We start from the raw sequence: 51,829 nt of genomic DNA, 5'->3' as shown, positions 1-51,829 counted from the left end.
GACAAGCGCGGTTCAATCAGTGCTAACAGCGCTAAGTTACTCACGCGATTGAACATTCCACAGGATAACTGGCTCAAACTCACCACTGAATTTGGCAAGCTATTTCATGGTCCTGTGGGCACACTTCAAGAACTTACTCGCTATTGTGAGCATCTAGAAAAACGCCGACGACACTTCGCCAGTTGCTGCCAGCACTTAAAAGTTGGCTAATCTAAAATCCCTTGTAATAACAATGTTTCTAAATCAGCTTAACTCTTTAATGAGTTGGGCTATTGTGGCTGAAAATCACTGTTTATCCTGACTTAAACCCCGAAATCTGCCTATTTAGCCAACCAGCTTCCATAAACGCCAGCGATATTGGCTTTCTAGCAACAAACCTTCACAATCTCGCTTGAGCACATGTCGAAAATGCATTATGTTACTGTTTTATAATGGCTGGCCTGAATTTTTGTTTCTGAATTTTTGTTCTTATAATGGCTGGCCTGAATTTTTTGTGAGCACATGTCGAAAATGCATTATGTTATTGTTTTATAATGGCTGGCCTGAATTTTTTTCTTGCGGTTAGGTTGCTCATCATGAGCCAAGTGCTGCTCGAGTTCGGCTTGAAGGGCCGCTTCGGTAAGTTGTTTAATCAAGGGGCCAAGAATACTGTCTTTGCCTGTGAGGTTTTTACCCGCTTGAAGATCTTTAAGGGCTTGTTCAAAGTTAAAAGGTTGAGTCATGTCATGTGCCATTCCTGTTTTTGTACAGTTTACTGAAATGACACAGAATTATGAACACTACCAGAGTAAATGAACCGCCCTCGGCAACATGCTCCTGCGTTGCTCTACCTCCTGAATCCATTCAGTCGTGTGCGGAGCCGCATGCAGGGTGGTGTGGGGGCTGGAGGTTAGACACCTCCGGCTACCCGATTATAAATCATTGAACTCAAGACTATAATGCTTCTCTGATATTTTTGTCTTGCTCAGTTTTACATGAGATAACTCATGTGTCTGACTAATAATTAACTTCATTTCTTGCTCAAGTTGACTTGAAGCATTTACACCTAAAATGATCTCTTGAATAATTGATTTTGGGAACTTAAACAAATGTACATTTAGAGGTTCACTATCAATTATATAATCTGAATCATTTAACACGCCACAAAACCGCCACTCTTTTTCGTAAGCCCATATATCAGATTTAAGAAGCAACAAATCAACACCAGACATATTACTCATTGTTTTATTTGGGCGTTCATCTAAATATACAACTTCTCTGAGATGATAAAACTCGTCATTTTCACTTCTCCTTTGATTAAAAAATTCATGAGAAGCATCAAATTTAATACAAAAACCTTTATGTGAATCTGCATAATGAGACCACATAAGTAAATTATCTTTTTCTTCAGTTAAACAAAGCACACCAATTAGCTCATTTGATTTCTCATTATAGATATTTGAAACCTGTTTAGCAGTATTTGCCAAATGAGCATCCAATTTACCCTTATTATCATTCAATAGCTGACGAATAGTTGCTTCAAGATCTTGCTTTGATATTTTCTCCGCTAGTTCGAGCGGAATTTTTGATAGTTCTTCTTCGATCTTTTCATGAATTGTTTTCTCAAAAATATCTTTGAACTCTTCTTGAGTAGCAACTGTAGAAATAACAGGTTTAAATTCAAAAGGATCATTGAAATCTAGCGGTTGTGTTAAACGAATACACCCATTTTTAATAACATCAGTTCTTGCAGGTTCAAAATACTTAAAAAGATACACCTGACTCTCCATGATTTATAGCGCCAAGCTAATAGGCAAAAAATTGTTGGCTAAAATAAGCGACGCAGGAGCAAAAGCCAACTGTTTTTTGTCCTGTGGAGCGCCTTGAGTACGCCCAGCATGAGCATGAGCATGAGCATGAACTAATGAGGTGAAAGTCCTCTGTAGGAAGATCACCGTTTAAATAACATGCTGTTATTAAACGTTAACTACTAGCGAATGGCAAGGGCTTATCATTGATGATTGGTCTGAAGGAAGCCGCTAGCCTTTTTACTAATTAAGAATGCGAGCTGATGAACAAGAACATTGAAATTTATGATGACACCCATTATTAAATTTTTTTGAAATTTATGATGACACCCATTATTAAATTTTTAATATTATTCTTTAAGTCAACAAGTTACACAAATGCTGAAAAGGTGAGCCATGAGTGTTTGCGAGACGACCGTCCATCCCATGGACGGGATGTTCGAGCCCTCAGGGATGGCTCTTGATCTCACAAGAAGTCGGCGTGTCGTAGAGACTCTTTATGTAAGACATGGGCCATGGCAAGCCAGTATGCAGAATTTTCAATGCCTGACTTTGTGAATCCACATGGATGACTCTGGTTTTAATAGCGTGTCGACGAGACTCCTTGTGTAAGAATTGGGCCATGGCAAGCCTTTAACGCTGAATTTGAATTGACGCTCCCTAGTTTCATACAGCAAAACAAAGCAAAACAAAGCAAAACAAAGCCCCGAGTGATGATTCACTCGGGGCTTTACTTTATTTATATAAGCTATGTGCCAATCAAGCTTGTATTGTGCTGTCGATATTGAGTAGCTTACTTATAAGTTGCGGCTTTCATGGCTTTGATGAAGTCGCCTAAGGTAGTTAGTAGCTTGGCTTCATCATCCTTATGGGCCTGGATAATTTTAACCACGGCGGAGCCTGAGATAGCACCTGCGGCGCCGGCTTTGATGGCGGCGGCGACTTGGGCCGGTTCGGCGATACCAAACCCAAGCAGGGGCGGGGGGGCGTTAAATTCGCTCAGCTTAGCCAAGATGGCTTCTATGGGCTCGCCCGCTTTTGATTCTGTGCCTGTGACGCCCGCGCGGGACAGTAGATAGGTGTAGCCTTCGCCTTTACTGCTGACAGCTTTCAAGGTGTCGTCATCGGCGTTTGGCGGGGCGATAAAAATCGGGGCTATGCCATGCTTTTTGGCAGACTCAATAAAGGGCGCGGCCTCTTCCACGGGCACATCGGCGATTAGCACTGAATCGACTCCGGCTTGGCTTGCCTTGGCGTAGAAATTATCTATGCCGTTACCAAACACAAGATTGGCGTATAAGAGTAAACCTATGGGTAAATCTGGGTGGGCGGCGCGGGTTTGGCGGATAAGCTCAAAGCAATCCTTGGTCTTCATGCCAGCCTCTAACGCCCTTAAGTTAGCGCCTTGAATAACTGGGCCATCAGCTAATGGATCTGAGAAGGGAAAGCCCAGCTCTAGGGCATCGGCGCCACTTTCAATCAAGGTGTTAATGATTTTTTGTGACAATTCAAAGCTTGGGTCACCCAAGGTCACAAACGGCACTAGCGCGCCTTGATTTTTGGCATTAAGGGCTGCAAAAGCTTGCTGATATCTGCTGCTCATTTTGTGAGTCACTGCGTTAGTCAGTCCGTTATTTATAGTGTTATTTGTTGTGTTAGTCATTGCCGCTCTCCTGGGCTTTGGCCGCCAAAATGTCAGACACAGTGAAGATGTCCTTGTCGCCGCGCCCCGATAAATTAACCACTAGAATGGTTTCCTTGATGGCAGTTTTGGCAAGTTTGACCGCATAGGCTAAGGCGTGGGCTGACTCCAACGCTGGGATGATGCCTTCGCTTCGAGCAAGCTGCTGGAACATGGCTAAGGCTTGATCGTCTGTGGCTGACTCATAACGGGCGCGGCCGATGGCGTTAAGGTGCGCATGTTGTGGCCCAACTGATGGGAAATCAAGACCTGCTGAGACTGAGTATGACTCTTCAATCTGGCCGTCACTGTCTTGCATTAAAGGGGCTTTCATGCCGAAGAATATCCCGGTTTTACCGTGCTTTAATGGTGCGCCGTGCATTGGGGTGTCGATGCCTTTGCCTGCAGGCTCTACGCCGATAAGCTCAACATTTGGCTCGTCAATGAAATCGGCGAACATGCCGATGGCGTTTGAGCCGCCGCCTACGCAGGCAATCACCGCATCGGGTAAACGGCCTTCTTTTTCTAATATTTGCTGCTTGGTTTCTTCACCTATGATGCGCTGAAATTCCCGCACGATTGTTGGGAAAGGGTGCGGGCCTGCGGCTGTGCCTAATAAATAATGGGCCTTATCATAACTTGCTGACCAGTCGCGCATGGCCTCATTACAGGCATCTTTTAAGGTGGCAGAGCCTGAGGTCACAGGAATAACTTCTGCGCCCATTAAGCGCATGCGAAACACGTTGGGGGATTGACGCTCAACATCTTTTGCGCCCATGTACACTTTACATTTAAGCCCCAACAGCGCGCAGGCAAGGGCGGTGGCAACGCCGTGCTGTCCCGCGCCAGTTTCGGCAATAATCTCTTTCTTACCCATACGCTTAGCGAGCAATGCCTGACCTAACACTTGGTTAGTCTTATGGGCGCCGCCGTGGAGTAAGTCTTCACGCTTTAGGTAAATTTTCACTAGCGGATTAGGGCTTAAATTACGGGTTAAGGTCAGCGCAGTGGGGCGACCTGCGTAGTTTTTCAGTAGATCGGTAAATTCTGCCTGAAAGGCTGGGTCTTGCTGGGCATCAACAAAGGCAGATTCTAGCTGCTTAAGGGCGGGCACCAGAATTTGCGGTACGTACATGCCGCCATATTCACCGAAATAAGGGTCAAGCTTAAGCTCTGTCATGGGAGATCCTTAGTGCAAAAATGGTTATAGGTTTCATATTATTCATCATTAAATTAATTTGTTTCACAGTTCAATTAGTGCAATCAGCTCAATCAGTTTTGTCTTAGCGCAGCAAAGGCCTTAGCTATCTTGCTCGGGTCTTTAATGCCTGGGCTTAGCTCAAGCCCTGAGTTAAAATCTAAACCAGAAAACCCTTGCTGTTTGGCAAGGCTTGCGTTGTCTGCATTAAGTCCACCTGCCAGCATGGCGCGAGATTTTTCATCGCCAGTGAGCGGCAATTGCTGCCAATCAAAGGTTTGCCCCGTTCCTCCAAACTGAGCACCGCCAAACTGAGCACCGCCCATGTTAGTGGCAGGCGCTGTTTTACTGTCGAACAAATAACGGCTGGCGCCAGCTGGCCTTGGCCCTAGCTCGCCGCTTTGGCTGTCCACTGAGACGGCTTTCCAGATCTCGCATTCAATATTTTTGGCCTTTAATGCTTGGGCTAATTGAGTGAGATCTGAAGTGGTTTCGGCGCCATGCAATTGCAGGGCGAAAAGCTTAAGCTCCTTTGCTGCTTCGACCATTTCATCGACGTGGGCGTTAACAAACACCCCGACCATTTTCAGGCTGATGTTTTGCATTTTCATCTGCTTAAGTAATTCTTTGGCGCTGGCTAAATCAACATAGCGCTTTGAGCTTGGATGAAAAATTAACCCACCAAAAACGGCGCCACTTAAGGCGGCATTTTTTATATCTTCAATGCGAGTGAGGCCGCAGACTTTGTTATTGCCAAAAATAAGCTGACGGCAGGCCAAACCTACATCCTCTTGCGCCATTATTGAGCTGCCAACCAAGTAGCCATCCACCAAGGGATTTAAACGCTGCACTTGGTCGTGAGTATAAATGCCAGACTCGCTGATGACGACTCTGTCTGCGGGGACTTGGGGCGCAAGCAGCTCGGTGGTGGCCAAATCTGTGGATAAATCCCTCAGATTGCGATTGTTAATCCCGATAATTTGGGCATTAAGGTTAATGGCGCGGGTCATTTCCGCTTGATTACTCACCTCAGTTAAGGCATCGAGTTGATACTTTTGTGCCTCAATCGCCAGTATTTGGTATTGCTCATCATCGAGCACCGACAGCATTAATAGCACGGCATCTGCGCCTTGATGGGCGGCAAGTTTGATTTGGTAGGGGTCAACAAAAAAGTCTTTGCACAAAATCGGCTGAGTGACGCGCGCGCGCACCTTAGGGATGTAATCCATGTCTCCTTGGAAAAATTCCTCGTCGGTTAACACAGAAATCCCCGCCGCATACTTGCCATAAATATCGGCGATGGCTTCTACATCAAAGTCTGGGCGAATTAAGCCCTTTGATGGGCTGGCCTTTTTACATTCAAAAATATACTGGGCATTAGGCTGTTTTAGGGCGTCAAACAAACTTCTGTCAGACATTTTTGGCTGCAGGCTAGCTTCAGGGAAACGCTGCTTTAGGGCGGCTATGTGGGCGGCTTTAGTATCGACTATTCGAGTCAGCACGTTAGATTCTTTAGTATTTGAGTCAGTAATCAGAGTGGTTTTTTGTTCGGCATGAGTAGTCATCATTACCCCTCCGCTTCTTGGCTGGCTGCGGCAAGCTGGGTTAGTACATCAAACGCTTTGCCCGTTTCAAGTGTGGCTAAAGCAAGCTTAGTCCCCGCCTGCACTGAATCACTGACGCCGCTAATATACAGGGCGCAGCCCGCGTTTATCGCTACCGCATCACGCTGTGCGGCTTGGCCTTGACCTTGCAAAATCGCCTTGGTGATCTGTGCATTGTCACTGGGCTCGCCGCCTGTGAGTAAATTTAAGTCGGCGCGCTCGACCCCTAATTCTTCTGGGGTTAAATGATAGAAGCGAATATCGCCATAATTGAGCTCGGCAACTTGGGTATCACCGTGAAGCGCCACCTCATCTAGGCCGCTGCCATAAACCACCATGGCGCGCTTGACCCCAAGGGCGTTAAGCACATTAACGATAGGAGCAAGTAGCTTAGGCGAGTAGACCCCAAGTAGCATAAATTCAGGCTTTGCAGGGTTAATGAGTGGCCCTAGGATATTAAAAATCGTGCGGGTTTTAAGGGCTTGGCGCACAGGCACGGCGTGGCGCACGCCTTCGTGGTAATGGGGGGCGAACAAAAAGCTTAACCCCAAGGTATCTAAACAGGTGCTGGCGGCTTCTGGGCTCATGGTTAGGCCTATGCCGCAGTGGGCCAATAGATCCGACGAGCCAGATTTGCTCGACACCCCTCTATTGCCGTGTTTGGCCACTTTTGCCCCGGCAGCTGCGGCGACAAAGGCTGCGGTAGTTGAAATATTAATGGTGTTAAAGCCATCGCCACCTGTGCCGACAATATCCAGCACGCCTGTGCGAATTGAGGCTGCGCTTCTTGGAAAAGCCTTGGCGGCAGCGCGTAGGGCATCGGCGGCGCCAGTGATTTCTGCTGTGGTTTCGCCGCGCATTTTAAGGGCCACTAACATGCCAGCCATGGCGACAGGATCCATCTCCCCTGCCACTATGCTGGTAAATAAGGCTTCACTTTGGCTGCGGGTGAGGGCATGGCCTTGATAAAGCGTATCAAGTAAGTCCTGTGTGCTTAGGGTTATTTGATTTGGCATTATTGGCCTCCTTGAGACTTAGTGGCTGCGGGCTTAGCTTGGGTTAAATAGTCCAGAGTTTGGGTCAGCAATTGGCTGCCCAAGGTGGTGAGTATGGATTCTGGATGAAACTGAAACCCCACCGCTTTGTGTTCAGGGTGCAATATCGCCATGGGCATTTCATCGGTTGTGGCGATAACCGCTAAGCAATCGGGCACTTTGGTGGCCACTAGGCTGTGATAGCGCGCCACAGGCAGCGGGGTGGGCAAGTTAGCAAAGATACCTTGGCCGCTATGAAAGGTGGGGCTGGCTTTACCGTGCACCACAAAGGGGGCGCGCTCTACCTTGCCGCCATAATATTCCACCATGGCTTGGTGGCCCAAACAAATGCCTAACATGGGGACTTTTCCCGCAAGCAGGCCAATAAGCGTCATCATGCAGCCTGCATCCACAGGCGCGCCGGGGCCTGGCGATAACACTAAGGCGGCATTGCCAGCTTCATTTAACAATTTATCGGCGAGGTATTGGGGATTAACATCGTTGCGATATATCACCACCTCAAAACCTAGGCTTCTAAATTGGTCAACCAAGTTGTAAGTGAACGAATCAAAGTTATCCAAAAGATACAACTTGGTGGCTTGTTTTTGCGTTTGTGATTGCTGCTGGGTGCTCATAGTGCACCTCCCAATTTAATCGCCGAGATCACGGCTTGGGCTTTTTGACGGGTTTCATCGGCTTCGGCTTGAGGGTCAGAATCAAATACCACCCCTGCGCCTGCTTGAATGTGCGCCATGCCATTTTTTACAAAGGCTGAGCGAATAACGATACAGGTATCCATATCCCCTAGGGCATTTAAGTAACCCACTGCGCCGCCATAACTGCCGCGGCGGGCTTTTTCGGCCTCGCGCACCAATTGAGAGGCACGCACTTTTGGCGCGCCCACTAAGGTGCCCATGTTCATGCAGGCTTGATAGGCGTGCAGGGCATCAAGATCTGTCCTTAACTGCCCCGTGACTCGGCTCACTAAGTGCATTACGTGGGAATAACGGTCAACTTTAAGTAATTCAGGCACTTTTCGGCTGCCGCTTTGGCTGATGCGGGCGATGTCGTTGCGGGCTAAATCCACTAACATCAAATGCTCTGAGAGCTCTTTTTTATCGAGGCGCAGCTCAAGTTCGATGCGGCTATCTAAGTCAAAATCGATTTCGCCTTGGGCGTTTTTACCGCGCTTGCGGGTGCCTGCTATGGGGTAAACTTCCACTTGGTTGTTACTGGCCTGATATTTAAGGGCTGACTCGGGAGAGGCGCCAAATAAGGTGAAGTCTGGGCCTTTGAAATAAAACATATAGGGGCTAGGATTGGTGAGTCTTAATGCACGATACGCGCCCAGGGTATTGGGGCAAGGCAAGCTAAAACTTCTTGATGGCACCACTTGAAAAATATCGCCGGCCACTATGTGCTCTTTTAAATCCACCACAGTTTGTTTGAATTGTTCATCACTGATATTAACCCGCTCCTGTGCATCTAACGGCTTCAGTGCAGGAGTGGCTAGCGGCTGTTGACAGGCTTGGGTCAGCATAGCCGCGCGCTCAGTGAGTAGCTGCTTATAGCTGGGATCATTATTTGCATCACGACTAGCATCACCATCTGCTGCAACGGGGTTAGGATCAAAAAGATGAGTGATAAGCTCAGACTGCTCAGTTTGGTGATCCGCAAGGATTAAGGTTTCGGCGAGGTAAAAAAGGTAATCTGGGCAATCGTTACTGGCATTTGGCACTGGTGGCAGCGGCTCTACGGTATCGATAAGATCGTAAGCTAACACCCCGCCTAAAAATAAGTCTTCAAATGCGGGCGCCTTGTCGGTTTTGATGGCATTAACCAGTAAGCGCAGCCCATCCAGTGGTGAGGTGGCCTTAAGGCGTGCGTCTTCATCTTGCAGTTCAGTATTCTTAGTGAGCTGCACCACTAAGTGCTCTTCATCTTGTGTTGGCTTGGCATGGCTAAAAAATGCCGCAATGGGTGCAAGCAGGCTAGCACCATTGGGGGTCAGTGCGCTAAAGGTAATTTGATATGCATCGCAGCGGATCATCATGGCTGCGTGGGTCATGATGATGCTTTTAAGGTTTTGCTTACTGGTGACTTCGGCCGATTCGAGTAACAAGGTATGGGGCAAGTCTTGGGTGATGCTGTGATACAAACTTAAGGGGTCGGCATGGTAAGTCAGGCGCTGTTTTTGAGTGCTGACCTTGGCTATGCTAGCCGTCGATGCCCTCTGGATTGAAGTTGGTGCTGTCATCGTCTGTTGTTCCCCGTTATCTAGATTTATCATCGCTACTGCCATTATTTTGCCTATTGAGCCAGCCTTGGGACAGAAAACAAAAAAGCCCGCAAGGTGCGGGCTTTTTGGATAATTCTTGTGTCAATTAAGCACAACGCATCACACCGCCCGAGAAGTTGGGAAGTGCCACCACCAAGAAATGTTTAATAATGCGTGCGTCAGTGTCATTGAGCTATTGGTCTCTATAATTTTTACAAGGTGCTTAATCTGTTAACTTATTCTGTTAACCTATTTTGTTAACCTATTTTGTTAACTTAGTCTGTTAAATTAGTCTGCTAACCTAATCTACTAAAATTGCTTCGATTGCGAGCAAGGCAGGCCTATAGGAAACCTTAGCTGAGCATTAAAGTCAATTGAATATTACTCATTTTGGCACTTTAATGGTATTTTTTCTGTTAACGAGCAAAAAATGCACATTAACTTATGATTGAAATATTCAAAAAGTCGCAGGTTCCAAAAGCTTTTTAGCTCAGTAACGGGTAGAATAAGCCTATGATAACAGACACTCTCTTGGCCGATCTTCACAGCCACACTACCGCTTCCGATGGCCAGCTCAGCCCCACTGAGTTAGTCGCCCGCGCCCTAGATAAAGGGGTACAGATGTTTGCCATAACCGATCACGATACCGTGGCAGGCTTAGAGGAAGCGCACCAGTTTAATAATAATCAGCCACAGCCGCTTAAGCTTATTGATGGGGTAGAGATTTCTACTCGCTGGAACAGTTTTGATATCCATATTGTGGGACTCAATGTGGACAGGGGGAATTCCGTGTTGGCTGATTTTTTAGCCAATCAACGTGAGCTGCGTGAAACCCGCGCCATGGAAATCGGCGAGCGCCTTGCCAAAGCCGGAATAGAAGGCGCCTATGAAGGGGCCAAAGCCATAGCGGGGGATGCGGCATTAAGCCGTGGTCACTATGCCCGCTGGATGGCAGAAAACGGCCATGCGGTCGATATGCCCAGTGTATTTAAGCGCTATTTAGCCCGTGGCAAAACAGGTTATGTGCCTAATAATTGGGGTGATATGGCAAGCGCCATCGAGATTATCCATCAAGCGGGGGGGCTTGCGGTGCTGGCTCATCCTAGCGGCTACAAGTTATCGGCAAAGTGGCTTAAGCGCTTAGTGCGCGAATACAAGGAAGCGGGCGGCGATGCCATGGAAGTGGTGCTTGGGCAACAAAGTTTAGATGATCGTAATAATCTCATCGCATTAAGTCATCAGAATCAATTACTCGGCTCTATCGGCAGTGATTTTCACTTCCCTAGCAATTGGATAGAGCTTGGCAAAAATTTATTCCAGCCCCAAGGCGTTGACTGGGTCTGGCAATCACAATCTTGGGTGAACAGAGTATGAGTCAATTTTTTTATATTCATGATGAAAATCCACAGGCTAGGTTGATTAACCAAGCTGTGGCGATTCTTAAACAGGGCGGTGTTATCGTCTACCCTACAGATTCAGGCTATGCCTTGGGCTGTATGATAGGGGAAAAAGATGCCATGACCCGCATGGTGCGTATTCGTAAAATTGAAAACGATCATAATTTCTCCTTGATGTGCCGTGATTTATCCGAGCTTGCTAACTTTGCCAAGGTGGATAATCAGGCGTATCGACTGCTTAAAAGCTGCACGCCTGGTCCTTATACCTTTATTTTTAAAGCCACTAAAGAAGTGCCAAAGCGCTTACAGTGTGACAAAAAGAAAACCATAGGCATTCGGGTGCCTGACAACTTAATAGCCCAAGCGCTCCTCACCGCCTTAGATGCACCTATGATGTCGACCAGCTTAGTGATGCCAGATGAGCTGTTTGCTGAGTCGGATCCTGAGCACATTCGCGACATTCTTGAGCACCAAGTCGACGCAATCGTACACGGCGGGTATTTGCCTGAAAAACAAACCACAGTGATAGACATGTCGGAAGACACCATAGACGTGCTCCGCCATGGTGCCGGTGACACTAGCGCATTTGAATAGTCAGCTTGAAAGCCGCGGGATAAGTTGTTTAATCCCTGCTCAATAGCGTATACTCGCGCGCTTGGGCGTTTTTCAGTGGTTTTTACAGTGTCTTTGATGGCATTGACAGGTTAACTTTGACGTTAAGTCAAATGAGTTTTTCTTGAGAGTCGCTTTTACTCGAGAGCGACGTTTAATTGAGAACCGACTTGTTCTTGAAAGAGGCAATACAGGATTGAACCTATGCTAGGCACGCAACAAAGTTTGCCATTAGTGTTAGTGCGTGGCCAAGTGTTAGACACTATGCCAACGGACTTGTTCATTCCGCCTGAGGCACTGGAAGTCTTTTTAGAGACGTTCGAAGGGCCGCTGGATCTGTTGCTATACCTAATTCGTAAGCAAAAGCTCGAAGTGGTCGACTTAGCCATAGCCCAGATAACCAGTCAATACTTAGCCTATATTGAAGTGCTGACTGAGGCCCGTATCGAGCTTGCCGCCGATTACTTAGTGATGGCGGCAACCTTAGCTGAGATTAAATCTCGCTTACTATTGCCGCAAATGGTCAATAGTGATGATGAAGAATACGATCCAAGATTGATGCTGCTGCGCCAATTAAAGGCCTATGAAGTTATCAAGCAGGCCGCAGTGGACATCGATGCCTTGCCAAGGCTTGAGCGAGACGTGTTTCAAGCCTGTGCAGCACCAGCCCCCGGGATTACTCCGATGTTAGTGCCGCCAGATGTGAGTTTATTAGACATTGCCAGTGCGTTTGCCCAAGTGTTAAAGCGGGTGGATGCCTTTGAAGAGCATCATGTTAAGCGAGAATTACTCTCCACCCGAGAGCGCATGAGCCAGATTTTAGCTTTGCTGCAAGGCCAATCATTCGTGCCCTTCGAGCAATTATTTGATGTCAGTGAAGGCCGTGCTGGTGTGGTGGTCAGCTTTTTGGCCTTAATGGAACTGGCAAAAGAGTGGCTGGTGGAAATTGTTCAGACCGAGCCCTTGGCAACTATTTATGTTAAAGCCAGTTAGTGGATGACAACATCGATGCAAATAAACACCACACAGTTGAAGCAATTGATAGAGGCAAGCCTGTTTGTATTGGCAAAGCCTATGACAATCAAAGCATTGAAAGAAACTGTCTTGGCGGATTTTGATGTGTCTCGTAAACGTATTCAAGAAGTGATTGATGAGCTACAACAAGATTATCAAGAGCGCGGAGTACAGCTAGTAAAAGTGGCCAGTGGTTATCGGTTTCAAACCCAAGAATTACTTAGCCCCTATTTGCAGCCTTTATGGCAAGAAAAGGCGCCTAAATATTCGCGGGCAACCCTGGAAACCTTAGCCGTCATCGCCTATCGTCAACCTGTGACGCGAGGCGATATAGAACAAATCCGTGGTGTGGCCGTGAGTAGCCACATAATAAAGAATTTGGCTGATAGACATTGGATTAAAAGCGTGGGCCATAGAGATGTGCCAGGGCGACCCGCCCTTTACGCCACCACCAATGATTTTTTAGCTTATTTTGGCTTAACTAAACTTTCGGATCTTCCGCAGTTATCAGATGTTGAGTCACTACAAGCCATGTTTGAGAAAGCCCAAGCCCACGACAGTGAGCAAGGTGATGATCAAACACAGGCTTTACCAATAGAAGAGTTGAACTAATGAGTGAAAAATTGCAGAAAGTCTTGGCCCGTGCAGGCCATGGCTCCCGTCGTGAGATGGAGGCATGGATTGCTGCAGGCCGAGTTAGTGTAGACGGTGAAATTGCAACCTTAGGTGATCGCGTTGAAGTTGACGCTAAAATTCGCATCGACGGTCGCACCACTTCCATTAAAACCGCGGATGATATGATCTGTCGTGTTTTGGCTTATCACAAGCCAGAAGGCGAGATCTGTAGCCGCAAAGATCCTGAAGGTCGTCCAACGGTATTCGAGCGTTTACCTAAAATCCGCGATTCTCGCTGGGTTGCCGTAGGCCGCTTAGACATAAACACCTCAGGCTTGTTGTTATTCACCTCTGATGGCGATCTTGCCAACCGTTTGATGCACCCATCCAACGAAGTTGAGCGTGAGTATGCGGTGCGTACCTTTGGTCAAGTGACAGATGCTAACGTGCAGTCACTGCGCACGGGCGTGATGCTTGAAGATGGCCCTGCGCAGTTTGATACCATCAAGCCTGCGGGCGGTGAGGGGATTAACTCTTGGTGGCATGTGACCCTTAAAGAAGGCCGTAACCGTGAGGTTCGACGTCTTTGGGAGTCACAAGAAATCCAAGTGAGTCGTCTTATCCGTGTGCGCTATGGCATGGTTGAATTACCTAAGACCTTACCTCGTGGTGGCTGGATTGAGCTGCCATTAGATCAAGTTAACTACTTACGTCAGTTAGCGGGTCTAGAAGCGGAAACCCGCAGTATGCTAGGTTCAGATAAGCACAGTGTGGCGCGCTCTAAAGTGAAGAGTTCTAAAATCCGCCGTGCAGTGCAAAAGCATAAAGTTATCTCTAGTCGAGCGAAGCCAAGCCGTCAGCGCGATTAATCTTGGTTTGCAGCGGTAGTTTAGCTGTATTACTGCTAGCACAACTGTCATCGCTAACTTAGCTTCGGCTAAAAAGGTCACTTATCAGAGTGGCCTTTTTTTTATGACTTAAAAACGGCACTCTTTAAGTCAAAGGTAGGTTATCGACATGATTTTGATAGGCATTTGTAGACTTTTTGTTATTTAGTTTTTATTCTGTTTCAGTTATTTAACGTTAACTGGGGTTAATAGATGAATAACTAGCGCTGCAACAATAAATATAAATTCAATATTTTGCACTCAAACTAGAGCTTTGCGCTGATAACAAGGCCCTTGCTTATTATTAAGAATACGCGTAATCGCTAGCCTATAGTAAGGGTTTTCAACTTAACACGTAGAAAAATATTGGCCATATCAAGCATGGTCAATTGAGATGTCAAGGTTCAGTCCTACAGTAATAACAATGTATAGGAAATCGAATGTCAGCAGTTAAAAATCAACTACAACAGAAGCTTATCTATCCGCTGCTGGTACTTTATCTAATTGCTTTTGGCTATTTGAGCCTGCAGCCTTCCCAAGTGGAGACGCTTAACATCTTCATTTTACTCAGCCTTATGGCTGCTGGGCAGTTGCTGTTGAGTTTTTATCTTTTTGAGCGCTTTATTGGCGGACGCCTACAGCGCTTGACGCATTATCTTGATTTAGTCGTGAGTACTGAAGCTGCGCCTGAAAAACCACTACGAGATAAATACCCAGATGAACTTGGTTTGATAATCAATCAACTAAGTGACTTTATCGATGGTCTTAAACAGATTTTGGACGAAGTTCGCCAAGATGCCAGCCGCTTTAAACTGGGGGCAACGGTATTAACCACCCAAATGTCTCAGGCCGAATCTTCTGTGATTAAAAGTAATCAAGCCAATGAGTCTATTACTTATTCGCTACAAGAAATCTCCATGACGGCGGATCAATTATCGGCTAATGCCGGCGAGCTTAAGTCCACGTCACATAAAGTGAATGAATTGCTGCAGTTAGGTACTGCTGATGCACAAGAAAATCAAAGAGGAATGGCGGTATTTGCCAGTGGCATAGAGCAAATGGCGGCATCTTTGGATTTACTTAATACCGACAGCCAGCAGATTGGCAATGTGTTAGCTGTGATTAAAGGGATTGCCGAGCAGACTAATCTTTTAGCACTCAATGCGGCTATTGAAGCCGCCCGTGCTGGTGAGCAAGGCCGAGGTTTTGCTGTGGTTGCTGATGAAGTCAGAGCGCTGGCTTCCCGCACTCAAGATTCAACTATCGAAATTCAGCGCATTGTTGAGCAGTTACAGAGTAAGACGACTAACGCTGTTACTGGAATTGGCGACAGCCTACGCATAAGTCAGCAAAGTTTGCAGCAATGTGAGCGAGTGAGCCGTGCATTTAATGACATTGGTGCCACGTTTACTCAGCTTGAGCAGCTGGCTGGGAATATTACCAGCAGTATTCAAGAGCAACAATCCGCGACTCGCAGCATTAATAGCCAAGCGATGGCGATTTCTGATCTGAGCCAAGAGGTCAGCGTGAATCTTAAGGCCATTGCAGACAAAGCTGCCGAGCAGAAGCATACCTCATCGAATTTAGATTCTGTGCTGGCAAGGGTTTGCGTGTAGCTTGATTGTTGTTTAGAGGCTGAATTGATGTCTAATGATCAGTTAACCATCCTATAGACAGCATCTTTCAGCGTTTAACCTTTACATTTGCGCTTTGGCTAATGCTAATAACTGCGGTAAAAATTCGTTATCTAAAGCGGCAATTTCTTGCTGCTCCTCTAACACCTTATGCAAGATATCAAATCCAGTAAGCGGGTTAGCTAACACCACTCTAAATACTGTGGTGTGCTGCCTATTATAGCGCGCCGGTTGGATGCGAGTACGTGACACAAAAGATTTACCCTGTTCACGCTGATGTTTTTGAATAAACTGAGTTAAACCATCGAGTAATTCATTATATTGAGCCAATGCGGGCCAATTTTGTTGTTTACAAGCAGCGTTCATCGCCAATTGCACTGCGTTAGGCACATAACGATATGTTAACAGGCACAGCTCTGGCTCGGTGATGAGCTCAAAATCTGCGGACGTTTTAATCAGTTCACTGAAAAAACGGGCTTTCTCTAGACTGTTGTTGATTAAAATCTCATAGCCTTCAAGGCCGATTATCTGCAAGCAAGCATGCACTAGCATCGCCATTCCAGGGCGTGAGCCTTCTAAGGTCTGGCTGCCTAAATCTTTTGAGCCCACCCGCAGGATATACTCAGCATGGTGGACGATGGCATTGGCAAGCTCTGGGTCTTTAAATAGCACCATACCTGCGCCCATGGGCACATACATCTGTTTGTGAGCATCTATGGTGACTGAGTCTGCAAGCTCAATGCCCTTAAGAAGGTGGCGATACTTGTTAGACAATAAACTCGCGCCGCCCCAAGCTGCATCTACGTGGAAATGACAACCTAGCTCTTGAGCTAATGCCGAAAGCTCTGTTAATGGGTCAATGTTACCGGTTTCCGTGGTACCTGCCACGCCAACAATTGCCATGACTTTAACATTCTTACTGGCGAGCGTTTTTGCCGCGAGACGCATGGCATCAACGTCGACTTTGTTGTCTGCTGTGGTGGCTATGCTGATGATATTGTCTCGACCAATACCCAGTAAATCCACCGCCTTTCCAAGGGAGTAGTGGCCACGCTCTGAAACTAAAATAGCGATGTCATCAAACCCATAGTGGCGCAGGGCTTTAAGCATGCCCTCTTGATTGACGCCTCTAAATTCACCTTCAGGCTTAAGCAAACGATTACGGGCTATCCATAGGGCAGTAATGTTAGCGACTGTGCCGCCGGAGCAAAAAGCGCCCAGTGAATGGTTAGCACTGTGCATCCACTGCTCATAAAAGTTTGAGTCTTGAGCAAAAACAAGATGATGCATCATGCCTAACACTTGGCGCTCTAGCGGCGTAAAAGCTTTGGAGGTTTCGATTTTAACCAAATTCTGGTTGAGGCCGACCATCATCTTTGACAATGGCAGCACAAAATAGGGTAGGGCTGACGTCATGTGGCCAATAAAGCTGGGCGCCGCAGTATGGACAGAGTGCGCGACGAGGTTTTGCATTATTTCATCTGTATAATCAGAGACAAACCTTGGTGCTGCTGGGATTTTAAAGGCTTGAAAGTCGGTTTCAATTTCGCTTAATGGTTTTTCTAATGCGGCTATGCTGTTACCGAGAAAGCCTGCAAGATCTTCAGATAACTTTTGCTCTATGATACTTAATGTGGACTCGGCGTCTTCTGGTACGGTAAAAATACGTAACATACTGTCTGCTGACGCTTGTGCTTTACGGGGAGTTATCGAGGTCATTCACTGTGCCATCATGATGAAAGAATTGCCGAAAATAGACAGCTTAGTGTCAAAAGTATGCTTATGGCAATAATAAGGTTGCTAACTTTACTGCAAGCTAGATTTAGCATCAAGTGTTAATGGTGGTGCAGGCTGGCTAGAATGAAAATAGCGCTGAAAATGAGGGCAACATCCTTTTGCCCTAAAATCACAAGTCAATTCACTTTGTTAACTTAATGTTAAAGCTAGGTGTTTGCAAGTTAAATTGACCGTTGAGATTAAATTATTATCAAATAGCCATTGTGGGGCTGAGGTGAATAATGATTGAGCAGTTAGCACTAACAATGGAATGCTTTGATGATAAAGGCTTGATCCCGGCGGCAGCTTAAGGGATAATCGCCCCGTTCTTAGCTAATTACATTTACGTAAGTTAATGTAAGCATTATTGAAAAAGTAGCATTTTTCTAAGAAAGCTATGGTGACCCTAGGGTCCCCCCGCAATGATAACTTGTGAACTCGGCCAGGCCCGGAAGGGAGCAACCGCAGCAAGCGACTCGTGTGCCGGGGTGTCGGCTCTAGGGGAGCCTCCAAACTCCCACTCTTATACTACTTCGATAACACCTTGTATTCAGTATATCTTTGCCTTAGTAATACTTATCTAACCATACCTTTTTAACTATCGCTTTTAGGTTCGGCAAGCGGTGTTTCTGCTTTTTGTTGTTCTTCTTGGCGGCGTCTTAAGGTGTTGGCTTTTAAAAATGCCCGTGCTTTCTCTAATGAATCTTGGATCTCTCGCTTCATGTTCTGCAATTCGCTGTAATCCTCAAAGAAATAGGTATCGACTAAGTGCCTGACATAGCGTACTGGAAGTTGATTGAGGGTGACGCAACATAAATCTGCTAAGAACTCTTCTGGTAATTCATCCATCAAGCCTTCATCTTTTAATATTTCCATTAATAGAACTTCATAATAATTTCGAATTTCTAGTTGCATCTTGAGCTCCAAAGAGAAAGGTTTTGTTAAATGTAATCAAAGAATTTGATTATCGCAACGACATCCATAGACCAAAGATGGGGTCTCGCCGACGGGAGGCAGAATGTTTAGGTGCGATTGTTATTATTATCGGCATTAATTCTAGTCTAACTTTCTAATAATGGCTTAAAAAAGAATGGCTTTTAGTAAAGCCCTATAGAAATACTGTCTCTAAGGGCTTTTTGGACTTCAGTGCTATGGTGCAATTTAAAGCTGCTTGATAGCCCAGCTCATAAATTCTTTTTGGGTGGCTTCGTCTGCCTGTAACCACCAATGTTGAAGCATTTTTTGCGCATGCTCATTTGGAGTAACAGTCGCAGGGGCTGTTAATGCTGCGGCAGACACAAGAGAATAGTCGGCTTTTGGTGCTATCGCTGTAGGCGCTATATCGGTAACGGTGGGCGTAGTCGCTGGCACTATAGCTTCAGGCTTAATAGTCATTTCAGCTGCTTGGGTGGCGCTTGCTATCACGGGCTCTGATTTATTTGTAAACAGTTGACCAAAGAATGATTTCTCTTCAATTTGAGTTTGAGTAATGGAGAAATCTACCGCTTGATTATCATCGCTACTGATAATTAATTTGGGCTCTTTGGCGAAATTTTTAGGGTCTTTAATGGCGCTTTTTACTGGGGACAATAGGTACTGCTTTCCCTCTTCTGCCACTAGAGTGAGAATAATAGGTGAGGATTTAACAAAGGTCTGGCTGTCGCTAAAATCATCTTTAACTAAGTCATGGTAACGAAGCGCAATCTTATGGCTGCCTGCTGTTAGTGGTAAATCTTCCTGATGAGTAAACTTGTTGGTTGCTATATTTTTGCCGTCTAATGCTAAATATTCAAAAGACATAGGGATAGTGAGATTGGCGGCGAACACTGCCGATGAAGAGGCTAAGATCAGCAAAGCACCTGCGGTTTGAAAAAGTTTCATTGTTACTCCTTAACGTTTATCACTGTAATGTGGGCGTTCTAATAATTGAATACGTTCTTCGATGTAGCTCATGGCTTGACGGCATTTCCCCAGCCGTTTATGGGTCGCAAGGATCTCATTTTGCAATGCAATCTTATCATTTGGATGACAGGATGCCAGATTAAGTTCCATTTGAGCAATTTTTTGAGTGATCTTATCGGCCCAATTTAAATGCTTATTGAGTTCAGCATACAGCTCATGACTATTTTGCATCACGTTACCAGCTATCCAGCCAAAGCCGCTGCTGGCATGGGTCGACTGTTGGCGTTTAGCAAAAAAAGCCCGTTTGCTGTTTTTTTGTTGCTCAGCACTTTTGATATTAATGTTTGTGGTGTTGAGTGCACGTTTAAGGGCGGTAAATCTGTCTTGAACACGCTCACAACTTAGGGTGATAAGCTGGGCATCAAGCTTAAGTGAAAGCTGTTTTTCCAGTTGATTAATGCTTTTCTTTAATTGCTCAATACAGGGAGATAATTTGGCGCCCTGTTGAATAAAAAGCTGATTATTGAAGCGCTCCACATCTTGCAAAAGCTTACCTTGAGAGACGGGTATATTGGCATCATGCTGGAGTACTTCTTGCTCGAGTTGGGCAAGTTTAGCCCTTAAGTTTGCGACAACTTGGTTGTTATTCATTGCCATGCCGTCCAGGTAAGGTTCGCGGCCATGGCCAGCACTATGATAATAAACAAAGGCTTAATAAAAGGCACGCCAAAACGGATCGCAGAATGTGCACCAATGTAAGCGCCTACCATCATGCAAACCCCTATCCATAGGCCTACTAACCAATGCACTTGCCCAAGAGCTGCAAATAAAACTAAGGCGGTTGCGTTGCTGATCGATGTCATGGCACGGGCTAAACCGCAGCTATTAAGCAAGGGTAATTTGTGCAACTTGATTGAGGTTAAGGTCCAAAATGCACCAATGCCAGGGCCCGCAAAGCCGTCGTAGGCGCCCAAACTGACTCCTTGCGTCCACTGCTTTGTCGCAGAGCTTGGAGTGGTTGGCGCATTATGATTTTCATCCATCAGTTTTGGGCTGAATAAGGTATACAAGGCTATGCCTATGATAAGTATGGGTAAGATTTTTTCTAACCATTCAGGCTCGACCAAGAAGACCGCAATGGTGCCTATGATGGCACCAATAAAGGTTGCCCCTAAACTGTGATACCAGAAAGAAGGCTCAAACAGCTGCTGCTTATAATAGGTGAGGCTAGCAGTGAACGAGCCAAAACAGGCCGCCAGTTTATTGGTACCAAGGGCAATATGCGGCGGCATACCTATGGTTAATAAGGCTGGGATGGATAATAATCCGCCGCCGCCAACGATAGCATCAATAAATCCTGCTACAAGGCCAACTAATGCCAACATGGCCCAATGGCTAGGTTCTAATAACAATTCCACGTATTTTTTACTCGATTATTCAATAACTCGGCGAAAAGGAGGCAGCGCATCTATCAGTGATTTACCGTAACGTTTGGTCACTAGGCGCCGATCTAAAATAGTGACTCGGCCATAGTCTTGCTCTTTTCGCAGTAATCTACCACAACTTTGGATCAATTTTCGTGAAGCGTCAGGGATGGTGAGTTGCATGAAGGGATTACCGCCCTTCATTTTGATGTATTCGGCGTGAGCTTGCTCCACGGGCGATGTGGGCACAGCAAAAGGCAATTTAGTGATGATTAAATTTGTTAAGTAATCGCCGGGCAAATCCAAACCTTCTGAGAAACTGCCGGTGCCAAAGATGACACTGGCAAGGTGTTGATCGCAGCGAGCTTTATGCTGCTCAAGGAGCTGTTGTCTTGGGGCTGTTCCTTGGATAAATAGCTCATCTTTAGTGAGTTTTTTCTCAACAATTTCAGCAACTTTTTCCATTTGCCAATAAGAGGCAAATAACACCAAACTTGCCATTTCGCCTTCAAGTAATGCAATTATCTGCTCGGCTAACTCTTGAGTGAAATCATCATCAGTGGGTTCGTTACGCATCTTAGGGATAAATAAGGTGGCGTTATTTTCATAATCAAAAGGTGATTGTAGTGCTAAAAAACGGCTGCCATCATTAATGCTTAACCCCACTTGATGGGCAAAATGACTAAAGTTGTTTAGCGCTCGCAGCGTCGCGCTGCAGAGTACTACCCCAGCGGCCTTTTGCCATAGCATGGACTCCAGCATAAACCCGACTTCAATGGGCGAAGCGCAAAATAAGTAGTCTTGTTGTTTACCAGTGATGAGCTCGGCCCACCTGGCCATAGGCGCGCCTTTGTTGCTGTCTTCTTTTGCCATCATTTTCCACAGCTTTTGCAGGTTATCTAAACGTTGCAAAATAAAACCTGTTTCTGACAACAAGGCTTCAGCTTGATGTTTGGGCACCTCACCGTCTTTAATGGCTTCACTGAGTACAGATTGAATTTTTGTGAATTGCTTTAGTCCTTGATTTGATGCAGTGGCTAAGTTTTCTGCTTGAATAAGTAAGGCTTGAGGCAATTTTCCGTGCTCGAAACGCATTCTCACTTCTGGGTTGGCAAATTGCTGCGGCTGAGTATCGCAAAAATGTGCCACTTGATTGAGCAAAGACGTTAACTCGGAGATATGATCCAGCATCGCTTGTACTGGTGCGATAATGTGAGTGGTTTTGAGTTGGTTTTGTAATTTGCTGCAGGTTTTAGCGGCTTTCTCTAACCAATCGCTAGCGCCCCTTAGGGTGGCTTGTGCGCTGGAAAAGTCTCTGGCGACTATGGGCAAATGATGGGCTTCGTCAATAACATAAAACATGTCTTCGGGATCAGGCAAGATAACACCGCCGCCTAATTCTAAGTCCGCAAACAATAGGCTGTGGTTGACGATAAGCACGTCCCAAGTTTCTACATCTTCCCTTGCCTTATGAAAGGGACAGTTATGGTGACTCGCCACTTGGCGGTGGCAACTGTGTTTATCACAACAGATTTGCTGCCATAAAAAATCGGGAATAGGGGTTTTAAGGGTGTCGAGCTCACCATTCCAGCGTTTTTTGTGGTAATCCTCATGCAATTGCCCTAAGGCTTCCACTTGGCTTTTGTCTGGTTTGGTTTGCCACATGGCCATTTGCGCGCTGTCTTGGCTGCCAAGCATGGCCTCGAGCTTAGCCAAACACACGTAGCGCTGGCGACCTTTAACTAAGCCAAATTTAAAATCGAGACCAGAATTGGCTAAAAAGAACGGCAAGTCTTTATGCAGCAGTTGCTCTTGCAGTGCGACTGTGGCAGTGGCAATACAGACTTTCTTCTTGTTACCGACGGCTAGCGGTATGCTACCCAATAGATAAGATAACGACTTACCAATACCTGTGCCAGCTTCAACCACTATGATGCGCCTGTCTTTGTCGTATTCACCGGCTAAGGTTTTAGAGATCTCGGCCACCATGAAGTTTTGCTCGCGCCGTGAGCGAAATTGAGGCATCGCCGTGGCTATGCCTTTATAAATGGTGCGGATCTGGGTCTTTATCTTATCCGATAGCATGCTTAAGTATTAATTCTTTATTAACTGACTTATGCTGTACATAATAACAGTGAATTGACCGTCTAAGAACAATAATAAGCACAATAAAACTTCAGAACCTGAGTTTAGGCATTGTTAGAGGGCATGCAAAAGATGCTCTCTCGCGGTTTTTTCCGTCAAAAACCTTGCTTCATAGTGACTCAATAACCCTAAAAAATAACGCTAAATAAGATGGCTATGTCACCCGAGAAACTCACCAGTATTAAAGGCCGTATCCTGACTCGCCATACCTTGTATCGTGAAGGTCGCACTGTATTGCAATATTTTATTAAAACCTTACAAGGTCCAGTGCTCATTGAACGGGACAATGCTGAAGTGATTTGCTTTTGTCGGCAAGCAGATGCACAAGGTTTAAGTCAGTTATTAGCAGGTCAGCTCTATGGTCAGTATCGCTTGGTTAATATTGAACTGAAAAGCTTTCATCATGAGCCGCTTGCTTGTATTTATTTAAAAACGGTCAAACAGCTTAGGTTGGTTATTCGAATTGCACAGGACAGAGGTATTGCGCTTTTTGAAAGTGATATTAAAACGGAGCAACGTTTTTTAATTGAACGTTTTATTGCATTAGACGCGGAATTTCTAGGTCAGTGGCAGAATGAACCTTCATCTAAAAGCTTAACTTCATCGGAATCTTCAGCCCATGGTTCACCAGCACCAGAAACGCGCCACCAACCCCAGCAACTGCCGCTGCTTTCGTTATCTCGGGCACGAAAAACTGACATCGAAGTGGATTTAACCGTGGTTTCACTGGATTTTGAGTGCGCCATGTCAGGGGAACTGTATTCAGTCGGCTTATACGGTGACAAAGAGGGTGACCATAAGAATGTTGGCAACGACAACAGTGGGTCGCATTACCAGAAGGTGATCATGATTGGTGAGGCGCAAGCTGATGCCAGTCCATGGATTGAATGGGTCAGTAATGAGCGCGCCCTTATTATAAGGCTTATCGCTTGGTTTGATGAGTACGACCCCGATGTGATCATCGGCTGGGCTGTGGTGACTTTTGATTTGGCGCTTTTATATCGCCGCTGTTTAGCACTGGGCATTAGCGCCTCATTTGGCCGTAATGGCCAAGCCTTAAGCTGGAAAGTTGCCGATAAATTTAGGCCAGAGACCTTATCACTACCTGGACGAGTGGTGCTGGACGGCATAGATTGGTTAAAAGCGGCTTTCTATCAATTTGATCGTTATTCGCTAGAGTTTGTCTCCCAAGCGCTGCTTAAAGAAGGCAAGGCGATAGATCATGTGGAAAACCGAGCGGGGGAGATAAGCGAATTATTTCAAAACAATAAACAGGCATTGGCCCAATACAATATTACCGATTGCCGCTTGGTGTGGGATATTTTTGCTAAAACAGAGCTGCTGGCCTTCGCACTAGAGCGGGCTAAGTTAACAGGGCTGGAGTTTGGCCGAGTCGGCGCCTCCATTGCTGCCTTTAATCATCTTTATTTACCTCATCTTCATCGTCACGGCTTTGTGGCGCCAAGCGTTGCTGCTAGTCAGGGGATTGAAAGTCCCGGCGGCTATGTGATGGATTCAGTACCAGGATTTTATAAAGATGTATTAGTGCTGGATTTTAAAAGCCTTTACCCTTCTATTATTCGCACCTTTTTGATTGACCCCAAAGGGCTTATCACAGGGATGCAAGAGCTGCCTGAACACACAGTCGCAGGTTTTTTAGGCGCCAGATTTAGCCGTGAATCACCTATATTGCCGACACTCATAGCATCATTATCGGGCCAGCGAGAGATGGCAAAACGTAACAGCAACAATCCGTTATCCCATGCCATTAAAATCATCATGAATTCACTCTATGGCGTATTAGGCTCGAAGGGCTGCGTATTTCACGACGCTAAACTTGCAAGCTCAATTACCATGCGCGGCCATGAAATCATGAAGCAAACGCGGCGCTGGATTGAAGAGTTGGGCTATCAAGTCATCTATGGCGACACGGACTCAACCTTTGTCTGGCTAGGTGAAAACCATAAGGTCGGGAACATTAACGCGTTAGGGCTCAACATAGCCCAAAATATCACTGAAAAATGGCAACAGAAATGTGAACAGGAATTTAATATCGAAAGCTTTCTAGAGCTTGAGTTTGAAACTCATTACAGCCAATTTGTTATGCCAACCCTAAGGGGATCTGAAGAGGGCAGTAAGAAACGTTACGTTGGCGCTAAAATCGACCCCCAAGGTCAAATGAGTTTAGTGTTTAAAGGCATGGAACAAGTAAGAAGCGATTGGAGCCCGATAGCTAGGCGTATTCAGTACCACCTTTATGAAAAGCTATTTGCAGGGGAGGATCCGGTCAATTTTATCGAGCAAGAGCTAAAAGCATTAAAGAAGGGAGAACGTAACTCAGAGCTGGTCTTTCGAAAGCGTCTAAAGCGTGATATCTCAGAATACACAGCTAAATCTTCTCCCCATGTCAAAGCCGCCGCACTGCGATGTGAAGCTAGTGGTGATATATCCTTTGGACTTAAAGGCGCAACGGTTGAATATGTGATAACAAAACAGGGCGCGCGCGCGATACAGAGCCCAAAGCTTGATTATGATTACGACTACTATATAGAAAAACAAATTAGACCCATTGCCGAACCTATCTTAGGTTTATTGCATCGCAGTTTCACTGAGCTGCTCTCAAATCAATTACAGCTTCTTTAAAGTGAGTATTATCATGAAGGGATACATGTGTCAATTTACATCAACGCATTAAATGTCACCTTTTGTTAACCATTTTTTTGATTTGTATGCTTTACGATCTAACTGTAATTTTAAATGAACAGATTAGATTTCAGTTAGTGTACAAAGGCGCTTTTTTGTCCACTCGAGTGTTCAATTAATCAATAAAAGCATGGACTATGTTGATAAAGTGTTTGAAATGTGTTTTTATTGCGTTATCCTGATGTTTGACTTGTAACTATTGTTCCTAAGTCAGCACCAAACCAACCATATAAAGGTTGGAATTATAAGAAAGACCAAATATCCAGGGAGACATACAATGAATAAGAATTTACTGGCTAAGTCAGTGCGTTTCGCATTGATAGGTGGTGCAACAGCTGCAGCTTTCACCGCACCAACCGCTTTTGCCGCTGAAGATGGCGCTAAAGTTGAACGCATTGAAGTAACAGGTTCACGTATTAAACGTGCAGATATGGAAACCGCTAGCCCAGTATCAACTATTGATGCTCAAGCTATTTTAGCCTCTGGCGCGACATCAATCGATGGTATTTTGCAGAGCATGACTGCTGCGGGTGGTGCAATGACTAACCCGGGTATTAATAATGGCTCTGGTGGTAATGCTCGTGTGAACCTTCGCGGTTTAGGCTCTGATAGAACTCTAGTTCTTGTTAATGGCCGTAGAATGATCGCATCCGGCACAGGTGCTGCTGCATCAGTTGATTTAAACACTATCCCAGTTTCTATGATCCAGCGCATCGAAGTATTAAAAGACGGTGCTTCAGCAATCTATGGAACTGACGCTATTGCAGGTGTGGTCAACGTTATTCTTAAACGTGATTTTGAAGGTTTAGCTGTTAACGTTCAGACTGGTGTGTCTGGAGAAGGCGATGGCGATGAAACTAGCTTAGACATTACCTTAGGTGCTAATTCAGACCGTGGTAATATTGTTGCCAACCTTCAATACACTAATCGCGGTGAGGCTCGCCAGTCTGATCGTAGTTTTTCTAACTGCCCCATAGCTGAAACTGGAGATAATGGCAGCAGAAGCCTTTACTGTGCAGGTAGCTCATACTCAGAAGGTGGTCATGTTTGGGGTAATAAGAACCATGGCATTACACCTACTGGACCTGAAGATGCCTATGCTATTGGTAATTCAGGATATTATGGACACTACGTCGACAGTGGTAAGCTAGACTCTAAAGGTGTTGCAATACCAAAGTTTGAATATTTTGATAAGACAAAAACAGAAGCCGACTTAAGTGGTCGTGGTGGCCCATACCGTGATTTTGTTGATAGCGGTGATAATAATGACAGATTTAATTATTCAAAAGACAGCTATCTTTCAACGCCGATGGAGCGTTTGAATTTAACTTTTGCTGGCTCTTATGAATTAAATGATTCAATGCGCTTCTTTAGTGAAGCTATGTACACTAAGCGTTGGTCTTCACAGCAAATGGCTCCTCAGCCAGTTTGGAATAGCTCATCATGGGTATATAACCCTATCAGTGGTGGTGGTGTTAATGGCGTTGCAGGTTGGATGACTGATGAGTTAATGCCATTTGCTCAGGTTGGTGAGAAACTGGAATATGGACGCCGTATGGCTGAAACTGGTACTCGTGACTTTAGTCAGGTTGTAGATACAGTTCGTTTAGTCGTCGGATTGGAAGGTGAGTTTGATAATGGCTACTCATGGGATGTCTCTTATAATAAAGGTAAAAACGACTCAGTTGAAACTTTAGCTAATTTACATAACCTAGGTTCGATCAATAGTGCTGTAATGGCAGGGAAATTTGATCCTTTCCTTCAATCTTCTTGGGTTGATGAAAGTATTGCCCCATATGTTTACACCGAAGTTAAGAGTGGTGGCAGTGAGATGGATATCTTCGCTGCATCTTTATCTGGCGAAGTTATGGAGTTGCCAGCCGGTTACTTAGGCTTTGCTGCAGGTGTAGAACATCGTGAAGAGGCTGCTCATTTCACGCCTGATTCACTAACGGCACAAGGCTTAGCTAATGACCCTCGTGAAGACCCTACAGCTGGTTCGTTTACTGTAAATGAAGCATTCCTAGAGTTAGGCGTTCCATTACTAAGTGATTTACCATTTGCTGAACAAGTTGATTTAAGTGCTGCGATGCGCTATTTCGATTACAGTACATTTGGTGATGATAGTACTTGGAAATTAGGTCTAACATGGCGTATGAATGATGAGATTATGTTCCGTGCTGGTCGTTCAACTGCGTTCCGTGCTCCAACAGTAGATGATTTATTTGGTGGTAGATCTCCATCATTTGAACAAGTTCAGCATCCAGCATCAAGTCAAGATCAAGCGGAGGTTACTGAAGGTGGTAATCCTGCATTAACACCTGAAGAAGCAGATATTCTGACAGTAGGTGTCGTACTAGAGCCTAGCTTTGTTGAAGGTTTATCTTTAACTGTCGATTATTACGATATTGATATTGAGAATGCAATTAATAGTGTAGATGCATCATACGTTGCTACTCAGTGTTTAGGTTCTAATGGTCAAAATATCAATACTGGCACAGCTTTATGTCAAGCTGCAAATATTGCAATTGATGGTACTGGTAGAATTACTTTTGATAATGGCTTACAAAATATTGGTGGGCAAGCAACATCAGGTTATGATGTCAATATAGCTTATACTTTTGAAGGCTTAGGTTTAGATTGGCGTGCAGGATTAGATACTTCGATTCTAACTAAGTTTGATGAATCAGACCAAGACGGCAATATTATTGATTATAAAGGTTTTATTACAGCAGGTGCAGGTGCTTATGCAGAGCTTAAGTCAAACTTTAGCTTAAATGCATCAGCTGATGATTGGGGCTTAACTTATGAATTGCGTTATATCGACGGTATGACTTCGTTCTTAGGTAAGTGTACAGCTGATCCATCTTCTTGTAATACACCAACAGTTGATAGTATTGTTTATCACGATTTATCTGGCTATTATGACTTGACCAATAATATTTCATTGTCTGCTGGTATAAATAACGTGTTAGATGAAAAACCACCATATTACACGGGTAGTAATGACTCTAATACAGACCCTTATACTTATGATGTAATGGGGCGTTACTTCTTCGTTAGAGCAAGCATGAAGTTCTAATCGAAATAAGTATTTCTACTCGCTATTTAGTAGGAATATATAAAGTTAAGCCCTAAGCGTAAGTTTAGGGCTTTTTATTACTATTTATTTAAATAAAGATTAAAATTTCTGATTATAAAAGCTAAATGAACTTTATACTTTTTTGTTAGGTTTTTATGATACTAAAAAGGATGCTTGTATTATGAAATTATTAAGTTTAAACACTGTTTTTCTTGTTAGCGTATGCGGTCTATTTTTTGGTTGTTCAAGTACTGAAAACACAACGGCAAGTGTGAGTGAGGGGAATGTATCTACACAATCAAAAGCGGAAGAGCTTGGCTTGAAGTGCCAAATGACAAAGTCAACAGGTACACACATGAAGAGAAAAAATTGCACAACTCTAGCACAGCGTGAAAGAGAAGAAGCAGAAGGTCAAAAGTTCATTCGTAGTGTTAAGTCAGGTATGGCAGAAAGTAATTAATTTTGGCTAGATTTAGCCATAACTAAAAACTCATAAAATTTAATATTTTTGATAAGTAGTTATGGCCCTTTATCTTTTTGAAAATGGCTACACGAATTTAACTTCGAAGTGCGGCACTCACCAAATTAAGCGGCTAATTGTTTAAGCACAACAGCTGGCTGCTTAAACTTCAAACATTTCTTAGGTCTGTAATTAATCCTGTTCTGGGCAAATAAGATGATGTCGTCGCTTACAGTCCTTAAGTTAGTCCCTTTTTTTACATATTGCCTTAATAAACCGTTGGCATTTTCATTGGCGCCCCGCTCCCAAGAACTATACGGATGAGCAAAGTAAAACGAGGTATCTAGCGCCTTGGCTATGACTTCATGATGAGCGAATTCACGACCATTATCGGCAGTTATAGTGTGCACATATTGCTTATAAGGCATCAATAATTCGATAGTCGCTTTAGTCACATCTTCAGCAGATTTTGAGGCCACTTTCTTTATTAAATAAAAACGTGTCTTTCGCTCTAAAATTGTCACTATTGAACCTGTCCCATGCTTGCCTAATACGGTATCGATTTCCCAATCACCAAAACGTTCGCGAGTATCAACAATGGCAGGTCTAGAGTCGATAGAGGTGCCATTTTTAATCGCCGGCGCTTTCTCTTTTTTACCTCTGCGATAGCGCTTATGACCTTGCCGTAGGTGGCGATATAGCTTGCCGCCTTGACGTTTAATCTTGAATCGGGGAACGTATATTTGGCTGAATGACGCCGCATCTTACACGCACTGGCTTGAGAGCTGTCAGGACAATAACCAGGGCCAGATCGTGAACGTTATTTGAGCGATTTAAGAAGAGTATTGACCTGATCACGTGCTTGTGATCTTATACTCCTTTTTCAGGAGTCAGGTTATGTATATCGAATCATTCAAGCAACATTTTAGTGCTATTGACGACCACCGCCAAAGTGCAAAAGTCACCTATCCTCTGTTCGATATACTGTTCGGTTCACTGTGCGCTGTTATTGCTGGTTCTAATGCTTGGTTCAAAAAACAAAAAATGTTCATCGATGGGATCCCTGCTGACGATACCATTGCCAGGATAGTTTCTATGATTGATCCTGATAGCTTTAATGCCTGTTTTCTTGCATGGATGAAGTCAGTTCACCAGCTGACTAATGGAGAAGTCATTGCGATTGATGGAAAGGCGCTACGTGGTTCATATAATCGTGATGATCGAAGCAGCACTATCCACATGATAAGTGCCTATGCTTCAGTGAATAAGCCAGTACAGGGTCAATTAAAAGCAGAGCAAAAAAGTAATGAAATCACAGCCATTCCAACCCTATTAAAAATGCTAGACCTGCGCGGAGCGCTAGTGACAATCGATGCTATGGGCTGTCAAACGGCTATTGCTACAACGATTATCGACAAAGGTGGTGACTACCTACTAGCGGTAAAAAACAATCAAGGCAACTTAGCTAAAGCAATAAATAAAGCGTTTAGTCCGCATCGTTCAGCTGGCTTAAGTGATGACCATGTCAATATAGAAAAAAGCCATGGTCGTATAGAAAATCGAGCCTGCTATGTGCTGAGTTCTGCTGCACTTGACGGTGATTTCACACATTGGGGAGCACTGAAATCCATCGTTATGGTTGAAAGCTTTAGGGCTGTTAAAGGTAAGGCGGCGAGCCTTGAATATCGTTACTATATCAGTTCGAAAGTGTTATCAGCAGAGCAAGCCTTAAGTGCGACTCGCGAACATTGGGGGATCGAGTCAATGCACTGGATCATGGATGTCAGCATGAACGAAGATGCATGCCAGATCTACAAAAATAACGGCGCTGAAAATCTCGCTTACTTAAGGCACATATCGCTAAACATGCTGCAAAAAGAGCCGATAAAGCTCAGCATTGTTGGTAAACGAAAGCGTTGTTTAATGAATCCAGAATTTCTGGAGAAGGTGTTAATCGCTGGATTATGTGCGCCGACTAAATAATGAACATTCATACGGTTGCCCTAGGACAATAACCCTGCAGGGCATGACAACGTTTTAGTTCTCGATAGACAGTCGCACGATGACAATTGATAGCTTTTACAATCAAAGCTATCGAAACACTCTGGTCTAAAAAGGACTGAAATCTGGTATCTTCTTCTCTCATTCAACTGCTGATAACTCATAGTGATACTCTTTTTTCTTTGGCGAGATAAAGCCTACCACTTTCAGCTGTTGGCTTCTTCTACGCCTCAATTAAGAGTGTCGCAGTTATTATCTGAATTCGGGCTTCTTTAATAGTTGGTGGTATTTTAACTAGTTCGGTCTTGCATTTACTCAATATTAGCCAAAAAACTCATCTTTGTATTGGTTAATTTTATCTGCTTCATCTTAGCATCAATTATTACTCATCTTTCCAGTGATTTCCTATGTTTGAAATGTTGACACAGGTCAACATTTTGTGGAATGATGCCAGCGGGTCTGTGCCTATATAGGTACAGAAAAAGGGAAGAAAACAAACAATCACAAGATAAAGACATGCCAAGTCAGTATATTGACGTTTCATCTATATGATTATCAATATTTTGTATTGGTTAAGCTTTTTAATTCACATCAAATTGGTTGGGAACTATGTCCAAGGTAAGCAATAGAACTAAAATCGCTACTGCACTGGTTGGCGCGCTGGCTTTAGCTGGCAGCAACTTGGTAGTTGCAGATCCTCTTACCGACGTGCAAAAGGCTGATAGCAGAATTCATGCTGAAGCAGCGGCGTCGCAGCAGAAAGTTGACAAATATTACGATCAAGCTCAAGACATGCAGTTTGAATATGGCAATGTTGCTGATGAGCGTGAGTCACTAAAATCTTATAATGATTACGTTGCTGGTCTGGTCGCTGACCAAGAGAACTCAATGCAACTTATTCAAGGTGATATCAACGGTGTTGACAAGTTACGTCAAGGCGTAGTGCCATTGATGTTTAAAATGGTTGATGCATTAGAGCAGTTTGTTAAATTGGATTTACCATTTAACACTCAAGTGCGTACTGACCGTGTTGAAAACCTAAAGACAGTATTAAATACAGCTGAAGTCACATTAGCTGAAAAATATCGTTTGATTTTAGATGCATATAGCATCGAACGTGAATATGGCAATTTCGTTGCTGTTGAAACGGGTAAGTTGGAGTTGAACGGTAAAGAAGTACTTGTTGATTTCTTCCATTTAGGTCGTATCGCATTGTATGCACAAAGCTTAGATCAAAAGACAGCATGGATGTTTGATGCTGAATCTAAAACATGGAATGAGCTAGAAGACAGCTATCTACGTGATCTAACTAAGGGTATCCGTATTGCTCGTAAGCAAGGCGCTCTAGATTTGTTCGCATTACCACTTCCAGCTGCGGAGACTGCACAATAATGAAGAAGTTAATTACTACAGCTGTGCTAGCTGCCAGTTTCTCTTTAACAGCCATGGTATCTGCTGCAGATGCGCCAAAGAGCATTGATCAATTACTTAAGCAAGTTCAAATTGACCGTGCAAGCGATGGTAAAACTAACGCTAAGCGTGAAAGAGAATTCCAAAATGAACGCGGTGATAAAGCGGCATTGTTAAAGCGTGAAAAAAATGCTTTGGCTGCTGAAAGACAACGCGGTAAAGATTTAAATCAAGCCTTCTTAGACAATGAGCGTAAATTAGCTCAGTTGGAAGAAGACTTAAAAACTGCTCAAGGTGACTTGGGTGAAATGTTTGGTGTTGTTAAAGGTGAAGCAGGTGATTTCGCTGGTAAACTTGCAGCATCTAACACTAGCGCCCAATTCCCTGGCCGTGACGCTTTTATTGCCGACCTTGGTGCACGTAAGCAGTTACCAAAAATTGAAGAGTTAGAGAAGTTTTGGGAAGCTCAGCTTTTCGAAATGGTTGAGTCTGCAAAAGTTGTTAAATTTGCCGGTTCAGTAACGGATATCGATGGTAACGTTGTTGAAACAACGATTCACCGCGTAGGCCCGTTCAACCTAACCGCTAATGGTAAGTATGTTGTTTACAAACCAGAATTGAACCTAATTCAACAGCTATCACAGCAGCCTGAAGGCTATCAAGTGAGTGCAGTAGGCTCATGGGAAGAGACTTCAACGGGTATTGCGCCTTTCTATGTTGACCCTGCGCGCGGCGTGTTATTGAACATCTTCACTAACAAAGCTAGCATTGAAGATCGTATCGAAGCGGGTGGCCCAATTGGTTACATTATTATTGCCTTGCTAGCTTTAGGTGCGTTAATTGCCGTAGAGCGCCTTGTCACTCTTACCATCATAGGTGGCAAGGTTAACAGTCAGCGTAAAAATATTGATAACCCAGGCAACAATGCCTTAGGTCGTATTCTTAAAGTTTATCAAAATAACAAAGATGTAGATGTTGAAACATTAGAGTTAAAACTTGATGAAGCTATCTTAAAAGAAACACCAGCATTAGAAGCACGTATTTCTATCATCAAGGTATTAGCAGCTATCGCGCCTATGATGGGTCTTTTAGGTACAGTTACTGGTATGATTGCCACATTCCAATCTATCCAGTTATTCGGTACTGGCGATCCTAAGTTAATGGCTGGCGGTATCTCCATGGCGCTTGTTACTACGGTACAAGGTCTGATCGCAGCATTACCATTAATGTTATTACACGCAGTTGTTGTTGCTCGTAGCAAGTCAATTGTTCAAGTTCTCGAAGAGCAAAGTGCTGGCATTATCGCTGAGCATGCAGAGAAGAGGGCTAACTAATGATGCTAATCCTGATGGATATTTGGGATTCCGTCAGGGGCTTCATGGCCTCCGGAGGTGATGTCCTCTGGTTGGTAGCGGCTGTGCTATTTCTTATGTGGGTGTTAATGCTCGAGCGTTATTGGTATCTCAATTGGATATCTCCAGCGCAGCATAAAGCAATAGTATCAGCGTGGGAGTCAAGAGATGAAACAACGTCTTGGCACGCACATCGTATCCGTGAAGCTTGGGTGTCCCAGGCGAAGCAAGATTTAACTGCACGTATGTTGCTAGTCAAAACTTTGGTTGCTATTTGCCCTATGATAGGTTTGTTGGGTACAGTAACAGGTATGATTTCAGTATTCGACGTGATGGCAGTTCAAGGGACGAGTAATGCTCGTTTGATGGCGGCTGGTATTTCAATGGCGACCATGCCAACAATGGCAGGAATGGTTGCGGCATTATCAGGAGTGTTCTTTAGCACTCGTCTTGATGCAAAAATGAAAATCAGTTTAGAAAAGCTTAAAGACAGCATGCCTCACCACTAGAGAGAGATTGAACATGGCACGTAAGAAGCATTCCAGTATGGATGAGGAAGCACAAATTGATATGACCCCGATGCTAGACATCGTGTTTATCATGCTGATCTTCTTTATTGTAACCACATCGTTTGTTAAGCCATCTGGCTTAGACTATAACAAGCCAAAAGCGTCACAGGCTACGTCTAAACCTTCGGCTAACATTTTCATCGGCGTCAGTAAAACTGGTGTCATTATGATGGAAAATCGTCAAGTTGATATCGAGCGTGTAACAGCAAACGTCGAACGTATGTTAGCTGAAGCACCAGAAGCTGCGGTACTTATTCAAGCAGACAAAGAAGCGCAACATGGCTTAGTTGTTAAAGTACTTGATGAAGTAAAAGCTGCGGGTATTGACAAAATTTCTGTGTCGGCGGGGAACGAATAATATGCTAAGAGCACTAGTATCAATCTTAATTGGTGCTGCTGTGACTTTTGGTCTGTTCGCTTTTATGGCGTTCTTAGTAGGCGGCGGTGCCACACGCAACGCCGATTCTACAGAGACCCCTGTTATCGAAATCACCATGGATAAACAGGATTCGAAAGCACAGAAGAAACCAAGGGTGACACCTAAGCCACCCCCACCACCGGAGCAGCCACCAAAGCCGGAGACGACTCCGCCTGATACATCATCTAATATAGACACTAATATGTCGTTTAATATGGGGGGTTTACAGTCTGGTGGTGTGAGTACTGGGTTTAAACTAGGCAATATGATGACACGAGATGGTGATGCTACACCTATCGTGCGTATCGAGCCTCAATATCCTATTTCAGCCCAACGAGATGGCAAAGAAGGTTTTGTACAGCTTAGCTTTACAATTAACGAACTTGGCGGTGTTGAAGATGTTTCTGTTATCAAAGCTGAGCCCAAGCGAGTATTTGACCGCGATGCTATTCGTGCGTTAAGAAAGTGGAAGTACAAGCCTAAAATTGTTGATGGTAAAGCCATTAAGCAACCAGGTATGACTGTACAACTTGATTTCAGCTTAGGCAAAGATGGAGGTAGATAATGCGTAAAGTTAATCAAATCGCTAGCGTGCTATTACTTTCTCTTTGTGGCGGCAGTTTTCTTGCTGGGAATGTTGTAGCGGCTGAAAAATGTGAAATTGATAAGCGTCAGTCTAAAGCTGTCGGTGAAAGTGTCGGCAAAAAAGTGCAAAAGTCTTTTGAGGCTTATACAAATGGCGAGCTTGATACTGCCATTGCTATTTTGCTTGAAGTGAATCCAAGAGGCGGTTTTGACAAAGCTTATGTCGACCGCATGCTTGGTAACTTTTACGCCGAAAAAGGTCAGATGAAAACCGCCGTTAAGTATTTAAAGACGGCTGTGGATGCTGATATTTTAGGCGGAGTAGATCATGCGGGGACGATGCGCCTTTATGCTGATTTACTGCTGCAAGAGAAGCAATTTAAACAGGCTATTCCTTACTACTATAAGTGGATGGAATTTACTTGTAAGGCTGATGCTCAAACTTATCGTCGTATCGGTATTGCTTATACTGAGCTTAAAGACTGGAATAAGGTGCTTCAGGTTGCCGACAAAGGTTTATCTTTATCGACCGAGCCTGATAAAAGTCTATATCAAATGAAACTAACCGCTTACTTCAATCAAAAGAAGTATAAAGATGCGGTCAAGGTTCTTGAGGTAATGGTGCCTTTATTCCAAGATGATAAGCGTTTATGGGTTCAGTTAGCTCAGTTTTATTTGATGACTGAAAACTATGATAAAGCCTTAGCAACTTATGACTTGTCTTATAAGAATGGCTTCCTTGAAACCGACAGTAACATCACGCGTTTAGCGCAGTTACTAGCGCAAAAAGGATCACCTTATAAAGCTGCTGTTATTTATGAAAAGCACATGAAATCAGGTTTGATTGCTGAATCTGAGAAGACACTTTCGACTCTAGCTGGTTTTTACCAGAATGCGAAAGAGTTTAAAGAAGCGGCTCATTACTACGGCAAAGCAGCTGCTTTAGCTAAAGATGGCGAATTATATCTTAAACAAGGTCGTTTACTGTCCTTAGATGAGAACTATTCTGCGGCTATTCCTGCTTTGAAAAAGGCACTGGATGCGGGTATTAAATATCCTGGTGAAGCTCAATTTGAATTGGCGTTGGCGTATTTAAGTCAAAAGAAATACAAATCGGCCTATCAGAGAGCGGTTCTTGCTGCTAAAGATAAGAAAACAGCCCGAAGTGCAAACAGTTATATTTCTTACATCAAAGAAAAAGCTCGGATATATAACATATCTTTGTAATCTTGAGTTAAGTTATAGGTTGTAAATATTAAAGCCCCTGAAAAGGGGCTTTTTTTATGAGTTTTTGATTTAGATTGCTGTTTGTAAGTTTTGATTTGTGCAAATAGGTGAATTATTGATCATGAATTGCCACTTGCTTGGAGTTAAATGTTATATTGAGAATCGCACAAATTAATGAAGCTGCAATAGTGCATGTCGGCAGTCTTGATTACTCTCTAAATCCAGTGATAATTGTTCGACGTCCTTGAAGAGAGTTTCAATCTTTCTATCTTGGCTTGGGGTGCAAACACCCGCTGCTAACTTGTAATCTAAAGTGAAATTGTGCTCTCTGCCATGTTTAAGCATAAACTCATCCACTTGTTTACTGATCCGATCTAGTACGACTTGAGTCCCTTCACTGTCGACATTAAACAATCCTAAGGCAAAATGAGTTGTGTCTAGTCTTGCCAATAGATCTGTTGTCCTTAATAATGCTTGTTGGATTTGATGAGTAAATAATTCGAGTAAATGATCTTGTTTTACTGTTTCATGGATATTGGGGCATAAAAAGAGTAATGCCAGTGTTTGATTATCCCTTTGATGCCGATGCCATTCTCGATTAAAGACCTCCATAAAATAAGTTTGGTTGTAAACACCTGTCTCAGGATCTCTAAAGCCTGAGTTACGAAACGAATAGATCATAGCGATACTCCCATTGACGTTCAGATCTAAGTATAGAAACGATTTTAGAAAGGAAGATAATAATAATGAAAAAAGCCGTTATTGCTTTGGCTATTGCAACCTTGTTTAATCTTCAAGCTTGCTCTAAGGCACCAGAAAATCAGTTAAACTCAAGTGTTGAGGCTACTCAGGATAAAGCGTCAAGTTCAGTTCAATATCAAGCCTTGGCAGACAGTTTCTTTAAAGAACTGCTTGCACTTGAACCCTTGTACGCAACCTTTGTTGGGGTTAATGATTATAACAATGAATTTGGCGGGGACTTAACTGAAACATACCTTAAGGCGCGCCATGAGCTCAATACACGCTATTTAGCTAAAGCGTCAGAGATTGATACCGCAGCATTAGCAGAAGATCTTAAGCTCAGTCATAGTATGTTTATTTACGATAGGAAAATGGCCTTGGTTGATGAAACCTATCCTGAGCGCTTTATTCCTATCAACCAGTTTTACAGTACTGTCATCACAATGATCCAGCTGGGAAGCGGTGAAAGTGCGCAGCCATTTACCACTGTTGAAGATTATCAAAATTGGCTGTCGCGCCTAAGCGGTTTTATTAACTGGATTGATTTAGCCCAGCAGCGCATGGATGAAGCGATAGCCAGTAAAGTCGTGTTGCCTAGAGTGTTAGTTGATAGGATCATTCCTCAGTTAGACGCTCAGTTAGTCTCTGATGCAACTCAAAGTCTATTCTATGCCCCCATTAATCAATTGCCGGCAGATTTTTCTGCTGAAGATAAAGCCAAACTGACGACTGAGTATCAGGCAATCATTAACGATAAATTATTACCCGCACTGACAGGACTTAGGGATTACTTTAAGGGGACTTATCTTGTTAATGCTCGCGCTAGTGATGGGTGGTGGGGATTGCCTAATGGCAAAGCCTGGTACCAACATTTAGCCAATAAGCACACTACAACATCCATGCCTGTTGAAGAAATTCATCAGATTGGCCTGAGTGAAGTTGCTCGAATTTTAGCTGAAATGGATAAGGTTCGTGAACAAGTCGGCTTTAAAGGTGATTTAAGTGCCTTTTTTGATTCATTGTCTAGCGAAGATGAGTTCTTTTTTAGCGACAGACAGGGCTTGGTTGATGGTTATATGGGCCTTAAAGATAAAATTAATGCCGTGTTACCTGCATATTTTAATGTGATGCCAAAAGCGGATTATGTTGTTAAACCTGTTGAGAGTTTCCGTGAAAAATCAGCAGCAGGTGCCTCTTATGAGTCTCCAGCTGTGGATGGCTCTCGTCCTGGGGTGTTTTACATCAACACTTATAATTTGAAGGCGCAGCCTAAGTGGGGCATGACAACCTTGTCATTGCATGAAGCTGCTCCAGGGCACCATTTTCAGATCGCCATAAAGCAAGAGCTTGAATCTGTTCCAGAGTTTCAGCGTTTTCAAGGTTATACGGCCTTTGAAGAGGGTTGGGCGCTTTATGCAGAATACCTAGGTATGGAAATGGGACTGTTTAGCGACCCTTATCAATACTTTGGTAAGCTTTCTGATGAGATGCTGCGCGCCATGCGTCTAGTGGTGGATACGGGGCTTCATGCTAAAGGCTGGAGCCGCGAGCAGGCGATACAATATATGAAAGATAACTCACCAATGGCAGAAACTGACATTATTGCTGAAGTTGAACGTTATATGGCTATTCCAGGACAAGCGTTATCTTACAAAGTCGGTCAGCTCACCATACTTAAACTAAGAGCAGAAGCTGAAGCCAAGCTTGGTGATAAATTTGATATTAGAGCATTTCATGATCAAATTTTGACGACGGGCTCATTACCCATGGCTGTGATGGAACAGAAGGTCGACCGCTGGGTGAATGCAGAATTGGCAAAGACTGCCCAGTAAGCGAATGCTTACGTCTTAGTAATAAGAAATGAACATCTTTTTTAATCGATAATTTAATCGACAACATTGTTAGGAGTTAATCATGGTTCAAGCCACAGCGCGTCATTTATTAGTGAGCACTCAAGTTGAGTGTGAAGATTTAAAACAACAAATTTTAGCTGGTGCAGACTTTGCTGATATAGCAAAGGCTCACTCAAGCTGTCCATCAGGTGCACAAGGTGGTGATTTAGGTGCTTTTAGCCCTGGCATGATGGTTCAAGAATTTGATGCCGTTGTTTTTAGCGCGCCGCTAAATGAAGTTCAAGGCCCTGTTAAAACTCAGTTTGGCTACCACTTGTTGGAAGTGACTCAAAGAGGTTAACCGTTAACAAAATTAATATTTATGGCAGCTTCGGCTGCCATTTTTTTAAGTATAAGGAAGCCTAATGATTGAGTTGTACTCAGAACGATTGATGTTAAGAAGTTTACTCCCATCTGATTGGGCTAATTTTCTTATGATTAATCAAAATAAGGACATTAATGCGTTTGTGCGCCAAGTCGAAACTCTTGAACAAATCAGAATTAAATTTGAACAGAAACTTGAGCCATGGGAATTCGAATCTGGAGATTGGTTAACCTTAGTGATTGAAGAGCTGGCTACTGGTGAGTTTGTTGGCTTCAGTGGTTTTAATTGTGCAAACTTGACGCTTAGGCGGGCTGAAGTTGGTTATTTGTTATCTGCTGAACATCAAGGTAAAGGTTATGCCACAGAAGCCCTTCAGGGTGTTATTGATTGGGGAGCTCATGCATACAGCATACATAAGTTCATCGGCCTTTGTGATGTACGCAATCTTGGCTCTGCTAAGGTCATGATGAAATGTGGTTTTAAGCAGGAAGGGCGATTGCGAGAGAATAATAAGATTGGCGAGTCATGGTCAGACGATTATCTGTTTGGATTATTAGTTTCAGAGCGAGTTGAGCGATGAAAATACCCAGCATGACTGAGTATATGGCGTCTTCAGTATAGTGCTCTTATAGAATGGATAGGCTTTAGTTGGGCTTTGTCAGTGAAAATCAGCTTTAGGTCTATATTATTTTCGACATTTATCACATAATGGGCAACACAATTGAAAATTATTATCGTTCCCAGTTAATAATTTGATCTAGCCAGTATTCATCGAATTTAAGCTCAGCTAGAATCACACCGTCTTTTATACACTGCATGCAAGGTAACAGTTTGATGAAACTCAGTGAACTTAACCCAGGCGATCGAGCAATCATAGCTCAGATTGGCCAGTTAACCCTGCCACAAACCGTGAAGCGAAAATTACTTTCTATGGGGATAACCCCTAATACCAAATTTTCTATGGTCCGCCGTGCGCCAATGGGCACAGGCGTCGAACTAGACTTACGTGGCACTAAGCTGTGTATGCGTCAAGAACTGGCAGATATTATCGAGGTAGTTGTAACTCATGACTAAGCAATTTCATTGCGTTACTGTGGGTAACCCGAACGCAGGTAAATCAACTCTTTTCAATGCACTTACCGGTTCAAACCAACAAGTGGGCAATTGGGCTGGTGTTACGGTTGAGAAAAAGACCGGCATCTTTGTTTTAGAGGACAATCAGGTTTTACTTACCGACTTGCCTGGCATTTACGATCTACTTCCAGCTGGTAATAGTTGTGATTGTTCGTTAGATGAACAAATTGCCCAGCAGTTTCTCTCTAATGAGCACATCGATGGGATCATTAATCTCGTTGATGCTACCAATATTGAACGTCACCTTTATTTGACTATTCAACTGCGTGAACTTGGCCTGCCTATGGTGCTAGTGTTGAATAAAATTGATGCGGCTAACAAACTCGGCATTGAGATTGATATCCAAGCGATGGCCGCGCTACTTGGCTGTCCAGTGATAGCAGTGTGTTCTCGTGAAAAAGAAGACGTTCGCCAAGTACAAGATCAAGTATTGCAGTTATTAACAAGCACAGACGTTGTGACTCCGCTTAAGCTTAATTACGATGCAAGCATAGAATTAGAGGTCGCCCAACTACAAGCTAAAGATAGTCGCTTACATCGTGGTCGCGCCCTAGGGATATTGGCAAGTGGCCAGGGAAGCAATAGCCGTGATAATGAAAGCGAGCAGAAATCAACTAAGTATCAGTGCTCATCTAAAGCCAGTGCGCATGAAAGCGATCTAGAAATCATGTTGGCCACTACACGTTTTGATTTTGTCGAAAAAGTATTTTCGCAAGCTGTTAAGCGCGGCACAAGACTTAGACTTAGCGATAAGCTGGATAATCTTGCTTTGCACCCTATTTTAGGTATCCCTGTATTCCTGTTTGTTATGTATTTGATGTTTATGTTCAGCATCAATGTGGGCAGTGCCTTTATCGATTTCTTTGATATTAGCGCCGGCGCAATTTTTGTTGATCACTTTGGCGCACTGCTTAGCAGTATGGGATCCCCTGATTGGCTAGTGACGATTTTAGCTGGCGGCTTAGGTCAAGGCGTGCAAACTGTGGCCACTTTTATTCCAGTTATTGCCGCGCTATTCTTGGCTTTGTCTGTGCTCGAGGCTTCAGGTTATCTTTCAAGAGCGGCATTTGTTGTCGATGGCTTGATGCGCCGCATTGGCTTACCAGGTAAAGCATTTGTGCCTATGATAGTGGGTTTTGGCTGTTCAGTCCCCGCCATTATGGCAACACGTACTTTAGGCAGTGAGCGGGAGCGAATTGTTACCGGTATGATGGCGCCATTTATGTCATGCGGTGCCCGTTTACCTGTATATGCCTTATTTGCTGCAGCTTTCTTTCCTGAATCAGGTCAGAACCTGGTATTTTTACTGTATATCATAGGTATTTTTGCTGCTATTGGTACAGGTTTGCTACTTCGCAGTACTGTGTTGCCTGGCACCAGCAGCGCAGTGGTCATGGAGCTTCCAAGCTATGAGCTTCCTAAGATAAAAGCGGTATTGTCTCGCACGGCGAAACGGACTAAGAGCTTTATTCTCGGAGCGGGTAAGACAATTGTACTGGTAGTGACCTTCCTTAACTTTATTAATGCCATTGGCCTTGATGGTAGTTTTGGTCATGAAGATAGCCAAGCCTCATTATTGAGTGTGGCAAGCCAAAAAGTGACACCACTGTTTGCACCTATGGGAATTGAGCAAGATAATTGGCCTGCAACAGTTGGGATTATCACTGGTATCTTTGCCAAAGAAGCTGTGGTCGGCACGTTAAACAGTTTATACAGTCCCGTGGGCGCAGCAGATGCTGAGCTGACTCCTTTAAGTGAGAGCTTTGAAGAAGCATTAGCGACGATTCCAGTGAACCTATTTGGTATTGCACCGGATGATCCATTATCTATGTCAGTGGGTAACGTCGAAAGCATTGACGTCGCAGCAGAAGAGCAGGGCGTTGATAAGTCTACATTCAGTGCACTGCAAGCAGGCTTTAGTGGTCAGCTTGCCGCCTTCTCATATTTGCTATTTATCTTGCTTTATACGCCTTGTGTGGCCGCTATGGGGGCCTTAGTGAATGAATTTGGCGTCAAGTGGGCTAGGTTTGCGGCATTATGGACCTTTGCATTGGCTTATGGCACTGCGACTGTCGTCTACCAAGGCGCTACATTCACTGAGCATCCGTTGCAATCTACAGCGTGGATTAGTTTCTTTACGTTGGCATTATTGGTGTTTTATTTCTGGCTTAAACGCCAAGGGAAAAAAGCACAACAGATAATCCCCGGTATTCGGGTGGTTACCGAGTAAGTTTATCGACTTGTCTATCCTAATAAACCCAGCATTTGCTGGGTTTATTTTAGTGTTTAGTGTAACTTTTCAATCTGATCAGTTGTAACTCTAGATGATCTGTAGGATCATCTGTCTCTTAAAAATTTTGCCATCTTAAGCTAAGAGGAATTCCATGAGCCATGTGGACAGCGAAGTACGTCCTAGTAACTTCATTCGTAATATCATTGACGAAGATCTAGAAAGTGGTAAACACACTCAAGTTCAGACTCGTTTCCCGCCAGAGCCTAATGGTTATTTACACATAGGTCATGCCAAGTCTATTTGTTTGAACTTCGGCATTGCCAAAGATTACCAAGGCCAATGTAATTTACGTTTTGATGATACTAATCCTGAGAAAGAAGACATAGATTATGTTAATTCTATTCAGCAGGATGTGTCTTGGCTTGGTTTCCAATGGAGCGGTGACGTTCGCTATTCATCAAACTATTTTGATCAATTGCATGCCTATGCAGTCGAATTAATTGAAAAAGGCCTAGCTTATGTGTGCTTCTTAAACGGTGAGCAGACCCGTGAATACCGTGGCACTCTTAAAGAGCCTGGTAAGAATAGTCCATACCGTGACACATCCGCTGCGGAAAATTTAGCCTTATTTGAAAAAATGCGTTTGGGTGAGTTTAAAGAAGGTGAGTGTGCACTGCGCGCCAAAATCGACATGGCTTCACCTTTCATGTGTATGCGTGATCCGGTTATTTATCGTATTCGTTTCGCTCACCATCATCAGACTGGTGATAAGTGGTGCATTTACCCTATGTACGACTTTACTCACTGTATTTCCGATGCCATTGAAAATATCACCCATTCTATTTGTACTTTAGAGTTTCAAGATAACCGCAGACTGTACGATTGGGTATTGGATAATCTAAGTGATTTCCAAGCACCTAACCGAACTCGCCAGTATGAGTTTTCACGTTTAAACCTTGAATATACTTTGATGTCTAAGCGCAAGCTTAACGACTTAGTGACACGTAAGTTAGTGACAGGTTGGGACGACCCACGGATGCCAACCATCGCAGGTCTGCGCCGCCGAGGTTATACCGCTGCCTCTATTCGCGAGTTTTGCCTACGAATAGGTGTGACTAAGCAAGATAACATGGTTGAAGTTGGCATGTTAGATGCTTGTATTCGTGAAGAATTAAATGAATATGCGCCTCGCGCTATGGCGGTGCTCAGGCCGATTAAGGTCATCATTGAGAACTATCCCAATGCCATACCTGAGATCATCAATGCAGCGGTACATCCTAATAAAGAAGCAATGGGGACTCGCCAATTGGCTTTTGGTCGTGAACTCTTTATTGATGCTGAAGATTTTAAAGAAGAAGCCAATAAGCAGTTTAAGCGTTTAGTCATGGGTAAAGAAGTACGTCTTCGTAATGCTTATGTCATTAAAGCCGAGCGCTGCGATAAAGATGCTGAAGGTAACATCACTACAGTTTACTGTAGCTATGATGCCGATACTTTAGGTAAAAACCCAGCCGATGGCCGTAAAGTTAAAGGGGTTATCCATTGGGTTGAATCTAGCACTGCATTAGCCGCTGAGTTTCGTTTGTATGACAGATTATTTACTGAAGCAAACCCAGCTGCATTTGAAACCGTAGATGAAGTGTTAAACCCTGATTCGTTAGTGGTGCTTAATGGTTATGCAGAAGCCAATCTTAAGCAGGCTAAATCGGAGCAAGCCTACCAGTTCGAACGTGAAGGTTATTTCTGTGCTGACAGTAAAGATTCAACACCTGAACATTTAGTGTTTAATTTAACGGTAGCCTTAAGGGATTCTTTCGCCTAATGTAGAAGCGTTAAGTGAAAAACTTAACTGATTGATATTGCGATCTTCTAAATCTTCAAAAAATCCGATAACAATTATCGGATTTTTTATGGAAATTACTATAGGAGCTTTTATCCGCATTTCAATTAATCGTCTTAGACAACCGCGAAGTAACCCCCTCAGACGCCATAAACTAAGAATGACGTGATGCAAAAATGAAAAATGCCGTTCACTTAAGTGAACGGCATTTTTCTATAAACGGGGGCTTTAGCAAGAGGCTAAAAGATTAACGTTTAATGGCCTCATGTTCGGCCGTAACAGCAATCTCTTCTTCTAAGGCTTGTTCCTCAGTGTGATTTTTGCTTTCAGCACCGTGCATCCAATCCACTAGCTTATCAGCCATGAAGTATAAAATAACACTTGAAACCACTGCAGTAATGGCAATGCCTGCGAAGATTGACATGGCATTTTCTAACTGCTCTTCAACCGCGCCGCCGTGACCAATCAGTGAGCCAACTAGGCCGCCGACTTTATTGGCGATAGCGATAAATAGGAACCAAGCACCCATCATTAATGAAGCTATGCGCAGTGGAGCCAGTTTAGTCACCATAGACAGACCAATAGGAGATAAACATAGCTCGCCCATGGTATGGAAGAAGTAAGCTCCAACTAACCACCACATGCTTGATTTAACGCTGGCGTCACCGCCCATTTCCATTACTGCGCCCATCATAAATAGGAAACCAACAGCAAGGAAGACTAGGCCTAAAGCAAACTTAACCGGTGAGTTTGGCTCATTCTTACCCAAACGTATCCAAATAGAGGCGATAACAGGTGCAAAGACCACGATAAAGACCGCATTTAAAGATTGGAACCAAGTCGTTGGAACTTCCCAACTGCCTATCATACGGTCGGTAAAGTTGTTGGTGAATAGGTTCATCAAACCACCGGCTTGCTCAAAGCCCGCCCAGAAGATGATAGTAAATAAGCCCATAACCATGATGACCTTAATGCGGTCACGCTCTACTTTGGTTAATGGCTCTTTACGTACTTCACCTTTGGCTTCATTTTTCTCACGCTCTAATTTAGCCGCTGGAACAGTACCAATATCACCGAGTAATTTTTGGGCGTACATGTATTGGATGATTAACGATAGCACCATACCGATACCAGCACACAGGAAGCCCATCTGCCAGTTGCCATCATAAGCAGCAACGACTGAGCCAACCACGATACCAGAAAGGGCTGCACCCACGTTGATCCCCATGTAGAAAATGGTGAAAGCACCATCACGGCGATGATCGCCTTCTTGGTACAAATCACCAACCATGGTAGAAATGTTGGGTTTAAATAAACCGTTGCCTAAAATTAATGTACCTAGACCTAGGTAAAAAAATAAAATTTCAGAGCCTGGTACCCAGGAATGAGGTAAGGCTAAGGTAAATTGGCCAATGGCCATTAAGGCGCCGCCAATATAAATCGCTTTACGTTGGCCTAAGAATGCATCAGCAAGCCAACCACCAATAAGCGGGGTCAAATAAACTAAGGCTGTGAAAGTACCGTATAGCGATAAAGCATCGGCCTGTGACCATCCTAGACCGTGACCACCCTCAGTCTGTACCTTATCGACTAGATACAATACCAAGATAGCGCGCATAGCATAGTAGCTAAAACGCTCCCAAAGTTCTGTTGTAAACAACAGGAATAATCCCTTAGGATGCCCTAGCAGGTTTCCTTGTGATTTAGCGTCGTTCATTAAGTCTTCCACCTTAATTTTTTTGAATTGGCTGCGGCGCAAACGCACTACAGAAAAGTTGTGGCAAGCTAGCGGGTTTGCATCGGTAAAAGAGGTATTAAAACTCATCATGACACGATGCAAACTTTGGCTAAATTGCGCTGAGTGTTTTTTTTATAATATAAACTCGATTTATGCTGATGTTCGAGTAAACTCAAACAGCAAAATTCTCACCTTATATACCCTTTAAAGCCACTGGAAGTCAATGTTAGCGCCAAAAGAGCGCATAAATGCTAGACGATTAGTGCTGATGAGTGATTTTTTGTTCGCATTCAGGAACAAGGGCTTGTATCTTTACACTAATTATTAGATGCAAGCATGTATGTCTGTAATGGCCCAGCTCCTGTTAGCGTTACCAGTTCACAACCATAGTTAGGGAAATGAAAGGGAAATGAATATGTCGCGTTTAGTTTTAGGCCTCTGGCTGATATGTGTAAGTGCCACAGCATTTGCTTGGATTGATACTGACAAAGATGGCGTACCTGATAAGAAAGACGCCTGTGCCAACAGTCCTAAAGACGTCATAGTACAAGCCAATGGCTGCCATCAAGAAGCGTTTTTGGCTCAGCAAATTGAAACACCTAAAATTGAATCCGTTGATATTCCGCAGACGGAAGCAATTACGACAGCTTGTTTTCTCGATGAGACCTCTGAATTTAATTTGAATGAATGCGATAGCATAGATATTACCCCTGTGTATTTTGAATTTGCCAAATCCCAAGTGCTACAGACGCAAAAACCTTTGCTGCAAAAAGTTGCCATTATGGCTCAGCAACATCATGGGCAATTAACCTTGGTTGGACACACAGATATCATTGGCAGCGAAGCTTTTAATCAAGAATTATCATTAAAACGTGCTAAGAATGTGGCTCAAATACTTGTGAGCGAATATGGCTTAATGGCAAGCGACATTGATTATTACGGCATGGCTTCGTCAGTGCCTGCCGATGACAATACAACAGCTAATGGTCGTCAGGCCAATCGACGAGTTGAGATTACAATAACTGCAAATAACTAAACCTTTAGTGGAGTGTTAAATGGATAATTTACAAGGCTTAATAGAACAGGCACCTGAGCTTATCGTCACGTATGGTCTAAAGGCCTTGCTGGCGATAGTCATTTTCATCATAGGTAAATATCTTGCAGGTGTTGCGAAAAATGTCACCAGCAAGGTATTAACTAAACGTAAGGTTGATCAGACCGTTGTCTCTTTTGTGGCTAACCTCGCATGGGCCTTAGTGTTTGTGTTCGCTGTGGTTGCGACCTTAGGCCAAATCGGAGTGCAAACCGCATCATTGGTTGCGGTTATCGGTGCTGCAGGTTTAGCGGTTGGTTTAGCGCTTCAGGGGTCGTTATCAAACTTTGCCTCTGGGGTGTTAATGGTGATATTTCGTCCGTGCAGGGTGGGTGATTATGTTGAAGCTGCGGGTATCGCTGGTGTGGTCGATGAAATAACGATTTTTTCAACCAAACTTAAAACGGGCGATAACAAGCTCATCATTGCACCAAACTCCGCCATGATGAATGGCACTATTGTCAACTATTCCGCCATGGAAAAGCGCCGCATTGATTTAGTGATAGGCGTATCTTACAGCGCAGATATCGCATTAACTAAGCAAGTGATTGATAAGGTATTAGCGGCTCACGACAAGGTACTTGCCGAGCCTGGCTACACCATAGCATTGTCTGAGCTTGCCAATTGTTCAATTAACTTTGTGGTTCGCCCTTGGGTTATGACTGGCGATTACTGGCCGGTGCGTTTTGAATTATTAGAGCAGGTTAAACTGGCCTTAGATGAGGCTAAGATTGAAATTCCATTTCCGCAAATGGATGTACACGTTAAAGATCTGCCGGTGAAAGTATGATATTAAATCAAAGTAAGGGGCAATATGTGGCTAAAATCACTCAGTTTTTTAAATTAGCGCTGGTGCTAAGCATCATGCTTAGTAGCACAGTCAATGCTACTGAGCAAAGCGTGATCTTAGGCGGTAAGGCTGCGCCATTACTTGGCACTATGCCAAGCCTTAATCAGCCTGCGCCTGAGTTTAAGGTGGTCGATGCTCATTTTGCCGCAGTGAGTTTAGCTGACTTTGCCGGTAAAACTGTGCTCATCAGCGCCGTGCCTAGCTTAGATACCGGTGTATGTGCTCTGCAAACCAAGCGTTTTAATACTGAAGTCAGTCAGTTCTCTGATGAGGTAGTTATGCTAACATTAAGCATGGACTTGCCGTTTGCACAAAAGCGTTTTTGTCAGCTGGAAAATGTTGATAAATTAAAGGTATTGTCAGATTCAGTGTGGCGTAACTTTGGTGAGCAGTATGGACTTATCATTAAGGATAGGGGCTTGCTTGCTAGAGCCATCTTTATCATAGATAGCAAAGGCATTTTACGGTATCAGCAGTTGGTTGCTGATGTGAGTCAGCACCCTGATTACAACAAAGCTTTAGCGGTACTTAAGCAAGTTTCGACGCGATAGTGAGTTAAGCACCGCGGTGTTGTGGTATTTTCAACGCGAATAGTATTTTATGACTGATAAGCCTTGTGCTTATCAGTCATTTTTTTGAACAGGATTTTTATGATTGATTTTAGAAGCGATACCGTGACTCTGCCCACCCAGGCGATGCGCGCCGCCATGGCTAGCGCAGAAGTCGGTGACGATGTTTACGGTGACGACCCGACAGTTAATGACTTGCAAGAGATGGCCGCCGACATGTTTGGTTTTGACGGCGCCCTGTTTGTGAGTTCGGGCACCCAAGCGAATCTTTTGGCTTTAATGGCTCATTGTGATCGCGGCGACGAATATATCTGTGGTCAGCAAGCTCATAACTATAAGTTTGAAGGTGGCGGGGCTGCAGTGCTTGGTAGTATTCAACCTCAGCCATTAAGCAATCAGAGTGATGGTAGCATCGCCCTTGAAGATATTCTCAATGCCATAAAACCCGATGACGTCCACTTTGCCCGTACCCGTTTACTTAGTTTGGAAAATACCATAGGCGGCAAGGTGCTGCCCCAAGCCTATTTGGCACAAGCTCAAAAACTTGCGTTCGACAACGGCCTCAAAATTCATTTAGATGGCGCCAGAGTGGCCAATGCCGCAGTGGCTCAGGGTATAAAAATATCTGAAATAACCCAGTATTTTGATTCAGTTTCTATTTGCTTATCAAAAGGATTGAGTGCACCTGTAGGTTCCTTGCTGCTTGGGGATGAGCGTTTAATTGCCAAAGCTACACGCTGGCGAAAAATGCTCGGCGGCGGTATGCGCCAAGTGGGGATTTTAGCCGCAGCGGCTAAGCTTGCCTTAACTGAGCAGGTTGAGCGCTTAAGTGAGGATCATGCCAACGCATTATTTTTGGCACAAGGGCTTACAGGTATGCCCGAATTTACTGTCGATTTAACTAAAGTGCAAACCAACATGGTATTTGCCACGCTGGATAAAAACTACGAGCCAAAATACCTAGCTCAAGCGCTGCTTAAGCGTAATATTAGGGTCAGTACAGGACGTACACTGCGTTTTGTGACTCATAAAGACATTAGCCATCAAGATGTATTACTGTTTCTCAAAGTGTTAACGCCTTGCCTTGCTGAAGCAAAAATTAGCTAAGCAATGACTCGGGGATCCACTCTATTATCCTGATAATTAACTCAGGTATTCAGCCAGTTGTAAGCAATAAAAAGGCCTTATCAATAATATGATAAGGCCTTAAGATTAATCGCTATTTTTCAATTTCTATTGAATCATTTGATATTAAGTATTACAGCTAGCCCATGTGACGCCGTCTGTGCTGCACTCATACACTGTGGTGCCATCATCTTGACGCGTCGCTTTAGTCCATTTTCCCTTGCTGTCTTTATCAATTCGCACTGTGTTATCGTATTGACGTTTACGCCACAGCGTGGTGTCGATTAACACTTCTTCGTCCCAACCTTTAGGCAGTAAAGACAAGTGTTCGATAAGCTCAGCTGCATTTAACTGTTCAGCTTTATCTTTCAAGTTGACCCAATCAGCTAATGACTTAAATTCAGGTTGTCCTTCGCGGAAATGAAACTCTGCAAAATAACTTTTATCACCCTCGTTGAAATAGATGAGATGCTCACGGGTAAAAGGCGTCTCGAAGCTCGTTTCACACTCAGCCAGGGTGTCTGCATAGGTACTGTCAGGTGAATTACTCAACTTATACTCAATAGCATCTTTCTTGAAATTAACCTGTTCAAAACCAGTGCAGCTATAAGTGCCGTTTACCTTGTAATACGCATCTTTGCGGACTCTAAGCTTGCCGGTTAGGGATTGATCACCCCAAGGTTTATCAAGGGCGACTAGGTCTGTAAGCACGATATCAACTTCATTTAAGTCTTGCTTAAGTTTCACTCCCTTAATTAAATAGCCATCAATGGTGAAAACCACAGTGTCACGATACCAAGCCTTATCGAACTGATACTCATGATCCTTGTCATTATCTTGGTAGATAACTACGCGGATCTCACGTGCATCAGGATATTGCGTTTTCAATTCAGCCCTGTGGCTAAAAGCTGCTTTTAATCCAATAACGATAGCCTGAGCGATATCATAAGCTTGGCTATTATCGTCTGCTATGAAATCGGCGAAAATCTGTGCTTCAGACAAATTATAATGAGCGACTAAGCTCGACATAACCGAGCGTATTTCAGTTTGAAGTTCGCCTCTAAGTTGCACATTCTCCTTTAAACTTTCACAGCTTAAGTTTTTCTGAGTCCCAGTATTTAAGCTAACGGCAATTTGCTCCCACAATACTGAGGTTAATGGTGAAACATGACGAATTTCATCATCTGTCAGCGGCGTAATCGAAGGCGGCAAGGCCATCTGATAGGGCTCAGTCACCGCGCCAGAGTCCTCATCTATAGCACCAACCGGCACATCCACATAAAGAGTCGAATAAGCAACGCACTCAGCCTGCTCTTCAGTGAACTCAAAGGCATACTCACCCGCATCGCCAGAGATTACCGAAGGTTCACTGTCAGTGTCAAAAACACTGTTGCCATTAATATCAAGCCATACTGTTGCACCTTTAACGTAACCATCGATGACCTTGCCTGACATTCCTATAGTCGCCGGTGGTGGTGGTGGTGGTGGTGGTGG

General features: G+C 44.0%; 43 protein-coding genes, 1 other RNA gene, 3 pseudogenes and 1 other annotated feature. Of the genes and pseudogenes, 28 read left to right on the top strand and 19 right to left on the bottom strand.

Going from position 1 to position 51,829, the window contains the following annotated elements; translation table 11 throughout:
- A pseudogene (locus H5073_RS12560) lies at window positions 1-210 on the top strand (transposase); the annotation flags it as partial.
- Window positions 211-515: 305 nt separating this feature from the next.
- Here the strand turns inward: H5073_RS12560 and H5073_RS12555 are convergent.
- From H5073_RS12555 to H5073_RS12520, 8 genes are all read right to left on the bottom strand, one after another.
- Window positions 516-722, bottom strand: a complete 207-nt coding sequence (locus tag H5073_RS12555) for a hypothetical protein (RefSeq protein ID WP_182679912.1) — start codon at window positions 720-722, stop codon at window positions 516-518.
- 189 nt (window positions 723-911) lie between these two features.
- Window positions 912-1,757: a DUF2971 domain-containing protein gene (locus H5073_RS18510; protein ID WP_182679907.1), complete on the bottom strand. Its 846-nt coding sequence runs from the start codon at window positions 1,755-1,757 to the stop codon at window positions 912-914.
- Window positions 1,758-2,580: 823 nt separating this feature from the next.
- The gene (gene trpA / locus H5073_RS12545; RefSeq protein WP_182679911.1) at window positions 2,581-3,390 is read right to left on the bottom strand and encodes a tryptophan synthase subunit alpha; all 810 of its coding nucleotides are present in this window, start codon (window positions 3,388-3,390) and stop codon (window positions 2,581-2,583) included.
- 52 nt (window positions 3,391-3,442) lie between these two features.
- A complete protein-coding gene (gene trpB, locus H5073_RS12540) occupies window positions 3,443-4,648 on the bottom strand; it encodes a tryptophan synthase subunit beta (protein ID WP_182679906.1) in 1,206 nt (401 codons plus the stop codon).
- A 92-nt stretch (window positions 4,649-4,740) separates the two neighbouring features.
- Window positions 4,741-6,231: a bifunctional indole-3-glycerol-phosphate synthase TrpC/phosphoribosylanthranilate isomerase TrpF gene (gene trpCF / locus H5073_RS12535; protein WP_182679910.1), complete on the bottom strand. Its 1,491-nt coding sequence runs from the start codon at window positions 6,229-6,231 to the stop codon at window positions 4,741-4,743.
- Window positions 6,232-6,233: 2 nt separating this feature from the next.
- Window positions 6,234-7,286, bottom strand: coding sequence for an anthranilate phosphoribosyltransferase (trpD, locus tag H5073_RS12530; RefSeq protein WP_182679905.1), 1,053 nt, complete (start codon window positions 7,284-7,286; stop codon window positions 6,234-6,236).
- The gene (locus tag H5073_RS12525; RefSeq protein ID WP_182679904.1) at window positions 7,286-7,939 is read right to left on the bottom strand and encodes an aminodeoxychorismate/anthranilate synthase component II; all 654 of its coding nucleotides are present in this window, start codon (window positions 7,937-7,939) and stop codon (window positions 7,286-7,288) included. Before H5073_RS12525 ends, trpD begins: the two co-directional genes overlap by 1 nt.
- On the bottom strand, window positions 7,936-9,561 hold the full coding sequence (locus tag H5073_RS12520) for an anthranilate synthase component 1 (protein WP_182679909.1): 1,626 nt from the start codon (window positions 9,559-9,561) through the stop codon (window positions 7,936-7,938). The genes H5073_RS12525 and H5073_RS12520 overlap by 4 nt, the downstream gene beginning before the upstream one ends.
- Before the next feature lie 79 nt (window positions 9,562-9,640).
- Window positions 9,641-9,744: a sequence feature (Trp leader region), on the bottom strand.
- A gap of 351 nt (window positions 9,745-10,095) precedes the next feature.
- Here H5073_RS12520 and H5073_RS12515 point away from each other — a divergent pair.
- The 6 genes from H5073_RS12515 to H5073_RS12490 all read left to right on the top strand — a co-directional run bounded on the left by H5073_RS12515 (window position 10,096) and on the right by H5073_RS12490 (window position 15,723).
- Window positions 10,096-10,956 (top strand): RNase RNM, encoded by an 861-nt coding sequence (locus tag H5073_RS12515; protein WP_182679903.1) that lies wholly within the window; start codon window positions 10,096-10,098, stop codon window positions 10,954-10,956.
- Complete coding sequence (locus H5073_RS12510; RefSeq protein ID WP_182679902.1) at window positions 10,953-11,573, top strand: L-threonylcarbamoyladenylate synthase; 621 nt, start codon at window positions 10,953-10,955, stop codon at window positions 11,571-11,573. Before H5073_RS12515 ends, H5073_RS12510 begins: the two co-directional genes overlap by 4 nt.
- Window positions 11,574-11,795: 222 nt before the next feature.
- A complete protein-coding gene (locus H5073_RS12505; protein ID WP_182679901.1) occupies window positions 11,796-12,584 on the top strand; it encodes a ScpA family protein in 789 nt (262 codons plus the stop codon).
- A 15-nt stretch (window positions 12,585-12,599) separates the two neighbouring features.
- Complete coding sequence (scpB, locus tag H5073_RS12500) at window positions 12,600-13,217, top strand: SMC-Scp complex subunit ScpB (RefSeq protein ID WP_182679900.1); 618 nt, start codon at window positions 12,600-12,602, stop codon at window positions 13,215-13,217.
- Window positions 13,217-14,089, top strand: a complete 873-nt coding sequence (rluB, locus tag H5073_RS12495; RefSeq protein WP_011496867.1) for a 23S rRNA pseudouridine(2605) synthase RluB — start codon at window positions 13,217-13,219, stop codon at window positions 14,087-14,089. Before scpB ends, rluB begins: the two co-directional genes overlap by 1 nt.
- Before the next feature lie 458 nt (window positions 14,090-14,547).
- The gene (locus H5073_RS12490) at window positions 14,548-15,723 is read left to right on the top strand and encodes a methyl-accepting chemotaxis protein (protein ID WP_182679899.1); all 1,176 of its coding nucleotides are present in this window, start codon (window positions 14,548-14,550) and stop codon (window positions 15,721-15,723) included.
- An 81-nt stretch (window positions 15,724-15,804) separates the two neighbouring features.
- Here H5073_RS12490 and panP read toward each other — a convergent pair whose 3' ends face one another.
- Complete coding sequence (panP, locus tag H5073_RS12485) at window positions 15,805-17,460, bottom strand: pyridoxal-dependent aspartate 1-decarboxylase PanP (protein ID WP_182679898.1); 1,656 nt, start codon at window positions 17,458-17,460, stop codon at window positions 15,805-15,807.
- Between the two features lie 463 nt (window positions 17,461-17,923).
- Between panP and ffs the strand changes: the two genes are divergently transcribed.
- Window positions 17,924-18,021: signal recognition particle sRNA small type (gene ffs / locus H5073_RS12480), an RNA gene on the top strand.
- Between the two features lie 90 nt (window positions 18,022-18,111).
- Here ffs and H5073_RS12475 read toward each other — a convergent pair.
- From H5073_RS12475 to dinG, 5 genes are all read right to left on the bottom strand, one after another.
- The gene (locus tag H5073_RS12475) at window positions 18,112-18,432 is read right to left on the bottom strand and encodes a late competence development ComFB family protein (RefSeq protein WP_182679897.1); all 321 of its coding nucleotides are present in this window, start codon (window positions 18,430-18,432) and stop codon (window positions 18,112-18,114) included.
- 246 nt (window positions 18,433-18,678) lie between these two features.
- Window positions 18,679-19,398 carry a DUF2057 domain-containing protein gene (locus H5073_RS12470; protein WP_182679896.1) on the bottom strand — a complete coding sequence of 240 codons (720 nt, stop codon included), beginning with the start codon at window positions 19,396-19,398 and terminating at the stop codon, window positions 18,679-18,681.
- Window positions 19,399-19,407: 9 nt separating this feature from the next.
- Entirely contained in the window at window positions 19,408-20,070 is a 663-nt protein-coding gene (locus H5073_RS12465; protein ID WP_182679895.1) for a primosomal replication protein, read from the bottom strand.
- Window positions 20,067-20,837: a TSUP family transporter gene (locus H5073_RS12460; protein WP_182679894.1), complete on the bottom strand. Its 771-nt coding sequence runs from the start codon at window positions 20,835-20,837 to the stop codon at window positions 20,067-20,069. The genes H5073_RS12465 and H5073_RS12460 overlap by 4 nt, the downstream gene beginning before the upstream one ends.
- Window positions 20,838-20,852: 15 nt before the next feature.
- Window positions 20,853-22,928: an ATP-dependent DNA helicase DinG gene (gene dinG, locus H5073_RS12455; protein ID WP_182679893.1), complete on the bottom strand. Its 2,076-nt coding sequence runs from the start codon at window positions 22,926-22,928 to the stop codon at window positions 20,853-20,855.
- A 216-nt stretch (window positions 22,929-23,144) separates the two neighbouring features.
- Between dinG and H5073_RS12450 the strand changes: the two genes are divergently transcribed.
- The 3 genes from H5073_RS12450 to H5073_RS12440 all read left to right on the top strand — a co-directional run bounded on the left by H5073_RS12450 (window position 23,145) and on the right by H5073_RS12440 (window position 29,233).
- Window positions 23,145-25,631 (top strand): DNA polymerase II, encoded by a 2,487-nt coding sequence (locus H5073_RS12450; protein WP_182679892.1) that lies wholly within the window; start codon window positions 23,145-23,147, stop codon window positions 25,629-25,631.
- Between the two features lie 337 nt (window positions 25,632-25,968).
- Window positions 25,969-28,773, top strand: a complete 2,805-nt coding sequence (locus tag H5073_RS12445; RefSeq protein ID WP_182679891.1) for a TonB-dependent receptor — start codon at window positions 25,969-25,971, stop codon at window positions 28,771-28,773.
- Between the two features lie 181 nt (window positions 28,774-28,954).
- On the top strand, window positions 28,955-29,233 hold the full coding sequence (locus H5073_RS12440; protein ID WP_182679890.1) for a hypothetical protein: 279 nt from the start codon (window positions 28,955-28,957) through the stop codon (window positions 29,231-29,233).
- A gap of 125 nt (window positions 29,234-29,358) precedes the next feature.
- Here the strand turns inward: H5073_RS12440 and H5073_RS12435 are convergent.
- A pseudogene (locus tag H5073_RS12435) lies at window positions 29,359-29,952 on the bottom strand (IS30 family transposase); the annotation flags it as partial.
- 178 nt (window positions 29,953-30,130) lie between these two features.
- Between H5073_RS12435 and H5073_RS12430 the strand changes: the two are divergent.
- Window positions 30,131-31,216, top strand: a complete 1,086-nt coding sequence (locus H5073_RS12430; RefSeq protein WP_182679889.1) for an ISAs1 family transposase — start codon at window positions 30,131-30,133, stop codon at window positions 31,214-31,216.
- 22 nt (window positions 31,217-31,238) lie between these two features.
- Here H5073_RS12430 and H5073_RS12425 read toward each other — a convergent pair.
- Window positions 31,239-31,398, bottom strand: a pseudogene (locus H5073_RS12425) (helix-turn-helix domain-containing protein); the annotation flags it as partial.
- Between the two features lie 445 nt (window positions 31,399-31,843).
- Here H5073_RS12425 and H5073_RS12420 point away from each other — a divergent pair.
- From H5073_RS12420 to H5073_RS12395, 6 genes are read left to right on the top strand one after another with little or no spacing between them, the layout of a single operon-like run.
- Complete coding sequence (locus H5073_RS12420) at window positions 31,844-32,626, top strand: DUF3450 domain-containing protein (RefSeq protein WP_182679888.1); 783 nt, start codon at window positions 31,844-31,846, stop codon at window positions 32,624-32,626.
- Window positions 32,626-33,978: a MotA/TolQ/ExbB proton channel family protein gene (locus H5073_RS12415; RefSeq protein WP_182679887.1), complete on the top strand. Its 1,353-nt coding sequence runs from the start codon at window positions 32,626-32,628 to the stop codon at window positions 33,976-33,978. The genes H5073_RS12420 and H5073_RS12415 overlap by 1 nt, the downstream gene beginning before the upstream one ends.
- Window positions 33,978-34,505: a MotA/TolQ/ExbB proton channel family protein gene (locus tag H5073_RS12410; RefSeq protein WP_182679886.1), complete on the top strand. Its 528-nt coding sequence runs from the start codon at window positions 33,978-33,980 to the stop codon at window positions 34,503-34,505. Before H5073_RS12415 ends, H5073_RS12410 begins: the two co-directional genes overlap by 1 nt.
- Before the next feature lie 13 nt (window positions 34,506-34,518).
- Complete coding sequence (locus H5073_RS12405) at window positions 34,519-34,923, top strand: biopolymer transporter ExbD (protein WP_182679885.1); 405 nt, start codon at window positions 34,519-34,521, stop codon at window positions 34,921-34,923.
- A gap of 1 nt (window position 34,924) precedes the next feature.
- Entirely contained in the window at window positions 34,925-35,548 is a 624-nt protein-coding gene (locus H5073_RS12400) for an energy transducer TonB (protein WP_182679884.1), read from the top strand.
- A complete protein-coding gene (locus H5073_RS12395; protein WP_182679883.1) occupies window positions 35,548-36,795 on the top strand; it encodes a lipopolysaccharide assembly protein LapB in 1,248 nt (415 codons plus the stop codon). Before H5073_RS12400 ends, H5073_RS12395 begins: the two co-directional genes overlap by 1 nt.
- A 171-nt stretch (window positions 36,796-36,966) precedes the next feature.
- On the opposite strand, the gene H5073_RS12390 is transcribed toward H5073_RS12395, so the two are convergent.
- Window positions 36,967-37,476, bottom strand: a complete 510-nt coding sequence (locus H5073_RS12390) for a diguanylate cyclase domain-containing protein (protein WP_182679882.1) — start codon at window positions 37,474-37,476, stop codon at window positions 36,967-36,969.
- Window positions 37,477-37,541: 65 nt separating this feature from the next.
- Here H5073_RS12390 and H5073_RS12385 point away from each other — a divergent pair, with 65 nt between their 5' ends.
- The 6 genes from H5073_RS12385 to glnS all read left to right on the top strand — a co-directional run bounded on the left by H5073_RS12385 (window position 37,542) and on the right by glnS (window position 44,942).
- Window positions 37,542-39,368: a DUF885 family protein gene (locus tag H5073_RS12385; protein WP_182679881.1), complete on the top strand. Its 1,827-nt coding sequence runs from the start codon at window positions 37,542-37,544 to the stop codon at window positions 39,366-39,368.
- A gap of 82 nt (window positions 39,369-39,450) precedes the next feature.
- Complete coding sequence (locus H5073_RS12380) at window positions 39,451-39,729, top strand: peptidylprolyl isomerase (RefSeq protein WP_182679880.1); 279 nt, start codon at window positions 39,451-39,453, stop codon at window positions 39,727-39,729.
- Between the two features lie 64 nt (window positions 39,730-39,793).
- Window positions 39,794-40,333 carry a GNAT family N-acetyltransferase gene (locus H5073_RS12375; RefSeq protein WP_182679879.1) on the top strand — a complete coding sequence of 180 codons (540 nt, stop codon included), beginning with the start codon at window positions 39,794-39,796 and terminating at the stop codon, window positions 40,331-40,333.
- A 254-nt stretch (window positions 40,334-40,587) separates the two neighbouring features.
- Window positions 40,588-40,827, top strand: a complete 240-nt coding sequence (locus H5073_RS12370) for a FeoA family protein (RefSeq protein ID WP_182679878.1) — start codon at window positions 40,588-40,590, stop codon at window positions 40,825-40,827.
- On the top strand, window positions 40,820-43,117 hold the full coding sequence (gene feoB / locus H5073_RS12365; protein WP_182679877.1) for a Fe(2+) transporter permease subunit FeoB: 2,298 nt from the start codon (window positions 40,820-40,822) through the stop codon (window positions 43,115-43,117). Before H5073_RS12370 ends, feoB begins: the two co-directional genes overlap by 8 nt.
- 154 nt (window positions 43,118-43,271) lie before the next feature.
- Window positions 43,272-44,942 carry a glutamine--tRNA ligase gene (gene glnS, locus H5073_RS12360; RefSeq protein ID WP_182679876.1) on the top strand — a complete coding sequence of 557 codons (1,671 nt, stop codon included), beginning with the start codon at window positions 43,272-43,274 and terminating at the stop codon, window positions 44,940-44,942.
- Between the two features lie 265 nt (window positions 44,943-45,207).
- Here glnS and H5073_RS12355 read toward each other — a convergent pair whose 3' ends face one another.
- The gene (locus H5073_RS12355; RefSeq protein ID WP_182679908.1) at window positions 45,208-46,677 is read right to left on the bottom strand and encodes a peptide MFS transporter; all 1,470 of its coding nucleotides are present in this window, start codon (window positions 46,675-46,677) and stop codon (window positions 45,208-45,210) included.
- Window positions 46,678-47,113: 436 nt separating this feature from the next.
- Here H5073_RS12355 and H5073_RS12350 point away from each other — a divergent pair, with 436 nt between their 5' ends.
- The 4 genes from H5073_RS12350 to ltaE all read left to right on the top strand — a co-directional run bounded on the left by H5073_RS12350 (window position 47,114) and on the right by ltaE (window position 50,317).
- Window positions 47,114-47,734: an OmpA family protein gene (locus H5073_RS12350; RefSeq protein WP_259394891.1), complete on the top strand. Its 621-nt coding sequence runs from the start codon at window positions 47,114-47,116 to the stop codon at window positions 47,732-47,734.
- Window positions 47,735-47,753: 19 nt separating this feature from the next.
- Window positions 47,754-48,581 carry a mechanosensitive ion channel family protein gene (locus tag H5073_RS12345; RefSeq protein WP_182679874.1) on the top strand — a complete coding sequence of 276 codons (828 nt, stop codon included), beginning with the start codon at window positions 47,754-47,756 and terminating at the stop codon, window positions 48,579-48,581.
- Window positions 48,578-49,192, top strand: a complete 615-nt coding sequence (gene tpx / locus H5073_RS12340) for a thiol peroxidase (protein ID WP_182679873.1) — start codon at window positions 48,578-48,580, stop codon at window positions 49,190-49,192. The genes H5073_RS12345 and tpx overlap by 4 nt, the downstream gene beginning before the upstream one ends.
- Before the next feature lie 99 nt (window positions 49,193-49,291).
- Window positions 49,292-50,317 (top strand): low-specificity L-threonine aldolase, encoded by a 1,026-nt coding sequence (gene ltaE, locus H5073_RS12335; protein ID WP_182679872.1) that lies wholly within the window; start codon window positions 49,292-49,294, stop codon window positions 50,315-50,317.
- Between the two features lie 144 nt (window positions 50,318-50,461).
- Here ltaE and H5073_RS12330 read toward each other — a convergent pair.
- On the bottom strand, window positions 50,462-51,829 hold a 1,368-nt coding region (locus H5073_RS12330; RefSeq protein WP_182679871.1), incomplete at its 5' end, for a hypothetical protein.

This window comes from Shewanella sp. SR44-3, assembly GCF_014163735.1.
Classification (GTDB): Bacteria; Pseudomonadota; Gammaproteobacteria; order Enterobacterales; family Shewanellaceae; genus Shewanella.
This window is presented reverse-complemented; position numbering and strand designations above follow the sequence as displayed.

Coding starts and splice junctions, on each gene's coding strand:
- H5073_RS12555 (WP_182679912.1), bottom strand. CDS start 722: ATGACTCAACCTTTTAACTTTGAACAAGCCCTTAAAGATCTTCAAGCG.
- H5073_RS12520 (WP_182679909.1), bottom strand. CDS start 9,561: ATGACAGCACCAACTTCAATCCAGAGGGCATCGACGGCTAGCATAGCC.
- H5073_RS12390 (WP_182679882.1), bottom strand. CDS start 37,476: ATGATCTATTCGTTTCGTAACTCAGGCTTTAGAGATCCTGAGACAGGT.
- H5073_RS12375 (WP_182679879.1), top strand. CDS start 39,794: ATGATTGAGTTGTACTCAGAACGATTGATGTTAAGAAGTTTACTCCCA.
- trpD (WP_182679905.1), bottom strand. CDS start 7,286: ATGCCAAATCAAATAACCCTAAGCACACAGGACTTACTTGATACGCTT.
- H5073_RS12345 (WP_182679874.1), top strand. CDS start 47,754: ATGGATAATTTACAAGGCTTAATAGAACAGGCACCTGAGCTTATCGTC.
- glnS (WP_182679876.1), top strand. CDS start 43,272: ATGAGCCATGTGGACAGCGAAGTACGTCCTAGTAACTTCATTCGTAAT.
- feoB (WP_182679877.1), top strand. CDS start 40,820: ATGACTAAGCAATTTCATTGCGTTACTGTGGGTAACCCGAACGCAGGT.
- H5073_RS12370 (WP_182679878.1), top strand. CDS start 40,588: ATGAAACTCAGTGAACTTAACCCAGGCGATCGAGCAATCATAGCTCAG.
- trpB (WP_182679906.1), bottom strand. CDS start 4,648: ATGACAGAGCTTAAGCTTGACCCTTATTTCGGTGAATATGGCGGCATG.
- panP (WP_182679898.1), bottom strand. CDS start 17,460: ATGACCTCGATAACTCCCCGTAAAGCACAAGCGTCAGCAGACAGTATG.
- H5073_RS12350 (WP_259394891.1), top strand. CDS start 47,114: ATGTCGCGTTTAGTTTTAGGCCTCTGGCTGATATGTGTAAGTGCCACA.
- H5073_RS12385 (WP_182679881.1), top strand. CDS start 37,542: ATGAAAAAAGCCGTTATTGCTTTGGCTATTGCAACCTTGTTTAATCTT.
- H5073_RS12395 (WP_182679883.1), top strand. CDS start 35,548: ATGCGTAAAGTTAATCAAATCGCTAGCGTGCTATTACTTTCTCTTTGT.
- H5073_RS12470 (WP_182679896.1), bottom strand. CDS start 19,398: ATGAAACTTTTTCAAACCGCAGGTGCTTTGCTGATCTTAGCCTCTTCA.
- H5073_RS12420 (WP_182679888.1), top strand. CDS start 31,844: ATGTCCAAGGTAAGCAATAGAACTAAAATCGCTACTGCACTGGTTGGC.
- H5073_RS12445 (WP_182679891.1), top strand. CDS start 25,969: ATGAATAAGAATTTACTGGCTAAGTCAGTGCGTTTCGCATTGATAGGT.
- H5073_RS12405 (WP_182679885.1), top strand. CDS start 34,519: ATGGCACGTAAGAAGCATTCCAGTATGGATGAGGAAGCACAAATTGAT.
- H5073_RS12510 (WP_182679902.1), top strand. CDS start 10,953: ATGAGTCAATTTTTTTATATTCATGATGAAAATCCACAGGCTAGGTTG.
- trpCF (WP_182679910.1), bottom strand. CDS start 6,231: ATGACTACTCATGCCGAACAAAAAACCACTCTGATTACTGACTCAAAT.
- ltaE (WP_182679872.1), top strand. CDS start 49,292: ATGATTGATTTTAGAAGCGATACCGTGACTCTGCCCACCCAGGCGATG.
- scpB (WP_182679900.1), top strand. CDS start 12,600: ATGCAAATAAACACCACACAGTTGAAGCAATTGATAGAGGCAAGCCTG.
- trpA (WP_182679911.1), bottom strand. CDS start 3,390: ATGAGCAGCAGATATCAGCAAGCTTTTGCAGCCCTTAATGCCAAAAAT.
- rluB (WP_011496867.1), top strand. CDS start 13,217: ATGAGTGAAAAATTGCAGAAAGTCTTGGCCCGTGCAGGCCATGGCTCC.
- dinG (WP_182679893.1), bottom strand. CDS start 22,928: ATGCTATCGGATAAGATAAAGACCCAGATCCGCACCATTTATAAAGGC.
- H5073_RS12410 (WP_182679886.1), top strand. CDS start 33,978: ATGATGCTAATCCTGATGGATATTTGGGATTCCGTCAGGGGCTTCATG.
- H5073_RS12525 (WP_182679904.1), bottom strand. CDS start 7,939: ATGAGCACCCAGCAGCAATCACAAACGCAAAAACAAGCCACCAAGTTG.
- H5073_RS12515 (WP_182679903.1), top strand. CDS start 10,096: ATGATAACAGACACTCTCTTGGCCGATCTTCACAGCCACACTACCGCT.
- H5073_RS12475 (WP_182679897.1), bottom strand. CDS start 18,432: ATGCAACTAGAAATTCGAAATTATTATGAAGTTCTATTAATGGAAATA.
- H5073_RS12440 (WP_182679890.1), top strand. CDS start 28,955: ATGAAATTATTAAGTTTAAACACTGTTTTTCTTGTTAGCGTATGCGGT.
- H5073_RS12450 (WP_182679892.1), top strand. CDS start 23,145: ATGTCACCCGAGAAACTCACCAGTATTAAAGGCCGTATCCTGACTCGC.
- H5073_RS12380 (WP_182679880.1), top strand. CDS start 39,451: ATGGTTCAAGCCACAGCGCGTCATTTATTAGTGAGCACTCAAGTTGAG.
- H5073_RS12400 (WP_182679884.1), top strand. CDS start 34,925: ATGCTAAGAGCACTAGTATCAATCTTAATTGGTGCTGCTGTGACTTTT.
- tpx (WP_182679873.1), top strand. CDS start 48,578: ATGATATTAAATCAAAGTAAGGGGCAATATGTGGCTAAAATCACTCAG.
- H5073_RS12430 (WP_182679889.1), top strand. CDS start 30,131: ATGTATATCGAATCATTCAAGCAACATTTTAGTGCTATTGACGACCAC.
- H5073_RS12415 (WP_182679887.1), top strand. CDS start 32,626: ATGAAGAAGTTAATTACTACAGCTGTGCTAGCTGCCAGTTTCTCTTTA.
- H5073_RS12465 (WP_182679895.1), bottom strand. CDS start 20,070: ATGAATAACAACCAAGTTGTCGCAAACTTAAGGGCTAAACTTGCCCAA.
- H5073_RS12505 (WP_182679901.1), top strand. CDS start 11,796: ATGCTAGGCACGCAACAAAGTTTGCCATTAGTGTTAGTGCGTGGCCAA.
- H5073_RS12490 (WP_182679899.1), top strand. CDS start 14,548: ATGTCAGCAGTTAAAAATCAACTACAACAGAAGCTTATCTATCCGCTG.
- H5073_RS12355 (WP_182679908.1), bottom strand. CDS start 46,677: ATGAACGACGCTAAATCACAAGGAAACCTGCTAGGGCATCCTAAGGGA.